Raw genomic sequence first — 57,671 nt, 5'->3', positions numbered from 1 at the left:
AGAAAATGGGCCATCAGCCCGAGGGCGAATACCGCGACAAGGATTCGTGCCAGATTGGCAAGATTTTCACCCAGCTGGGCAACGGAGCGACGAGCCGCGATGACGCAATAGCTCCAAAGGATAGTTGTGATGAAGGCTGGAACCATGAGCTACCTCAGTCCTCCAGGTAAGTCCAGGGAAGCTCATCAAGAGCCTCTTCACGACCGGTTGCCAAGGCCGTCCAGACTTTCTCCGCGGCATCCAAACTGCAATCGGCAATGAGGCGGGTGATTTCCCCGTCTTCCTCCTGGAAAAGAACGCCTCCCGTACGGTAGCCGATGACTATGCCAACATCCGTGGTTAGATACACTTCCGGATAGTCCGCATCCGGATCCTGAAGCACCGACTCCAAAATGTGACGACGATCCTCCCGCTCGGGATTGATCAAGGTGAGACCATTCAGGTCTGTGGTGAAAAACTCCATCCCATCAATCCTTCACCTTGGCCCTCTGGCTTTCCCACCGGGCAAACAAAGACAGGGGAAGCGCGTGCCGCGATTCTGAACAGGAAAGCGCAAGTTCTCCAAATTCGAGGGATCCACCCGGGAAAAAATCTTCCATCAGCCCCTTGAGCATGAGTGACGAGGCCTCAAGGTTGTACATTGTCAGGACGACTATTCCACCTTTTGGGGACAGGATTGTCCGGATGTTTTTCAACAATGAGCAAATCTGCTGGTCGACTTTCCAGATTTCCCCCTTGGGGCCACGGCCAAAGCTCGGTGGATCCAGAAGAATAACATCGTATTCACGCTCCCGCCGCACTTCCCTCGCCACGAATTTGAAGGCATCATCAAGAATCCACCGCACCGGGGCATCTTTCAAACCGCTCAGCGCCTGGTTGTGACGCGCCCAGTTGATCGACGGCTTGGAGGCGTCCACATGGGTGACTTCGGCCCCGGCAGCTGCACTCACCAGGGTGGCCGCACCGGTGTAGCCAAACAAGTTCAGCACGCGGGGTCGGTTGCGCCGGCCAAGGCGCTCCTTGAGCCAGCGCCAATGCGGTTCCTGCTCCGGAAAGACCCCGACGTGCTTTGACATATCCGTCAGGCGGGCCTCGAAAACAAGCTCATCGTATTTCATCTGCCAGGAGCGCACGGGCCGACCTCGCAGCTGCCACTTACTTCCAGCATCGGAAATTTCAGCATCGGCCTTGTGCCATTCGGCAAGTTTTCCGTTTTCACTCCACCACGCCTTGGGCTCGGAACGGATCAGGATATGATCACCAAACCGCTCAAGTTTGCGGCGACTGCCACAGTCAAGGAGCGAAAATGCATCCCACTGGGAATACAACACCGATGGGTTCGCTGCCATACACGGAATCCCGCAGGCCCCTTACCTGACCTGCCGGGCAGATAGGATGATCACCGGCTCCAAGGGGACATTTTTCAATCCGCTCACAGTTCCCGTGTCCTCAAGGGCAATCGCGTCCACCACGGACATGCCCTCGTACACCCGGCCGAAAACGGCATATCCGCTGGTCACGCCATCACCGTTGAAGCCCGAATTGTTCACCAGGTTAACGTAAAACTGGGAGTTTGCGCTGTTCATATCACGTGTCCGGGCCGCGCCGATTGTGCCACGGTTGTTGCGAAGGCCATTTCCTGCCTCATTGATGATCGTGGGCAAAGTCTCTTTTCGCTCCATGTCCTCAGTAAAACCGCCTCCCTGGATGACCATTCCCGGCTCAACACGGTGGAATATCGTGCCTTCGTAGAACCCGTTATTCACGTACTCCAGAAAATTGGCGACCGAAACCGGAGCTTCCTGGTCGAACAATTCAATGACAATGCGGCCCTTGTTCGTCTCCAGCTCAACAAGCGGTCGGGAATCAGATACCTTTTGCATCTCCTCGGAATCGCTGGTCTGCCAGACCTTCGTGTCGCCGGGATAGTACAATTCAAGCTCATTCTTGCCCCGGCAGCCGGTCAAACCGACAACGAGAAGCAGGACGGAAAATATGGATAGGCTTTGCCTCATGGTGGACATTATTCCTGCCACTCTGAGGATTTCAAGCGCTGAAACGCATCAATGAAGCCTTCCTGCTAATTGGTGGATCCAGATTCCGGGCAATTGAGTGGAATACTGACCGTGAAACAGGATCCGGAACCGGGCTTGCTCTCGACAGAAATAGTCCCGCTCATGAGCTCCACCAACTTCTGGCAAATCGCCAGACCCAGTCCTGTCCCGTCCGAATCAGCGACTCCTTCAAGACCCAGCCGATTAAAGGGTTCAAAGAGCGTATGAAGATGATGTGACTCAATGCCGATACCTGTATCCTTGAGTCTCAGGACAAGGTTCCCCTTGCACCCTGCAAGAGGCTCAAAACTCACGCACAGGACGATTGATCCCGCCGGGGTATACTTAATCGCGTTGTGCAGAAGATTATTCAGGACCTGCCCGATCCGGATGGAATCACCCAGCAATGTTTGAGGGACAGAAGCTTCCACTGTCGATCCCAGTTCGAGGCCTCCCTGTTTCACCGATGTCCTGGCCAGCTCAAGACAGTGATTGATCAATTCCCGAACGACAAATGGCTTTTCCTCGATCTCCAGATTGCCCGACTCGATCCGTCCGAGGTCCAGCAGGTCATTCATCAGGACCAGAAGGTTCTGACTACAGGTTTGAATTGTCGCCAGGTATTGACGCTGGACAGGATCTGTGAGCAATTCGTCAAGCAAGCTGGCCATCCCGACCAAGCCGCTCATGGGTGTCTTTAATTCATGGCTGACATTCGCCAGAAACTGGCTTTTCAGGAGATTCGAAGCCTCGGCCGCTTGTTCGGCCAGGAGGGCCTTCTCCACGCTATCTGATAATTGGCGGTTCACATGCCTTTGGGTCCTGATTTTAATGGAGAAAAGAAGGGTGATGATCACAAGAATCGATAGCGTCAAAAGTATGTAGTAGAAAATCGATACCTCCCATGATTGGGAAACCGCGAAGAGGCGTGCCGGATTTCCCCTTCGGAATTCAGTCTGCCTGAAATCGAATTCCGTCATAAATTGTGCAAGATGCCGACGGCTCAACCTGAGTTTTTCCAGACTCTCCTCTTCCCTTCCCTCACGACGAAGAAGCTCTGCCGTGGCCGACAAGCCTTCGGAACAATAGAGTAGATGCGACTCATCGTGACTGAAGCCCTCAAGCTGTTCGAGAAACACAGTGGGCACATCAACAATCCGGTTTTCAAAAAAGGTATGGACAACCCGGATCAGCATTTCCGGAAACCGGCTTGATTTGCCTGCCAATTGATACTGTTGCTGAGCCCTATCAAGAAGTGCACTGACAGCGGCATCCGGCAAGTTGTAGTGCTGAATGACAGCCTCAAGGAAAATGGCATCCCCCTTCAGAATTAATGACAAACTGTCGCCCAGCCAATTCCTGGCCTGCTCGAGTTGCTCCTCGGCAAGGCTGGGCCTGTCTTCGGCAATGCTGCTCCAAGCCTGTTGAATTAAATACCACCCGACAAGATCAGGGTCCAAGCCAGAAGTCATCTGGTTGGAAACATCCAGCAGGGCAGAATCCATCTCCAGTTCATCACCCATCCGCAGAAATAATTCTGCTTGAATTAACCCGTATTCGACTGGATGCATCCATCGCTCAAAACCGGCCAGGCGCTTAATCTCTGCAAGTTGGTAAAGGGACTTGTGAAAGAACAAAGCCGACTCACTTAGTCTGGAAATTTGTTTGATTATTCTAAAACGGATCCACTCGGGTGTTTTCCCGTTGGCACCCTTGAGAGCTTCACTGGAATGATAAAAACCCAGACGAAGCTCGCCATGCCGGTGGCAGAGATCAGCGATTGCCAGACGAACAAGAGGCACAAGCTCAAACGAGCTTTCGGATTCTTGAGCTGGATTAAGCAGCTTGATCAAGTCCTGTCGTACTGGGGCAAGCCCCCGCTGAATCATATTCGACGGGGCAAGAGCCGTCAAAAGGTAAGCTTGATTACGAATACTATCGTTTTCTTCAGCGAATTCCCTCGCTGGCGCGGCGCTTTCAAGGGCAAGCGCAGGATTCAAATCATTCAGGTGATAAAGCTCTTGGATCAGGTCATCAAAGTCAGCCTGAGTGAAGAAATCCCTTCCAGCACAAACCGAAACAAGGGCACACTGGAGGAGGAAAAAAACAAGTTTCGTTGAACCATTCATGGCAAGCTGACCTGACCGATCAAAATGCGCATGAAACCCACATAGGCAATCCCCAAGGCGCCTCAGTCAATAATTTGAAACGGGGCATTCAAGATGCCGGAATCTGGGTTGGCTTTACTTGCCAGTCTTCAGGACGTCCCCGATATTCATCAACGGAAGCGGTTGCGGGCTGTCCCCGTTAAGGAAGTAAATCTTGCTGCTGGGATTCTTGGAAATCTCCTTGAGGGCATCCATTGCCCGCAACTGAAGATATGCTGGATTCTCGGCAATAGCCTCATTCAACTGGCGAATCTCGTAGGCCTGCGCATCGGCGAGGACCTTTACCTTCTCGGCCTGCTGTTCGGCAGCCTCACGTTCAGCGGTTGCCTGGGCAATTTTCTGCTGTTGCTCAGTCCTGTAACGCTCCAGCTCAGCCTTTTGCTTTTCGACTTCCTGTTCACGCTCCTTTTTGGCCTCGATGGCGCGCATGATGAACGGGGGCAGGTCAATACTGCGGATCAGGACCCGGTCAATATTGAGGCCCTTGGGTTCCAGATCGGCCCGGAGAGACGTGCTCAGGTAATCCTGCAGGAAGGCCTGCGTTTCCTCGAGGAAGAAATCCTCAGCCCGGGGAATGGTCTTGCCAGCCTCGCGCAAAATCGACCTCAAGGCCGGACTCAGCTGCTTTTCGACAATCCGCTCCTTGGAACCAAATTGCTGATAGGTGGTCGAGACAAGCGATTCATTGATGCTGAACCGAACACTGACATCGATGGTTGTCTGAAGCTGATCCTGACTTGGCACCTTGGCCTGCTCTGTGATCGTGTCTTCACGGATATCGTAAAGAAACCATTCGTAGAGGGGATTCACCGGGAAATGCAGTCCCGATCCATAGTCCTGATCAACGACTTCGCCAAACAGGGTGGCAACGCCCGCGTGTCCGGCGGGGATGGTCTTCACGAAGCGTGTGCCAAACATGACGACCAGAAATACTAGAATGATCCCTACAATGAGGGTGATGTTACTTTTGCTCATAAATATAATAATTGGGTGTTTTTACTGATCCTTTTCAGGAATACCTTCACTGATAACACCGGAAATGTGCTGGGGCAAGTGCGGACGCGGTAAATCCAATTCTCCACCGCTGCGCAAATCGCGGATTTTGACGCGATCCTGTTCGCGCTCTTCGCTCCCATAGATGAGGGCGAAAGCCGCCCCACTCTGCCCAGCCTGCTTGAATTGCTTGCCAAATCCAACTTGCTTGAGCGGATACGACACCCGGTAACCCATGGATCGCAAAATAGCCGCGTCTTCCAGCGCCAACTGGCGTTCCTCGGGACCACCGATAATACATTGAAAATCCGGAGCATTGACCAATGGTGGCATCAGGCCTTTTTCTGCAAGGGCATCCCCAAGGACCACATCGCCCATGCCGAACCCAACCGCAGGGACGGCTGGGTAGCCAAGCAGGGCAACAAGGTGATCATATCGACCGCCCCCGGCAAGGGCACGCCCAGTGGAATGGCCATCCTCATCCAAAAGGAACACCTCAAAGACAAAACCGGTATAGTAAGCGAGTCCCCGGACGATCCCAAGGTCAATCTGAAGATACTCGGAGACCCCAAGTGCTTCGAGGGAAGCCAGCAGATCACGCCACTGGGTCAGACGGTCAACAGCCAGCTGCTTGATCTCAGCAGTGGGCGCAAGCCGCTCCATGGCCGACTGTAATCCCTCAATATCACGCTGGGAGCGCAACAATTCAACCGATGAGAGAAAGTCATCCACGGCATCGTTAAAAAAAGGCGTCAGCTGGGTAACGAGATCCTCCTTGGAGAGACGCTCCATTTTATCGATAACGGCGAGCACTTCCAATGCCCGGTCACCTTCAAATCCCAAGCCCTGCAGGAAGATTGACCACAAGGTACGGTCGCTCAGCCGTAATTTAAGATCGGTCGGCTTGAACCCAAACCCGCTCAGAACACTGATGACGAGGGCGATAATCTCCGCGTCGGCCTGCGGACCCGGCTCACCGAAGATATCCCCGTTAAACTGGTAATGCGATCTCAGGCGGCCTTTCTGCTTTCGCTCGTAGCGGAAATTTTCGGCGATATTAAACCATTTCACCGGTCGTTGCAGGCTGTTGATCCGGCTGCCCACCATGCGCGCGAGCGATGGAGTCAACTCAGGACGCAGGGCAACTGCACGGCCCCCTTGATCTTCAAAATGGAAAAGCTGTCCGACAATTTCCTCCCCGCTTTTCTGCGTGAAGAGCTCAAGCGGTTCGAGTGTCGGGATATCATACTCAAGAAAATCGAAGCGCTTCGCCCAATCCTTCCAACGCTGGAAGATAAAATTTCTCCTGGTGCAATTTTCAGGATAAAAATCCCTGAATCCGGGTAGGACCTCAAACATCGCTTGGGCGGCCGAAGCCGGGTTAGTCCACTTGGGTCAAATCCAGATCCTTCAAATTCGCCTTCAGTTCCTTACCCGCTTTGAATTTGATGACGGCGCGCTCAGGAATGATGACATCCTTTTCCGGCTTATTCGGATTACGCCCAATACGGGATTTGCGAACCTGTACCTCGAATACACCAAAATTCCGCAATTCGACATTCTTACCGTTGGAAAGGGCCTTGGAAATTTCGTCGAGGGTCTTCTGGACAATCTCTCGAATCGCCTTCTGCGAGACTTCCGGGTACTCACGCTTGACCTCATTGTGAATACTCAGGACGATATCTCTCTTTGTCAGGTTTGCAGACATTTGATTTCAGGTTATACTTTGGACAATTCGATTAACTATGAGCAATTGCTTAATGATCAGGCACATGCTGTCAAGAAAGCCAGAATAAAACATCAATTTATGAGTAAGGACAAGACACCTTTGGAAGAATTGCAGGAGAAGCTACAGGACGCTTTGAAGAGTGGCAACGTGCAATTTGCCGGCCCCTTCCCTGGAAACCAGCCCGGACCAGGCGCGGCCCAAACCGAGGAAGTCCAGGAACCGGACAAGGAGGCTGAGGAAACCCTTGAAAGGATTCGCAACTTCAGTTTCAAGCCACGGGAGATCCGGGATTACCTCGACCGCTTTGTCATTCAGCAGCAGGAAGCCAAGAAAGTCCTGTCGGTGGCCATTTGTGACCATTACAACCATGTTCGCCAGTGCATCGACAACCCCAAATTGACCGAACGGGACTACCACAAGCAGAATATTCTCCTGCTCGGGCCAACAGGGGTCGGCAAAACCTTTATCATGCGGCACATCTCGAAGCTGATCGGGGTGCCATTTGTGAAGGCCGACGCGACAAAGTTCTCAGAAACCGGCTATGTCGGGTCGGATGTCGAGGACCTCGTACGAGACCTTTACAAGATGTCTGGCAACAATACCGAGCTCGCCCAATACGGGATTATCTACATTGACGAAATCGACAAGATTGCCGCGGCTTCAAACGTTGCCGGTGGAAAGGATGTCTCCGGCCGCGGCGTGCAGATCAATCTCCTCAAGCTGATGGAGGACACCGACGTTAATCTTTTCAGCCCGACCGACATGATGGGCCAGATGAGTGCCATGATGGAAGCCAGCCGCGGGGGAAAGCCCCGCAAGCGCTCCATCAACACGGGACATATCCTGTTCATCGTCAGCGGGGCCTTCGACAAGCTGGCTGAGTCGGTCAAGAAGCGGCTGGAAGCAACCTCCATCGGCTTCGGCAACACCCAGGCGGTGGTTGACCGCGATCCCAGCGAGTATCTCCATCGTGTCGAGACCTCCGACTTGATCAAGTACGGGTTCGAACCTGAATTCGTGGGCCGGTTGCCGGTCCGCGTGGCCTGTGATCCCTTGTCTGCCAGCGACCTTTGTGAAATTCTCATGAGCGCCGAGGACAACCTCTTGAAGCAGTATGAGCAGGACTTCAAGGGATACGGAATCGATTTCAAAATGACCACTGAGGCGGTTGAGGAAATTGCCGGACGGGCCCACAAGGAAAAGACCGGTGCCCGCGGGCTGATGACGGTTTTTGAGCGGGTTTTCCGCTACTTCAAATTCGAGTTACCCTCGGCAGGGACCAAATCCTTCGAAGTCACCCAGGAGACCGTGGCCAATCCCCACGAATCATTGAAGGATCTCCTCAAGGCGAACAGCCACATGCGTCGCAACGTGCTCGCCGAGGAAATTGAGTCGTTCTCCGAGCGGTTCCAGAAGGAGACAGGCCTGACCGTCAGCTTCAGTGAGGAGGCCCGGAACCGCTTGATCGATATTGCGGTGGATCGTGACAAAACGATTCGAGCAGTCTGCGAGGAGCGCTTCAAGGACCTTGAATACGGGCTTAAAATCATTTCCCGTAACCTTGAGGAAACGAAATTTGAGATCACCGGTGCAATGGTCGAAAACCCGGACAGCGAGCTATCGAAAATGGTCGTGGACAGTTTCCAGAACAAGAAACCCGAGGAATCTTCCGATGCCTGAGGGGAAAGCGGTCCAATCGATGTTTTCCGGAATTTCCGGTCGCTATGATTCCGCCAATCATATCCTGAGCGGTGGAATTGACTGGTACTGGCGCTACAGGTTGGTGAATGCTGTCCGCCGTCACAACCCTTCGGCGGTCGCGGACCTTGCCACGGGCAGCGGCGATGTGGCATTTGCCCTGCGGAAGAAGCTCCCGGCGGATTGCCCGATTCATGCGCTTGATTTTTGTGAACCAATGCTCGATGTGGCGCGGCAGAAGCAGGCCGCAAAGCCTCTTCCGGGAGAGCTCAGTTTTGCCTTTGGCGACTGCCTGAATCTCCCGCTTCCCGATAACAGCGTTGAGGCAGTGACAATCTCCTTCGGCTTGCGAAACCTTGAGGACCGGCACAAGGGACTGCTCGAAATGCATCGCATTCTCAAACCGGAGAGTGGTGCCCTCTTCGTCCTCGAATTCACGCAACCAGATCCGTGGTTGAAACCTTTCTACCGGTTCTACCTGCAGAGGATCCTGCCATCCGTTGCCAAGTGGGCTACCGGTAACCGGGATGCCTACGAGTACCTCGTCGGCAGCATCAACCAGTTCCCCAGAAAGTCCGCCCTTGCAGAGGAAATTCGCGCAGCTGGCTTCAAAACCGTCACTGCCACCGGCCTTACAGGCTCAATTGTCGCCTTGCATAAGGCGATTGCGTCGTAACGAGCGCATTTACCCCGCGAATTTGCGACATAAAGCCGCGCCTTAGTTCCCCTGCTTTTTACCCCAGCTGTCGCGTAATCCGACGGACTGGTTGATGACAAGAGCGTCTGGGCGGGAGTCCAAATCCACGCAATAATAGCCCTTCCGCTCAAACTGGAACTTTTCTCCTACGGCGGCCCCACGCAGGGCGGGCTCACCGAAAGCAGTCGAAACCGCGAGCGAATTCGGATTCAGGTTATCGAGGAAGGTCTGTCCTTCTTCGACCTCACCGGGATCCTCTTTCAAAAACAAGGTCTCATAGACTCGCGCCTCAAAAGGAACATTCTCAGTCGCACTAACCCAGTGAATGGTTCCCTTGACTTTCCGGCCATCCGGGGTGCTGCCGCCTCGTGATTCAGGATCCATCTCGGCATGGACTTCCATGATGTTGCCATCGGCATCCTTGATGACATCCGTGCAGGTGATGTAACAGGCATAGCGCAGGCGAACTTCCTTGCCCGGGGCCAGACGGAAATACTTCTTCTGCGGTTCCTCCATGAAATCGTTCTTCTCGATATAGATCTCACGAGTCAGGACCACTTCCCGCTCACCCATCGAGGGATCGCCCGGATGATTCGGCCCGGAATAAGTCTCCTTCGCGTCCTCCGGAAGATTCGTGATGACCACCTTGAGCGGCTCCAGCACCGCCATTCGGCGGACCGCCTTGGCCTCCAAATCCTGGCGCAGACAAAATTCGAGTAATGATAGATCATTGAGCTTGTTCCGCTTGGCGACGCCGACCCGCTTGCAGAATTCCCACAGGGATTCCGGGGTATAGCCGCGGCGACGGATCCCGCTCAAGGTCGGCATGCGCGGATCGTCCCATCCGGTGACATGGCCTTCCTTCACCAATTGCAGCAGCTTGCGCTTGGAGGTGATCATGTAGGTCGTGTTCAAGCGGGCAAACTCGATCTGGCGTGGCTTGTGCGGGACCGGCAGGTTCTCGACAAACCAATTGTAGAGAGGCCGATGGTCCTCGAACTCCAATGTACAGATACTGTGCGTGATTCCCTCGATGGCGTCGCTTTGTCCATGTGCAAAATCATACATCGGATAAATGCACCAATCATCGCCCGTACGGTGGTGATGGGCATGGGCAATCCGGTAAAGGACGGGGTCGCGCATGTTCAGGTTGGGGCTGGCCATGTCGATTTTGGCTCGCAGGACTTTTTCACCATCTCCGAACTCCCCTTTTCGCATGCGTTCGAAAAGATCCAGGTTCTCGTCGGCGCTGCGATTGCGGAAAGGGCTCTCCCTGCCGGGCTGAGTCAGGTTACCGCGCATCTGCCGGATTTCTTCGCCGCTGGAATCATCGACGTAAGCCTTGCCCTCGCGGATCAAGTGACAGGCCCACTCGAACAACTGCTCAAAGTAGTCAGAGGCAAAATACAAATGCTCCTTCCAGTCGGCTCCCAGCCAGGCGATGTCGGTCTTGATGGATTCAACATACTCGGCCTCCTCCTTGATCGGGTTCGTATCGTCAAAGCGCAGGTGGAAGCGGCCCTTGTATTCCTGCGCCAAGCCATAGTTCAGGCAAATAGACATGGCATGCCCGAGATGCAGATAGCCGTTAGGCTCCGGCGGGAATCGGGTCACAATCTGGCTGTGCTTTCCCGACGCCAAATCGGCATCAATGATTTCCTCGATAAAATTCTTGGACCTGCTTTCTGTTTCGCTCATGATCAATCCCTTATAAAAACGACCGACTCTTATGGTTGTTGACCATTTTGCAATGAAGATAATTGCTTCAACCCGAACACCATGAAACAGACTCGCCCCCGAAATTTAGCCAGTGATAACAATGCGCCCATCTGCCCCGAAGCATGGGAGGCCATGGAGGAAGCCAACCGCGACCATGCCAGCGCCTACGGGACAGATGAATGGACGAAAGGCGCCTGCGAGGCCGTCCGCCGGATTTTTGAGACTGATTGCGAAGTCTTCTTCACGTTCAACGGGACTGCCGCCAATTCGCTCGCCCTGGCCAGCCTTTGCCGCAGCTACCACAGCGTCATCTGCCATTCCCTGGCTCATGTGGAAACCGACGAATGCGGCGCACCGGAATTTTACTCCGGCGGTTCCAAAATCCTCCTCGTTGAAGGAAAGGACGGAAAGGTCTCCCCGGATTCCGTGGAGGAGGTTGTTCATCGTCGGACTGATCTTCACTTTCCGAAGCCCAAGGTCGTGAGCATCACGCAGAGCACCGAAGTCGGTACCGTCTACACGCCCGCCGAGTTGCGGCAACTGGGTGCTATCACGCACGGACTGGGCCTCTACCTGCACATGGACGGGGCCCGCTTTGCCAACTCGCTCGCTTTCCTCAATTGCCCGCCAAAGGACATCACCTGGCGGGCGGGAGTCGATGTCCTCTGCCTCGGCGGCACCAAGAATGGCCTCGCGATCGGGGAAGCCGTTGTCTTCTTCAACAAGGACCTCGCCAAGGAGTTTGAATACCGTTGCAAGCAGGCGGGCCAGCTTTGCTCAAAGATGCGTTACCTGAGCGCGCCATGGCTCGGGATGCTCAGGGATGGTGCATGGTTGCGCCGCGCCGGACATGCCAACGACTGCGCCGCCCGCCTCGAGGACGGGCTTAAGGATATCCCCGGCGTGAAAGTCCTCTACCCACGGCAAGCCAACGCCGTCTTTGCCAAGATGAAGCCGCGCGTCATCGCCGGCCTCTACGCCCGCGGCTGGTCCTTCTACGACTTTATTGCCGCCGGCGGTTGCCGCCTCATGTGCTCATGGGACACCACTTTCGAGGATGTCGACCAGTTTATCAACGACACCACTGAGCTCACCTCCTCCAAGGAAGACCACACCAAGGATCATCCGGTACAGAAGCATTGAGCAGGACGGATCTAGATTCCGGCTCAAGTCCCGCCTTCAGGCGGTCCCATTCCAAGTTGGAACACCCCGCTTTCACCCTATAAGTATTGACCGGGTTCAATCGAGCCTCATTAATCGGGATCTTATGGGCGCGTAGCTCAGTTGGTTAGAGCACTACCTTCACACGGTAGGGGTCGCTGGTTCGAGTCCAGTCGCACCCACCATCCTTCGCTCATCGCGGAGCTCGGAGCTTCGGCTGGCAAGCCATTCTGGAACAAGTTGGAGTCCCGCCTTCAGGCAGTCAGGTCAAAACTTCAGATGCCGGACGGTTTCCCCGCCATTGATCAGCTGCTTCAGTGAATCCACACCGATCTGGAGGTGATTCTCGACAAACTGAGCTGTCACCTTGGCATCGCTGGTCGCCGATTTAATCCCCTCCGGGATCATTGGCTGGTCACTGACGAGGAGGAGCGCACCGGTTGGGATCTGGTTGAAGAAGCCGACCATGAAGATGGTCGCTGTCTCCATGTCGACAGCCATGATCCGGTTGCTTTCCAGGTAATCCTTGAATTCCTGATCGTGTTCCCAGACGCGCCGGTTGGTCGTATAGACCGAACCCGTCCAGTAATCCCGGCGATGTTCACGGATTGTCCGGGAAATTGCCTTTTGCAGGGCAAATGCTGGCAAGGCAGGAATCTCGGGTGGGAAATAGTCATTACTTGTTCCTTCACCCCGGATTCCGGCAATGGGTAGAATCAGGTCGCCGAGGCGGTTGCGCTTCTTCAGGCCGCCGCACTTGCCAAGGAACAAAACGGCTTTCGGGTCAATCGCTGTCAACAGATCCATCACGGTTGCTGCTGTTGCGCTGCCCATGCCAAAATTGATGATGGTGATGTCCCCTGCGGTGGCTCCGTGCATCGGCAAGCCCTTGCCAATCACTGGAACGTCGTGCCATTCGGCGAACAGCTCAACATAGCGGTCAAAATTGGTCAGCAGGATATACTCGCCGAAATCTTCAAGGGGGATGCCGGTGTATCGGGGCAACCAGTCCCTCACAATGTTCTCTTTTAGCGTCATGACGGGAGAATGAGCCGTGAATCGTCCTTCGGCAAGGAGAACTGCAGTGGCATGCAAACTGCTTTGTGAAACAACTCTACCTATCTACCTGTCTTTCCCTCAAACCCGTTCCCGGTTGTTGCGCGTCTACTGGTGTCAGTCCGCGGCAGCCGGGAATCTTTTTGCTTAAAGTTGAAGGACTATAACAGTCGTGTTGTCGCGTCCTGACTCGGAAAGGGCTTCGGAGAGAAGGCGTTGGGCTGGTGGCAAGCCGGCAAGGAGGGGCGGCGGTTCTTTCATAAGCCGCCGGATGGTATTGTCCCACAGGCCCTCGATCAAACCATCAGTGCAGAGAACAAAGCTGTCGCCGGGAGAAATATCCACTGACCCAATATGGGGATTTAAGTTGGTGGTCGATCCGCCCAAAGCCATCTGGAGCATGTGGCGGCCCTCATGAAAGCGAGCCTCGCGCTCGTTCATTTTCCCCTCGCGTAACAACCAGCCCACATGGGTGTGGTCTTCAGTCAGCTGGGTCATGCTTCCATCTGCCGTGAGATGATAAATACGGCTGTCCCCGACATGACAGAAGTAGCCCTTGCCGGGAGTGAGCCAGAGCAGGCTCAGGGTGGCCCCCATTCCACTGCACTCCTCGTAGTGCATGCCCATAACCCGCATCTCCGCGTGAATGTAGCCGGTCAGTCGCTCCAAGGCTGCCTCGTGCCCACCAGGCTGTTGAATGGCCTCAGTCCGGAATTTCTTCGGGAAGCGTTCGGTGATCTTCTGGACTGCGATGCGGCTGGCAAACTCCCCTGCCCGCGCTCCGCCCATGCCGTCACTGACTGCAAAGACAAAATCCCCGAGGGAAAAGTCGGCCTCCCCTTCCTTGCCAAGGAGACGCACTTCATTCTCATCGAATGTGAGGGCGAGAAAGGCATCCTCGTTGTTCTTCCTGAAGGGGCCTTTGTCGGTCAAGCCCCACCAGCGCAAGTCGCATTCATCGGATTCCCTGGCGCCCATCAGCTTTGGCCCTCCTTTTCGCGCTTGGCCTCTTCCTCGATCTGGCGCAGCTCCTCAAGTGCCTTGAGGTTTTTCTTGTCCTTGTTCAAATCCTCCAGCTCCTCGAGTGAAAAGCCCTCCCCGGATTCCAGGATTGTCGCAAACTCGAAATCTATGAGGCAAAAGCGCCCAAGGTCGGCGTTGTACGTTACATTCCGGGCAAATGGATCATTGTGACGCACCCCATACTGTTCCAGTTCCTGAAAAAGGTGTTCCAGCTTTTGCTGGCTAATTTTATCCACAATGGTCCCGCAATTCGTGGTCGCCATGTATAATTTTTCGACATCCGCCTGCAGGACTTTCGGCACAAACGGACAATTCTGCCGTTCAAGATATTTCAACACCCGCAATTCGTTCTCAAATCGCCGTTTGGCCAGCGGCCCGCGAAAGGTCTTGTGCACACTTCCGTCATAACCGATCCGTACTGTGGCCTGCTTTGAATCCTTGATTTCCTGCATCTTTGTAAAATTGGTTGATTGTGGGGAACTTTCCCGGGAAAAATCATCAAACTGGAAATTTGGCCCGGATCATGCATAAATTTCTGGCGACTTGGCGAAAATCCGGCATGACGTTGGACTTTCTGCCTAAAACTGACACCTGAAACAAATCGAAATTATGGCTAAATACAAGCTTGAGTACATCTGGCTCGACGGCTACTCGCCCGAGCCGAACCTGCGTGGAAAAACCCGGATTGCCGACAAGGCACCCGCTTCTGTAGAAGATTGCCCAGAATGGGGATTTGACGGAAGCTCAACCCTGCAGGCTGACGGCAGTGATTCCGACTGTATCCTGAAGCCTGTCCGTCTCTATCCGGACGCAGGTCGCAACAACGCCTTCATCGTTCTCTGTGAGGTTTACCTCCCGAGCGGTGATCCACACCCGACCAACTACCGGGCCAAGATCCTCGATGATCCAGGCACATGGATTGGTTTGGAGCAGGAATACTTTATGATGCAGGACGGCCGTCCTCTCGGCTTCCCGGAATTCGGTTATCCGAATCCCCAAGGCAAATACTACACGGGCGTCGGCTACGATCATGTTGGCGACATTGCCCGTCAGATTGCTGACGAGCATCTCGAGCTCTGCCTTGACGCCGGCATCAACCACGAAGGCATCAACGCCGAGGTGGCCAAAGGCCAGTGGGAGTTCCAGATTTTCGCCAAGGGGTCCAAGACCGCTGCGGACGATGTCTGGGTAGCCCGCTACCTCCTCATGCGCTTGACTGAAAAATACGGTGTGAACATTGAGCTCCACTGTAAGCCGCTTTCAGGCGACTGGAATGGTTCCGGCATGCACTGTAATTTCTCGACGGATTACCTTCGCGATACAGGTGGCAAGGATTACTTCCTCAAGCTCATGGACGCTTTCGACAAGAATCGTGACGAGCACATCGCCGCATACGGTCCAGACAATCATCTGCGCCTGACCGGCCTGCACGAAACCCAGTCGATCGACAAGTTCAGCTGGGGCGTGGCCGACCGCGGGGCCTCGATCCGCGTTCCGCACAGCTTCGTCAAGAATGACTACAAGGGCTACCTCGAAGACCGTCGCCCGAACTCTGAAGCCGACCCTTACAAGGTGGTGGGCCGTGTTCTCAAGACGATCCAGGAAGTCCCGACCAGCTAGTCGACATCTTTCAAAGTTCCTTTTTCAACGGTCCTGCCAATGCGGCAGGGCCGTTTTTTTTAAAGGGTTGGCTTGACTTGAGCCCCCTCAGTTTATCAATTCTCACCCTTTATTGCGCCAGGGTAGCTCAGATGGTTAGAGCGCGGGACTCATAAGCCTGAGGTCGGCGGTTCAATTCCGCCCCCTGGTACCATCCTTCGCTCCTTGCTTTGCTCGGAGCTTCGGAGGGCAAGCCACTCTCCCTTCAAGATTTGGGAAATTTTGGCTGAACATCGACCGGCTTGCCCGGTTCAAGAAGGATATTTCCGCCTTCTGCCGGAATCTCGTCATTCAGAAAGAGGGCCACTTCGATGGGTTCCTTGAGATTATCCGTCGACCAGGCAAACTCGCCGATCCCGATCAGTTCCATCTGTTGGCCTTCGTCCCATGAAAGCCATGGCTCGTCGCCACGAATATAAATCTTGTTGCTGATGCCCACCATGGCATGGGCACTCAACTGGACAACATCAGGAGCGATGGCGCCATGATCCTCGCCCGCTTCAGTTTCCCCGAGGGTCATTTCCTCCTGTTCCGAAGCAACAGGCTCAGGCTCAGGTTCAGGCTCAATTTGCTCTTCTGCTTCAGGCTCCTCGATGATTTGCCCGTCTTCCTCTTCCTCGATCACCTCCACACGTTCAGGTTCTGCTTCGGGCTTCGGGCCAGCGATATCGGGCCCGGATTCCTCGGAAGGAACAGCGACCGGCACTTCCGGGGCTGCAGTGGGCAATTCGGCAATCCGGTTGAGAAGTCCATCGAGGGAATCCTGAACCGTCTCAAGGGATTCGAATACCATATCCAGGCGCTCACCAAGCGAAACATCGTTTTCGTCCGTTTTCGTCTTTTTAGACTGGGCCAGCGAGCTCTTCATCAACTTTCCAATTGAAGCCGGTACATCTCCAAGCTCGCCCTTGAGAGCGTCAATGGTCTGCTGTACCGAGTGGGAATCTTTTTGGAGGGCCTCCAACTTGCTCGAGTTGCCTTCCAGCAGTTCGGTAAAGGTGGCTGCTTCAAGCGTGTTCAACTTGCCGGACAAATCCTCGATTGAATGTAGCGATTCAGCAATACGTTCAGGGACTTGACGGGCGATCAAAATGGTCTTCGAAAGGGATCCGTCGGCTTCGTCAAGGCGGGCCATGACTTCCTCAGACCGCCTCAGGGCGTCCCGGACACGAACGGTTGCCTCTGCTTGTTCCGCCCGAAGCTCCTCTGCCCGCCAACGCGTGAAGATCAGGTAAGATCCGATCGGGAGCAGGTTACCGGCAAGGATGCACAAGCCAACTGTTGCGAAGACCAAGGGCGTCAAGGGCCCGTCGTGGGTAAAGGCCAGAAAGAAGGCAAGAATTGTGAGTAACAAATCTCCAAGCCAACTTGAGGCGAAGAGGAAAGGAAAAAGCGCTTTAGGATCCTTCATATAGGGCTCTCCCTTTTTTTACGCGTCAGCCTCTATCGTCAATAAGAAAGCCCCGCCTCCATCGTGTCCGCATTCCCATGGCTGGCTCAATTTCTCACGGACCAGCTTCCATTTGCCGTGCGCCTTGCAGAAGGCTTCCACCACAGCGGTGTTTTCCTCGGGCTCAAGGCTGCAAGTACTGTAGACAAGACGCCCTCCCGGACGGACCCAGCGCGCCGCCAATTCAAGCAACTTCAGCTGTTGCTCCGATTGTGCAAGGATATCCGCTTCCTTCAGTCTCAATTTAACATCCGGTCGCTTCTGGATGACTCCCGTATTGCTGCAGGGAACATCGATCAACACGGCGTCCATGCTCGCGCACTCCAGATTGTGTTCAGGGGCCAGTGCCTCAAGATTCTCCAACAAGCTCCCGATGATCAGTGGGCCGGGCTTTTCCAACCGGGCAAAATTTGAAATAAGGCGCTCCAGTCGGTTGCCCGGCTTATCAACGAGGATCAATCGACCTTTGCCGCTCATCCGTTCGGAAAGAAGACGGCTTTTGCCACCCGGTGCAGCACATAGATCAAGGATGCTTTCCCCCGGTTTGGGGTCCAGAAGATCAACAGGGATCCGCGTGAAGGGATCCTGGATGTATACTTTCCCCGCTTTTACGTCTGCAATTGCGTCCGGACTCCGGGACTGCTGGACCTTGAAATAGCCAGCCCAGTCCGTTTCATCACAATATTCGGGCTTTTCCCCAGCTCGCACGTAGAGGCCCGGAATCGACTGGTTCCAGTTGAGGAGCTGTTGCGTGGCTGCTTCGCCGAGGGAATTCTTCCAGCGCTTCACCAACCAGTCCGGATGGCTCTTTTCCGGGCCTGCATCGGAGAATTTGCCGGCCCGAAGGACCGAACGCAGGACCCCGTTGACAAAACCGGCTTCCGGTTTGCTCAACTTGATCCCCCGGGCCACTTCAACCGCATAGTGAACCACCTTGGGGCGGTCAGCCTCCTCCCGGTAAAGACACTCCGCGACTGCCAGACGCAGGAGGTTATGCGCTTCCGGACGCGGAGCCCGCTTCAGATGTGGTGCCAGAAGGGCGTCGATGACCAGCCATTGACGGAAAGTCTCCATCACCAGCCAACGCGAGTGCAGCTGGTGGGCATTATCCAGGAGAATATCCAAATGGGCCTCTCCGCGGCAGAATTTTACAAGCAATGCAATTGCCTCCCGCCAGTCCTCTTTCTCACGATGCGCTTCCATTATTAAATATATTTCTCCATGGAACATTCTCTGTGCGATAAACTTATGAGTTGCAACGATCACTTTTTTGCCAAGCTTGAAGAGAGACACCTGAATTAATTGAAACTATATGAATAAGGAAGCAATCGACTTGCTGATCCAGAAACGTCCTGCCTTGCGGCGATCAAGGGCGAAACTCGAGGCTATGCAACCCGGCGCCTACTGCGTGCATCGCGCGTGGGGACTCGGCCAGATCAAGGACTACGATGAGCGGGAAAACCGCCTCATTATTGATTTCATGGAGGGACAGCAGGCCCATCCGATGGATCCGGCCTTCTGCGTGGAAAAATTGGAAATTCTCGCCGAGAACGATATTCTCGTACGGGCCCAAAACGAGAAGGAGGTCATCGACGAAATGGTCAAAAGCCGGCCAACAGACCTGATTGCCGACATTCTCGAGCGCTCAGAGACCAAATCAGCCACCGCTTTGGAAATTGAAACCGTCCTCGGGCGCCTCATGGGTTCCGCCAAATTCAAGAAATGGTGGACCCAGACAAAGAAGGCCCTTGTCAAGGATCCCCGTATTGCCGTTCCGGCGAAAAAGACGGAACCTTTCATCCTCCGGGACGAGCCTGTGCGCGCTGAAGAGGAAGTCCTCGATGAATTCTTTGAAACAAAAGCTCCGAAAAAGAAAATCGCCCTTGCCAGCAAGCTGATCGATCTCTCGGTCAAGCATGAGGACATCAAGGAAGAGCTGCCGACAATTCTTTCCGAGCTGGCCACCTCCCTCGCTGAGACCAAGCAACTGAACCCGGGTGAGCGCTTGTACGGGATCTGGGTTCGTAATGACCTGGCCCGTTTTATCCATTCTGATGTCGAGAGCCTCGAGCCGACTTCTGCTTCGATCATTAATGCCTCAAACGACCTGATCGGCCTTGCTGACCAGGTGCCAGCTTCCCACTACAGCCGCTTTCTGGACTTGATTGAACGCACCCTTCCCGACCAGTGGGAACGGATTGCTTTTGATTTGCTGAAGAACAGCTCGGGCAAGCTGACGGCGGAATGTATCAATTTCCTTCTTGATCATGACAAGATGAAGGAAATCTCGAGCACCTTTGACCGCTGGCTTGTGGAGCAAAACCTCAAGGCTCCCGTATTGACGTGGATACTCAAAAACCGCGCCTCAAAGAAGTACGCACCAATGCTGGAAGGGCTCATGACTCCCCGTCTTTTGAGCGCGATCTTCTTCGCCATCGATTACGAGGCCCTGCAGAATACCAGCACGCGGCGTATCCCGCTTGCCGACCTTGTCAGCGATGACACAAAACTAATCAGCGACCTGCTGACCGATGCCTCAACCGAGACCGGCCACGACCTCGCCCAGACCCTGATCCTCAATCAGGGATTTGAAGACCTTTCCAAGAAGTCCCTTCTTGCACGGTTCATCAAACTCTACCCGAGCATCCAGTCGATCGTCGGCGGTGAGCCGACAACAAGCGAAAGCTCCGAGTCCGAGGAGTTGGTTGTTTCCGAGAAGAGCCTTGCAGAACGGAAGAAGGAATACGAAGTCCTCATCACCGAGAAAATCCCTCAGAACAAGGAGGAAATTGCAGAAGCTCGCGCTCATGGTGACTTGCGTGAAAATGCCGAGTACAAGATGGCCCGGCAGGAGCAGGACATCCTTCTTTCCCGGAAGAATGAGCTGGAGACTGAAATCAACAAGGCCCGTACCACGGACTTCACCGATGCGACGACCAGCATGGTCAGCATCGGCAGCATTGTTGACTTGGAGCAGGCCTCCAACAAGCAATCCGTCAGCTACAGTATCCTTGGAGCATGGGATGGTGATCCTGACCAACAGATCGTTTCCTATCAGACTCCCCTCGCCCGCGCATTGCTCGGCAAGACCAAGGGAGAACAGGTTGCCGTCGAAATTGATGGCCATGAGGAAAGCTGGACCATCAAGGACATCACCCGCTGGGTGGATCGCAATTGATGGCCGATCCCGTTGAATTGATCAAACTCCTCAGCGACGCAACCCGTTTGCGTCTCCTTGCCCTTCTTCAGACCGAGCCGCTATCGGTCGTTGAACTGCAAGGTATCATGGACATGGGTCAGTCCCGCATTTCCTCCCATCTGGCCCTGCTGCGTCAGGCCGGGTTGGTTGATGACCGCCGGGAAGGGAAGAAAAGTTTCTATTCGAGCACACCACCCAATGAACCGGTCTTGCGGCGTTTGTATGACTGCGCCCTTGAAGCAGCAGCAAAACAACCGGAATTCGAGGAGGATGCGCTCAATCTTGACCGCGTGCTTTCCAGGCGCCGGGCCGAATCGGAAGCCTATTTCAACATGGTGGCGGGGAAACTGGGCAAGAATTATTGCCCGGGACGCTCATGGGAAGCCATCGGGCACTTTCTCCTCCTTTTGACCCCGAAAATTGATGTGGTCGACCTGGGAGCCGGTGAGGGTGTTCTTTCACAGCTTCTGGCCCGCAAGGCCCGTTCGGTCATCTGTATCGATAATTCACCTGCCATGGTGAAAGTCGGTACCGAGCTTGCCCGGGAGCACGGGATTGACAACCTCTCCTACAAGCTGGGAGACATTGAAAGCGTTCCCCTTCCCGATAATTCTGTCGATCTGGCGCTGCTCAGCCAGGCCCTCCATCACGCCCGGAAGCCAGAAGAGGCAATTGCTGAAGCATGGCGGATCCTGCGCCCCGGCGGACAGCTGGTTGTTCTTGATCTCAACCAGCATACTTTCGAAAAAGCCCGGGAGCTCTATGCCGACCGTTGGCTCGGGTTTCCGCCCAACCGTCTTTACCACTGGATCAAGTCCTGCGGTTTTGAATCAGTCTCCGTCGATCCCGTCTCCAAGGAGCCAAAGGAACCTTGCTTTGAGACGCTACTCGCCACCGGGCTCAAGCCTCGTTGAGGTTTCGTTTTCTAAACCAGATTTCCAGATCAGATGCTCTTCAGCACTTTGATCGTCTCGCCCATGGCTTTCTCATAAAAGGCTTCGAGCTCTTTTTTGATCGCTTCGGGGTCCTCACAACGGAGGCAGCGGATAGCCAGTAATTTGGTCTCGTGCAGGCTAAAGCGTCGGATAAGATACTTGATTTGGGCAAGTGATCCCAGGGAAACCGATAAGTCCGAGGCACCGAGGCCAATCAGGAGTGGAGCAAACAACGGATCAGCAGCCAGCTCACCACAAACGCTCACCGGAACGTTCCGCATCTTGCCCTGCTTGAAAATGAAGTTGAGGGTGCGGATTACGGATGGCTGATTTGGCTCGTACAAGTAAGCGATGCGATCGTTGATCCGGTCGACAGCGAGCAGATATTGCATGAGATCGTTTGTCCCGATGCTAAAGAAATCACAGTGATCCGCCAGAAGGTCCGTAATGACGGCCGCACTGGGCACCTCAATCATGGCGCCCTTTTGAATATCGGATCCGATCGGGACATTCTCCGCTTCCAGTTCCTTCCTTGCCTCTTCGAGCAAAGCATTGGCACGCTTCAGCTCAACAAGGCTGGAAATCATTGGATAGAGGATTTTCACCGCGCCGAACTGGCTCGCCCGAAGGATTGCCCGAAGCTGATCCTTGAAGAGATCCGAATGCTCCAGACAGAAGCGAATCCCGCGAAAGCCCATAAACGGATTGGCTTCCTGATATCCAGTCAGGCTCCGGTGAGGATTCTTGTCCCCGCCCAGGTCAAGGGTTCGGATCGTCACAGGATTCGGACTCATGCACTGCACAAGGCCTTTATAGACTTCAAATTGTTCATCTTCAGAGGGAAACGTGGAAGATGACAGGAAAAGATTCTCCGTGCGAAACAAGCCGATGCCGCCCGCCCCACTCTTCTGCATGCGGTCGTGCCCTTCAACCCCTTCAATGTTCAGCATGACCTTCAATTCGACTGAATCAAGCGTGACACAGGGCTCGTTCAATTCTTCAAGAAAACGCTCCTCAATGTGCCTTTGCTCGGTGGCAAGTCGCCCATAGCGCTCAAGCGTCTCCTGGGAAGGATTTAAATAGACAAAGCCCTTGTATCCATCGACGAGAATTTCTTCCCCGAAATCAGCCGCTTCAAGGATGTCATGAACACCCACTACACAGGGAATATTGAGTGACCGGGCCATGATCACGCTGTGACTGGTCCGGCTTCCGGATTCGGTGACAATCCCCATCACTTCATCAACATCGAGAAGAGCCGTTTCCGAAGGGCTTAAATCAGTCGAGATCAAGACGTGCTTCCCCATGCCGGAGAATCCGTGGTTCTTGTGATCACGCCCGAGCAGGTTAAAAATCAACCGCTTGGTGACATCCCGTATATCGGTAACGCGCTCCTTGATGTAATCATCATCAATCTGGGCAAAGGCATCGATATAGCGATTCGCGACCTCGTGAAAGCAGTATTCAATATTGAAGCCGGTTTCCACGACTTCCTGGATCGTGTCTTCAATCAGGGCACGGTCCTCAAGGACCAACTGGTGCGCATCAAAAATGGAGGCTTCCTCCTCGCCGACTTTTTCCTCCACCTCAGCACGAATCGCCGAAATCTGTCGGCGCGTCTCCATCAGGCCCTGCTCAAAACGGGCTATTTCTTCCTCTTTCCGCTCCGGAGGGACCGAGTAACGGGGGACTTCCAATTCGCCTTGGTGAAAACTGAACAGGGGGCCATGGACGACGCCCGGGGCGGCGGCGATGCCTGAAAATTTACGTTCTCCCTGATTGTTTTTTACCATTTGAATAACTGAAAAGGAACCTTAGCATTCGGAAATGAGATCCGACCCATTGCAAGGAATTATTTCAGGCGAATTTCCTCGATCCAATTCACCTCACCCCAAGCCTGCTGCATTTCTTCGATGACCCTTGATTTAGCAGACGAATCCCCCTCTGAAAAGGCAAAACAAGCGCTTCCGCTTCCGGAGAGACGCGCATCAATGCCGTGAATGGAACGCAAACGCTCCAGAACTAGAGGCAGAGTCGGCATCCAGGACCCCAGCAAGCGCTCAAAGTCATTCAGCGGTGCCGGTAAAATAGAGTTGGAACCCTTCCAATCCGAATAGACCGCCTCGGCTTGTCCGATGCTGGTGTAATATTTCCCGGCGGCCAGCCTGCGGTAAGCCTCAGCCGTGTTGATCGAAAACCGTGGCTTGAAGAGAATGACGGACTTTCCCCTCAAGCGAGATGCCAAGTTGTCTGCAAGCGGCGTGATCCGTTCACCGCGTCCCTCCATGAGAACGGGCAAGTCGCTCAAGAAGAGCGGACAATCACTTCCAATCTGTGATGAGAGCTCAGAAAGGTCTAATTCACAGAAAAGATCCGGGAAGAGTTTCGCCAGGGCCTTCAAGGCTCCGGCAGCGTTGCTGCTTCCCCCACCCAAGCCCGCGCCCACCGGGATTTGCTTTTCCAAACAAGCGGTAATGGACCCTTTATGAAAGCCCGTCTTGAGCCGGAAAAGGCGGATGGCCGCGAGGACTGAATTCACCTCCTCCGGGATAAGCGCTCCTTCGACAACTACACGATCCTTTGAGGGATCACCCGCACCCGACCAGACAAGATCCAGCTTGTCGCCGTAGTCAGTTTGGGCGACCACGCTGTGCAAATCATGAAATCCATCTTCCCGGAGGCCCAGAATAGCGAGTGTGAGGTTGATCTTGGCCGGACAGGCAATAGTCACTGAGCGGGATTCGGAGGACATCAAAACAAGATTTGATTTCAAGCGGCTGACAAGTCAAAGCTATTGGAATGGAGCATGTCGCAATCCTTCTCGCCGGTGGTTCAGGTGATCGCATGGGCGCCTCGATACGGGACAAGATCCTCATCCAGATCGGTGGGCAATCTGTTTTTGAGCATGTCCTGGACGCCTTTATCCAAAGCGAAACGCAGGATGCGCTGGTGGTTGTTTCGAGGGATGATCTTCAGCGGAAGGAACTGAAGAGCATTGTCCGGAAAAAGCGGATTAGCTTGCCGGTCTTCTACACACTTGGCGGATCAGCGCGTCAGGAATCCGTGCTCAATGGATTGGAAATCCTTCCTTCGGAATGCAAATACGTGACCATTCACGACTGCGCCCGGCCGGCTGTCCACCTTACAGCGTTAAAGGCGGTCCGCAGCGCCGTAACGGAAATGGATTGTGCAGTTTCCCTTGCGCACCGCGTCACGGACACGATTCGGCAATTTGAGCAATTACCGCTGGAGCAACCCGCCAAGGGTCAGCTGCTTCCTCGGGAGCACCTTTGGGCAATGGAAACACCGCAGGCCTTTCCAAGAGCGCTGATCGAGGAAGCGCATCAGTCTCTGCAGGCAACCGTCACCGATGATCTTGCCGTCGTCGAGGAAATGGGGTTGCCCGTCCTGCTTGTGGAATCGGTGTTTCAAAACCCGAAATTAACCCGTCCAGCTGATCTTCCACTTCTCGAAAAACTCCTTTCCAGGAACACCATGAATAATTCCTCACGACCCCCATTCCGAGTTGGCTTCGGTTACGATATCCACCGTCTGAAAGAAGGCCTGCCCCTGATATTGGGCGGGATTGCCATCTCTTCAGATGTGGGACTGGTCGGGCACTCGGATGCGGATGTCCTCAGCCACGCCATTGCCGATGCCATCCTCGGGGGCTGCGGACTCCCTGATATCGGACATTATTTTCCCAATACAGATGCGGGAATAAAGGGCATTTCATCACAGGAAATCCTCAAGAAGGCCTGCAAGGAAGCGGATCGGCTTGGCTATCGCCTGCTCAATGTGGACGCCAGCCTGATCGCTGAAAAACCAAAGATCTCCCCCTATCTTGAGCGCATGAAACGCCAGCTTTCCAAAACCCTTGGACTTCAGGAAACAGAAATCGGCATCAAGGCCACCACCCAGGAACAGATCGGGGCGCTTGGGAAAGCGGCTGGTATTGCGGCCCACGCGGTCGCAACACTGGCCGGTTGATAAACCCTGTGGGGCTTTAAGCGAACACTTCACCCTCGGCGAAGAAGCGCTTAATCTCAGCAGCGGCATTCTCGGGACTGTCCGAGGCATGGACAATGTTCAGCATCATGTTAGTGCCCCAATCGCCACGGATTGTTCCCGCTGCCGCAACAAGCGAATTGGTCGGGCCAACGAGGTTGCGCACACGGTCAATGATGGAATTCCCCTCAATCACCACCACCAAAACCGGACGCGAGCTCATGAAGGCCTCGATCTCCGGGAAGAAGGGTTTGTCAGCAATATGCGCGTAGTGCTCCTTCAGCATCGGACTGTCGAGCTGGAGTAGTTTTGCGGCGACAATATTGAAACCGGCATCTTCGAAGCGGGAAAGGGTTGCCCCGACTTTCCGCTTTTCAAATGCATCGGGCTTGAGAATAATGAGAGTCTTTTCCATAATTAGTGTGAATTTTTAAAACCAGTAGGAAACTGTGGGGAGATCTGGCAAGGTTAATCCAGCTGGGCTAAGGTATTGAATGTCCAAATCAGAAAAAGCAACGAAGGCCTTGATTGAGCGCCTGGGCGCGGACCAAGTCGCGACCTCGAAGCAAGAGCGGTACGCGGCATCAATGGACAACATGCGATACAGCCGGATGCCCTCCGCCCGGATCTACCCGGAGGACGAAGAGGCGGTAGCCACAGTTCTTGAATTGGCCAACGAATTCAGCATTCCCGTGACCACCCGGGGAGCTGGAAGCGCCACCACTGGCGCCACTTCACCCTCCGAAAATGGCTGGGTGCTGGACTTTTCCCGTTGGAAAAACATCCACATTGATCCGGTTGCCCGAATGGCGTTTGTCCAACCGGGGGTCACTCTTGAGGAACTCGACCAGGCCGCGGCGGATTATCAGCTGAGTTATCCGCCGGACCCGGGCTCCCTGAAGCATGCGACCGTTGGCGGGACAATTGCCACCAACGCGGGAGGCATGCGCGGCGCTAAGTACGGCGTGACTCGCGATTATGTCCTCGCGCTGGAAGGTTTTCTCGCCTCCGGGGATTTCGTCCGCTGGGGAGCCAATTTGAAGAAGTTCTCCGCCGGATACAACATCCGTGACTTGTGGATTGGATCGGAAGGAACCTTGGGCATCATCACGGGAGCGGTCATGCGGCTTGTTCCAAGGCCGCCGCTCCGGGCAACTTGCCTCGCCGTATTTCCAGATGCGCGAACGGCAATTGAATGCTCCCAGCAAATCCTCAGGACCGGCACCACCCCATCCGCGTTGGAATTTCTGGACTCCCAGACTGTCGCCTGCACGTTCTCGTTCTGGGAACGAAAACATCCGCACCTGCTCGATGACTTGCCGCAGTGCCTGATCAAATGGAAGGACAAGGAAACTCCGGCCATCTTGATCATCGAGGTGGATGGCCATCAGCATGAGGTCGAGACCGCCATGCAGGGAGTCTTGACCACGGTCAAACAGGCAACCAGCGACTGGATCACGGCTATTGATGAAAAGACGGCTGAACTGCTGTGGAAGGTCAGGCGTTCATGCTCTCAAGCGATGTTTGAACTCGGCCCAAGAAAATTGAATGAGGATGTTGTTGTGCCATTTGAGCACCAACTGGAACTATTGGACTTTATTGAAAACCTTCATCGCGAGACAAAGCTTCCGACCCCGACTTTCGGACATGCCGCTGATGGGAATTTCCACGCACACATCATGTACGACGATGCCTCGGAGAAGGACAGTATCAAAGCCCGGGAGGCAATTGTCAGGCTGATGGATAAGGTCATTGAACTTGGCGGTTCGATTTCCGGAGAGCACGGAATCGGCTTGGCCAAGTCACCCTTTTTCTCCCTGCAGCACGGGGCGGCAGAGATTGCTGCCATGAAAGCCATAAAGAAAGCACTGGATCCGAATGGCATTCTGAATCCGGGCAAGCTGTGGGAACGCTCTGAACCATGGTCCTTCCCCCGCGAGTCTGTAAGGATGCCGTGGGATCATTGAGCAGACTTTACACCAGACATCGCTACTGTTAGAGCTAATTTCATGAAGGTTATTGTCGTTGAGGACCAGTTGCTGTTCCAGGAATTCCTCGTCAATCTGCTGAAGGAGAAGCTCTCGATGGAAGTCGTTGGCGTAGCGGGTGACGGCGAGTCAGCGCTTGAGATGATCCTCAACTCCAAGCCGGACTTGGTCATTCTGGATATCCTTATCCCAAAGTTGTCAGGAATTCTGGTCGCTCGGGCGGTCCTCGACAAATACCCGACAACCCGGATCCTGGCCATTTCCTCGGAGACTGATATCAAGACTATCCATCAGGTCCACCAACTAAACCTCTCGGGATTCATCGACAAAAACGAAGCCTCTATGGATGTCCTGGTCGAGGCCATCCGGGCAATACAGCAACACAAGCGCTATTTTTCAAAAAGCCTGCAGTTGACAATCCGGAAATTGAAGGCCGATCCCCTCGCCTTCCAGAAAATCTTGAGCAAACGGGAACAGGAAATTCTCACTTATATCGGTGGCGGGCTATCCGATCTGGAAATTGGCCAGCGGCTTGGCCTCAGCGACACCTCTATTCAATCACATCGGCGCAATCTATTCCGGAAGCTGGATGTTCACAGCACCCCGGAGTTGATTCGCTTCGCCCAGGAGTCCGGGTTCTGGAAAGCTTCCTTTCGCAAGATGGGGCTCAGTGAAAGCTACCATATTCACGAATAGGTCCTGTAATGAGAATTTCATGACTGCCGTAGCTGATCCAACTCGTCGCTGAATCGATCAAGTTGTTTCGAGAGGATTTCCCACTCCTTATGGATGCCCATGAGGTCACCCTCCTGTGCGACAGTGAGCAGGTCTTTCAAGGTGTTGGGAAGATCACGCAGTTCCAGCATGTTCAAGTGCCCGAGAAGCCGGTGAGCGGCTTTGCGGATAGCCTCTGGCTCCTTCGTATCCATGGCGGCTTTAAGCTCATCCAGATAACCATGATAAAAGACTGACCAGCGATCCAGGTTTGCATCCCACGATTGACCATTGTCCATCTCGGCAAGCAACCCCCGGCCCTTGATCAAGGGTCGCTCCTTGATCAGTCTGGTTAGAAGACTCCCAACCTGTTGCCCCGTGAGAGGCTTGGTAAGGAAATCGTCCATACCGGCAGCGAGGCATTTTTCACGGACATCGGATGTGGCGAAGGCGGTCATGCCAATGAGATGGGTTCCCTCGGCCAGGTGATTGCCCTGCCGCAACCGGCGAGCCACCTCGAGGCCCTTCATGCCGGGAAGGTCCCAATCGAGAAATATCACCCCGTATGTCTTGTTCATGGCCATTTCAAGCCCCTCAAGCCCATCTTCCGCAAAGTCAATCTTGCAACCGAGCCGGGACAATTGTCCCTCCAACACAATCCGGTTGTATTCAATATCCTCAACAACAAGCACGGCCAGACCCTCCAACCGGGTTGCCTGGATGCCAGCTATATCCGTTTCCCCGTCTTCAAGGGAGGTCGTTTCCACTGGCAGGACCACCTGAAAAGTGGACCCCTTGCCGAGTTCCGACTTCAATTCAACCTGACCTGAAAGGCAATCCACATACCGTTTCACCAAGGCTAGGCCAAGGCCTGTTCCCCGTGTTTTCTGAACACCGCCTTTGGCCTGATAAAACTTATCGAATATTTTTGCCTTCTCGGACTCGGGAATACCCGGCCCCGAATCTTCAACCCAGATGCGCACCGTTCCACTCTCCTCCGCGTCAGGTATAAAAACAACGCCGATGTGCACTGAACCAGCCTTCGTGAATTTAACAGCGTTACTGGTCAGATTTCCAATGATCTGGTTTATCTTGGCGGCATCGGACAGAATACCGATTCCCTCCGGCACACGCACTTGGGCCGTCAGCCCAACGCCTTTTCTCGACGCTGCAGAGCGGTAGATTTCCACCACGCCATTGACCACCTTGTTTAAGTCAACGAGGCCCTTTTCAATCTGCAGCTCACCCGACTGGAGTTTGGCAAAATCAAGGACTTCCTCCACCGTTGTCTGCAGATAATGGGCCGCTCCCTGCAAGGCCCCCACATGGCGATCCGGCAACGGAGTCCCGGGTTTGAGTTGCTCAATCAGACCGATGACACCGTTCAATGGATTCCGGATTTCGTGGCTCAAATTGGCGATAAAGTCATCCTTGAACTCATTTGCCTTCTCAAGGTCCGCTGTGCGTTCACGGACAAGACCAGCCAGATAGGTTTGTTGTCTGCGGGACCACCGCAGAATGATCCAGATGATCAGCAAGAGCAATGACAAGGTGACCAGAACAAGTGCCAGATAGGCGTAGACTGTCCGGTACCAGGGCGGATGAATCTGAATCCGCACACTGGCGACAGGACTGGCCCGGCCGAAGGGATCCAATGTGTGCACTTCGAAGTTGTATGTCCCTTCAATGAGCTGCCCCAATTCCCTCCCGCTCGAGAAGTCGGCCGCTCGCCACCCACTATCAAGGCCTTTTAAACGGGTCTCAAAACGCAGAGGATGAAAAACCTGCCCATCCGGTGGACTGAAGCGAAAGCCATACAGCTCCTCCCCGAATCGGGACTCAAGAGAGGGCGGACTCTCAAATAGATCCCCATTCCCGTAGATTAACGGAGCTTGTGGCTCAGGAAGCTCGTCCGGCAGGGATTCCTCCGCCAGTAACAGGCCCCTTGAGCCGCCAACAAGAAACTTCGCCGGATCCCCATCCACAACCTCAAACACCGTGATTTGGCCAAGGGAAGTCATGTCAATCCAGGGAATTACCTGCCAGACAGGATCGCCTTGCGACGGCCATTCCAACTCCTTCATCAGTGTACAGCCGAGTTTCTCATCACGGTAAATCAACCAGCCCTTCAGCATTCCACCCATAGACCGGAACTTTACCGCCTCGGGCATTCCATTCAGGTGCTCGAACCGGCCCACCATCCATGACCCCGTTACCAAATCCTGACGCAACAACTTGTCCTTGAACACAAGGACCGGCCCTTCCTCAGTCATTGTAAATTCGTGGTTCTCCCTCCGTAAATCCAATCCGCAGATCTCTTCATGCCAACGAGGCTCCATCTCCGACCCACCCGATTTTCCAATCTCAAGAAGCGGGGCATGGGGTGACCATCCCCAAACACGGCCCCCTTCATCCGCTCCCAGCCTCAAAATGCTCGTCGCTGTGCTCATCTCCCACAGCAACTCCAATCCTCCCGACAGGTCCAATCGGGTGGCCAACAACCGGTCACTGAGGGAAACCCACAGCACGTCTCCATCCGCCACCGTGAATGACATGATCTCACCAGGAAAATTGTACACTTCCCTTAATTCCTCACCGTCCGTCCATAATATCTTGCTGTAGCGGTCAAATAAATACCCGCCAGCATACTGTACGGTGAACTTGGATGAATAATGTGACCATTTTTGATGGATGGGTAATTTGCCTTTCTGTAACAAGATTTCGCTAAACCCGATATCAGAGGAAACTCCAATTCTGGATTCTCTCCAAATAATTCCATTTACTCGACCATCGAATAAACCTCCCAGATCCTTAAGAACCCCTATTGAGAGATTAAAATCTGAAATCCAGATCGAGCGATCTGTAAGAATCCACAACTTACCCCAAATATCCTTTGTAACGAATAGGATAATTTCGCCTTTAACACTTGATCCAACATCAAGTTGACCAATGAGGCTTCCGCTTTGATCAAGAATAAATAATCCATGAGAGATAGTTCCAACCACTAAATAGCCATGAATTCTAATGACTGAACTTATAATTACATCAGAGAATTCTTCGATTTTGACATGTTTATAAATCTCAAGATTTTTCGGATTTATTAAAAACAAACCCCGATCGGAAAGGCCCAATAAGTCTCCGTTAGCCAAGGCTTCAAGGTAGATTAGACTTTTAAGCGCTAACTCATACTCCTCATTCACCAATTCCCGGTTTCCATTCTGGATTTTCCAGAGACCAATATCGGCCTCATGCGCGAAGACCGACTCGCCGACAAAATGGAATATCACCCGATGAAGCCCGGCAAACTTCCAAACCTGTACAACCCCATCCTTGAATCGAAAGAGCCGGTTATGGGTCCCCATCCACAACCCTTCCTCATTGTGGTGGATCTTCCACACTTCCCCGAAATTTCGGTGCTCTTCCGGGATCCAATCCATTCGTGACTCGTAACTCCCGTCTTCCGGGTTTAATACGCCGAACTGGTTCACGCCTCCCAGCCACAGCATTCCGTCCGCATCCAATGCCAGTCCGCGCAGTAGGCGAAAGTGATCCGGCCCCATCGGTTGAAGCTCCATCCCGTCCCAGCGCCATAAGCGCTCCCTGCCAAGATAGGCTCGTCCTTTTCGATCCCAGACAACATTCCAGGTGTACTCACTGGCCACCTTATCCCCCGCCGGTAGCTCTCGAAGATACGGGTTGCCCAAGTCCGGTCTCCAGTCGCCCTCGACAAGGGCCAACGGAAAAAGCCAGAGGGACAGGGTGAGCAGAATGAATTGGCTAAAGTAAAGGGAAAAATCTACCTTAAATAAGGCACATGCGGTGGTCGGATCTGGCTGCTGCGGGGAGCTAATTTCACTCCCATGAAAGTAAGCCGCATCCAGATGATTGTTCATCACATTATCGCTACATTGCTACTCTCGCTTGGATTCGTCAAGTCCGCCGATAAACTTGATCTATTGAATTCGAATAACCCCGGCGTGCAGTTGATTCAGGATGTTAAGGGCTCAATCGGAACGTTGCCGTGTGGATCTAGTAAAAAGTACTAATCTGAATTCTAGGGTTAGTTAAAGAATCCGACCCATGCTCAATCTGGCACCGATTCGATATGCGCGGGTCCTATCGCGTCACAATGGGCCCATCGAAAAGATTGAGTACAGTCGCATTGAGGTCCGAGGGCGCGCATTATTTCAAGCGAATGCAAGCTTGTCGGAGCGCCTCTATCTTGAGCGGGAAACGAATGAAGTATTCAGTACGGCGGACGGGACAGGCACCCATGAATCGGGGATGGTCGCGCGGCACAAAGCCATCTCGGAAGCGATTGAGCGTTGGGCCTTGTACTATCTCTGCCAAGGGGGATTTTATGAACTGCACGGATTTGATGAAGACGCGACCTCTTCGGGCATGGCGGCATTTCCGGGACTATTCGACAGCCAAGTCCGGGCACGAGCACTATCAGAAGCGGCAGAGCGGTATTGTCTTGTTGCCTGGTGGGAAGGCTTGTTGCCGATGCAGGAGTATGAGGCTCCCGACAAGGGCGTCTCTGCCTACAGGATCGAAAATCCGCTTGGAAAGGATTCCGTAATCCTGACTTGGTGCAAATCCAAGGGAGGCTACTACGCTTATGGATATTCGGCAGCCCGAAAGCCAGAAGCGGCATATTGGCAGGCAACGGTTGAAATGGAACGTGCTCAGGCGGCACTCTCGCACTACTACCTGGACAATCCGGGTTTTGAGCAGGACGACCTCGAGACAGTCTCAAACCCGATGGAACGACGCGTCCTCTACTACTCGCTCCCGGAGGGTCATCGGGAATTTCTGGAGCATGTCCGGTCAGCGATCAACAAGCGAGGCGAGGCTCCTGCACCGGAGGTGCTCGTTGACGAAAAAGTCGAGGGTCCCTGGACCCAGTACGCTACAGTCTGGCGGGTCCTTTACCGCATGCCCTCGAAGAAATACCTGAACGGTGCCCTGAATACTTTTTATTGGTGAACACCAACCGGGTCCACCAGTACTCAGCGTAGCACACGCAAGACAAACCCCTTCAAGTATTCCGACTCCGGAAAATTCATGATGACCGGATGATCAAGGGGCTGGCCTGTTTCATACATGATCTGGATTTTGCGCCTTGTATCGGAGGCAGCTTCTTCAATAATTTCCCTGAAGAGGCTACGGGTAACATGGTGTGAACAGCAGTAGGTTGCCAGGATCCCCCCCGGATTGAGACAATTGAAAGCGCGCACATGCAGCTCCTTGTAACCTTTGGCGGCGCCCTGAAGGGAACGACGGTTTGGAGCGAATGAAGGCGGATCAAGGATGATCATGTCAAAGCGCTCTTCCCGGTTGTTGGAAAAGTAATCAAAGACATTCTCCTTGAGGAACTGAATCTCGACCTCGTTTTTTTCCGCATTGCGGCGTCCTTGTTCAAGAGCCTCCTGTGAGCTGTCGATAGCAACCACTTCGCGCGCTCCGGCAATTGCACAATTGAGGGCAAATGCGCCCTGATTGCAAAAGGCATCGAGCACACGCCAATCGGGGGCAAGAGTGGCAACCTTGAAATGCTCCTGTCGCTGGTCCAGATAAAAGCCTGTTTTCTGGGCTCCCTCCAGATCGAGATAATACTGAACATTGTAGATTTCCGCCCAGAAGGGTTTGAGGGGTTCCCCGCTCAGGGTGCGGGCATAAATCTCCAAGCCTTCCTTTTTCCGGGCCGGTGCATCGTTTCGCAAGAGAACCTCCCGCGGAGATAAACGCTCCTGCAACAATTCAATGATCACAGGCAGGGCCTCGTCGATTGCCTTTGTCAGGGCCTGAACGACAAGAACCTCGTCAAACTGGTCCACCACCAAGCCGGGCAAGTCATCCGCTTCCGACCAGATGAGCCGCCGGAACGGTTCCTCGTCCCGGTTTTGTTCGGCCGCCATAATAGCCTTTTCGAAAAACTCACGATTCCAGGCATCGTGTCCAGTCGAGTACCGGCGCCAGGCAATCTGGGATTGTGTATTCACAATTCCCATACCGAGATGTCGCCCGCGGGCATCTTCCAGCGGTAGGGCCTGCCCATCGAATTTTGGGTCGGGGATATTCTCCAACTCGTTTATGAAAACCCAGGGATGCCCTGTGCGGACCCGCGCCCGGCGGGATTCTTTTTTTAAAGTCAATTTCATCAGGGTCGCTGTAGACGGAAGTAATAGTAGCCAATCAGGCCAAAGGCGACCAGATTCGGGATGGATGCCGACCAGAAGGGGGAAATCCCGCTGCTTCCGGCAAATTGCCCCACGTTCACGAGAATGTAATAAAGGACAAAGAGTCCCATGGCTTTGCTGACACCAACAAAGGGATTTGTCCGGACCCCTGAAACAGAGAAGGGAATGGCCAGACCGAGGATGATGAGGCAGCTGACAGGGCTGAGCAGGCGATCATAGAAACTGACCGCATAACGGGCCAGGCGGGGATCTCCTGCCGGGCGAAGATAGTCCACCACCATGTTCAATTCACGGAGGGAGAGGTCCTTGGGCCGTTGCTCGAGATATTTCATGAGCTCGGGATCCTCACTGAATTCCTGAATCAACTTCTGTTCAAACCCCAGGCTGCGGATGGGCTGACCATCGGCCGGATCAAAGGTGATTTCCCGGCCGGAGAGGAAAGTCCATACCCGCTTGAGATCATCATAGTATCCCTCGTTGGCAACAATGCGCCGATACTCGATTCCACTCTCCTCTCCCACCTCCGAGACAGTAATTCCATAAGCACGGTAATTGTACTCGTTGAAGCGATTCAAAAACCAGAGGCGGCTGTCTTTGCGATTATAAAAAGTCAGGTTGTACAAGAGCCCGACTTCCTCGACAGGCGCCTCCTCGAGGGCCTTTGAAAATTCGAGATCATTCCAGATCTGGCGTGCCTCCTCCACCGACCAGGGGATGAGATTGGCATTTAACTGGAACAGCATGACGGTAAACACAACCCCGGTCGCCCAAAGGGTTCGCGTGATGCGAAAGAGGCTGAACCCGGCCGCTCGCAAAGCCGTGATCTCATGGTTCCGGTGAAGTTGTGTCAGGAAAAAGAGAAGGGAAACCATGAAACCCACCGGCAGGGCCACCGGAATAAACGCGGGAAGAAGGACAATGTAGTAACTCAGGATATCCAGCTGGCTGGCCCCGAATCCAATCAGGTCCTGAAGGTTGTCCTGGATATCGCTGAGCAGGAGCAGCCCGAAAATAACGACCATTGTCAGGATGAATACCTTCAGCCATTCGAACAGGATGTATCGGTCGATTCGCATTTTCAGGACAATAGGGATTTTAAGGTCGTTAGATCAACTTTAGCGGATTGGTGAGCACTCTCATCAAGCAAATCCTTAAGGAGCATGGACTTTTTCATCTGCAATGCGAGCACCTTGTCCTCGACGGTGCCTTCTGTCACGAGTTTATAGCTGGTCACGGTACGATTCTGGCCAATCCGGTGAGCCCGGTCAGTCGCTTGGTCCTCCACGGCGGGATTCCACCAAGGATCGAAATGCACCACGGTATCGGCCCCTGTCAGGTTGAGTCCGGTGCCGCCGGCCTTGAGGGAAATCAAGCAGACGGAAATGGATTCATCCTCGTTGAAACGGTCACAGACGGCCAACCGGTCACGGGTTGATCCATCCAGATACTCATAACCGATCTCCTCCGCTTCAAACCATCCTCGAAGCCGCTTCAGTAATTTCACGAATTGAGAAAAGACAAGAATCCGGTGTCCTCCGTCGATTGCCTCCGACAGGAGTTCCTTGAAAACCCGGAATTTGCTCGAATCCTCCAAGGCGTACTCCGGGTTCAGGAGGCCAGGATCCGCACAGACCTGTCGAAGCCTCAGCAACTCCGTCAACATCGTGAAGCGCAGCCGATTTTCCGATGCGCCAGCAGCCGCCATTTGCAGGAGCGTCTGTTCGGTCTTTTCGCGAACACCCTGATACAAGTCACGCTGACCGGGCTCCAGCTCGCACCAGATGGTCTGCTCGATCTTTTCAGGCAGTTCCGGAGCGACCAAAGCCTTTCCACGGCGAAGGATGTAGGGTGCTGCCTTCTCCAGGTGCTGCTTGTCGTGCCAGGAACGGTCCTCGCCCCGCAGATCAGACGGCGGACGCTTCAGGTATCCGGGCAGGCAAAAATCAAAAAGGGCCCGCAAGTCCTCAATGGAGTTCTCAATTGGCGTTCCGGTGAGGATAAAGCGCGAAGAGGCGGCGATTGAGCGAAGAGAGCGGGCTGCGTGTGAACGACGGTTCTTCACGTGTTGTGCCTCATCCGCAATAGCCAGGGAAAAGGAGCACTTTTGAAACTGATCCCGGTCGTTGCGCAAGGTGCTGTAGGAAGTCAGGCAAAGGTCCTCGGGAATGGCGTCTTCATCCAGCTCGCTTCGACGGGAAGGACCATGATGCAAGTAAACGGACAATCCCGGTGCCCAGACAGATAATTCGCGTTGCCAATTCCCCAGAAGGCTCGCGGGAGCAACCACAAGACAGGGTCCTTTAAATTCGCCCTCGGCCTTCCAGCTCAGAAGCAATCCGATTGCCTGGATGGTTTTCCCAAGGCCCATTTCATCAGCCAGAATTCCGCCGAGTTGATTGCGGTAGAGGTGCCACATCCAGGCAACCCCGACCAACTGGTATGCCCGGAGGCGTTGGCTCACCTCTTCCAGTAGCGGAGGTTGTTCAAGCCTGCCCACTTCACGGATGGCCGCACTGCGTTTTTTCCAATCGTCAGGCAGATCAATCTCCAGATCAAGATCATCAATCAAGCCTTCCGTATGGGCGAGATCCGCGCTGGAAAGGCGGGCTTCGAAGACCCCCGTCATGGGCATGTGCGGATCCCCTCCCAATGAACGACTTGCCCGCTCAAATTGTTCAAGGGCAGCCTTCTCAATCAGGTAAATCAATTCATCCCCGACAATGTAATGGCGTCCCGTCAGCAAGGCATTACGGACATCACGCACCTCAATCCCCTCGGCCTTCATTTCCATCCGCAGAGAGAATTGATCACCTTGGCGGACCGTCTCACAGGTGAGCGGGACCGGCTTGATGATCGCCGTGCGCTGGCGGAAATTTTCGGTATATCCGGGATCGTAATTTGCCTCAAGGCGCTCACGGTTCAAGGCGAGAAAGTTCAACACCTTGTGCTGGTCCCTTAACCACCACTTGCCATTGCTGGGTTCCTTGCGAAACCCTTCCGAGCGCAACCAATCTGCGCAGCGCTTGTATTGGGGGTGTTCACGTTCACGCAAAAGGATAGAAAGAAACTTGGGTGAACCATCCACCACCATCCAGTTGTCCGGTAGCAAAACCCGTTCCGACACCGGTTGGCGGGTTCGAGGTGTCACGCTCCGACGCACCCCAGCCGGTCTGCGGGTCTGTCCCCTGCTAGGTATGGCTTGAGCAGGTGGCGTGTCCGGCAGCATCGGGAGAATCCGCTCCCGTATTTGCTCGAGTGGCGTTTCCTCTGGAGTCCCTTGGCCCTCACTAAACCGGATTGTATCGTCTGCAGTTTCGATAAGGAACTTCAACTGGTCCGGCTTTAACTGGATCACGCTGTAAAAGGATCCCCCGCAAATCCTTTCCAGGAAGGACAGGATCCGCCCGGCATTTTCAGTGATTCTGTAAGGTTTTCCCTTGAAGAGCTTTTCCGGGGAAAAGGCTTCCTTCCCGACAAGAAACTCCATTTTGACAACAATACCCTGGCGCTTAGCCGCTGCTTCCAGATTTGGCGGCAACCAGAAACGTGTGGAGAGGGTCTCTCCACTTTCGGCAATTTTCAGGCTACTGATTATGGGTCCATCATCTGGTTCTGGTATCTCTGCTTTCTCGACAGGCACCGCCGGGGGAATGGATTCCTCCTGCAAGATGTGTTTTCTCATGGCCAGACACAGGGCAAGAGCATGCGCACAAACTCTCCCGCTACTACCAACGCGGCACTGGCACTGGTTTTGTATGAAGGTCAGTGAGCGCAGATTCAAGGAGGGCTTGAAGAGCTGCCCATCGCCTGAAACCTCCCCGCTCAATACGGGATGTTCCCAACTCAGCTCACCGACACTATCAGCTTTGACAAGGTGCCGGGCCTCCCTGAGGTCGGTCCAGCTTCCCATTTCAGCCAGACTCTCGTTCGTGAAATCCGGAAAATCCAGCGTGCCCATCTCAGTCTATATCAATCAAAACGGAAGAGCACTTTGCCCAGGCGCGGCTTGGCCACCGTCTCAAAAGCGTTTTTGTAGTCATCGATTGAATACGTGCTCTCAACGGAGGGTTTGACAATGCCCTTCCCCATTAAATCGAAAATCTTGTCGAACATCACCTGCACGCGCGCTTTGGATTGGCCCCTCAGCCATTTGTCCATCCAGAATCCCTTCATCTCGAGACCGTTGAAGATCAATTGGCGCGTGGGAAAACGGACGGCATCAAAGGTCATCGCGCCAAAGGTGACATGCGTTCCATCCTCAGAAAGCGCGTTCACCAGTCTCAGGGCACTCTCCCCTCCAACCGAGTTGAGGGCCAGCTTGACAGGTTCTCCTCCGGTCAGCGCGGCGACTTTCTTCTCATAGCCCGAATCCTCCAACACAACGACGTCACCCCCGTGCTTGAGGAGTGGCTCCACAAGCTCTTCGCGACGAACGACGTTGAGGGTCTTCAATCCAAGATGCTGGGCCATTTCAATGACATGCAGACCCACCGCTGAGTTGGCGGCGTTTTGCACGACCCAGTCCCCATCATCCAAATGGGCGTCACGGAGAATTCTCCACGCTGTGGGGGGGTTCACCATCACCATGGCCGCCATTTCAACTGGAATCTCATTGGGAACCACCATCAAGTCAGCTGCCGGGACAGTCACTAAGGTCTGCCACGATCCCGCACTGCCGGGCACGACCACCCGGTCGCCCACCTTGAGGGAATCAACGCCACTCCCGGTTTCCACCACCTCGGCAACGCCTTCGCGGCCCCCAACAGCCGGTAAATCCGGTAACTTGCCATACTTTCCCAGAATCATCCCAATATCGGAGGGATGCACCGGGGCGGCCAACAGGCGCAGCTTGACCTCCCCGTTCCCCGGATCCGGAACAGGCCGCTCTTCAAGCTGGATCACATCAAGTGGCTTGCCGAAGGAAGAATATGTCAGGGCTGTTGATTGATTCATCGAGACCATCCTCATCCAGCTCAGGACAAATTTCCAGACTTAATCCTCTCACAAAAAACCTTTCGCAGGAGTTGCCTCTATCGCTCGAAGGGGTTGATTATTCCGTATGAGTACTACCCAACCGTTTCTAAAAAAAGAATTTGCCGTCAATTGGACCTCCCTGACCGCTGATCACGTCGTGCCCGACATGGAAGCGGCCATTGAGCAGGGCAGCGCCGCGCTTGCCGTAATCGAATCCCTGAAAGATGGCGAAGAGACCTTTGCCAACACCTTTCTGGCACTTGAGGTGGCCGGTGAGATTGTCTCAGCGCCCTGGTCCAAGGTGAACCATCTGGATTCCGTAAATGACCACCCCGAATTAAGAAAGGCCCACAAGGAGGTTCTTCCAAAGGTATCCGCCTATTTCTCGGCCATTCCCCTCAACCAGAAACTCTATGCGAAGCTGAGGAATTTTCGCGCCGGGGAGGGCTTTGATAAACTCGGCAAAGTGGAAAAACGCTTTGTGGAAGAGACCCTGAAAGACTTTGAGGACGCAGGGGCTAATCAGGACGACAAGACCCGCGATCGACTGCAGGCAATTGAGGCAACATTGGCGAAAGTCACGAAACAGTTCTCCGAGAATGTCCTCGATTCGACCAACAAGTACGAAAAGATTGTCGAGTCTGTCGATGAACTGAAGGGCCTCCCGGAGTCGTTTATTGAGTCGGCCCGCCTCTCCGCCCTGTCCAAGGGGCAAGGCACCGAGGAAAGTCCGAAGTACCGCTTCACCCTGCAAGCGCCATCCTTTTTCCCGGTGTTGCGCTTTGCCGATTCCGATTCCCTGAGGAAGGAGCTCTATGAAGCCTCCGCGAATGTGGCCAATACACCGGAGTTTGATAACGAGCCGTTGATCCGGGAAATCATCACCCTTCGCAATGAGAAGGCGAAGTTGCTAGGTAGAAAGGTCTTCCCCGATTGGGTCCTTTCAAGGAGAATGGCCAAGTCCGGCGCACAGGCCTTGCAATTTGTCGAGGATCTCCACAAGAAGACGCTCGGCGCCTTTAATAAGGAAAATGAGGAACTGATGGCCTACAAGGCAGCCAAAACCGGTGGCGAGAAAGGTCCGCTCCATCCATGGGAGATGAGCTACTGGGCTGAAAAGCTCCGCCTCGAAACCTATGATTTTGATGAGGAAATCCTGCGCCCCTATTTTCCTGTTCAGTCGGTCATGACCGGCATGTTCGCCCTTGTGGAGAAGATTTTCGGTATTTGCGTCGAGGAACAGACTGATCCCAAACCGAATACATGGCACGAATCAGTCCAGCTTTATAAAGTGACTGACGCCTCTTCGGGACGGCACCTCGGCTCCTTCTATGCGGATTGGTTTCCACGGGAGACCAAGCGCGGGGGCGCGTGGATGAATGGCTTGATTACGGGCAAATCCTCCGAAGGAGGTGAGCTGTCGCCGCACCTTGGCTTCATCGCAGGCAATTTGACACCACCCGTCGGCGACAAGCCGGCCCTGCTGAACCACCGCGACGTGGAAACGGTTTTCCATGAATTCGGGCATCTCCTCCACCACGTCCTGAGTGAGGTCAAGATTCGGAGCCTCTGCGGCACGAATGTGGCCTGGGATTTTGTCGAGTTACCGTCCCAGATCATGGAAAACTGGTGCTGGGAACGTGAGAGCCTCGATCTTTTTGCCCGGCACTATGAAACCGGTGAACCAATCCCGGAGGAACTCTTCCAGAAAATGAAGAAGGCCCGGAATTTTGGTGCTGGCGGGATGCAAATGCGCCAGCTGTGCTTTGCCAAACTGGATCTTGCCCTGCACTTGCGCTTTGATCCCGAACAAGACAAGGACTTCGACGCCTTCGTTAATTCCGAGATTGATGAATACCTGCCCCCGATGAGCAAGAAGTATCCAAGTATGGCACGCCGTTTTGAGCACCTGTTCTCAAGCTCCACCGGTTACGCCTCGGGATATTACAGTTACAAATGGGCGGAGGTCCTCGATGCGGATGCCTTTACCCGGTTTACCAACGAAGGAATCCTTAATCAACAGACGGGATTGGCCTTCCGGAATGAAGTCCTGGCACGTGGTAATTCCGATCAGCCGGAGAACCTCTTCAGGAGTTTCATGGGCCGTGACCCGGATCCGGAAGCCTTGCTTATTCGTCTTGGACTGAAGGCAAGTGCGTAGCGGCCTTCCGCCAACGCCTTACTCCATCCGGAGGGCGATAAACCCGCGATTACCACGGTAGACAACCCAGAGCTTATTCACCTTGCCGGGAACAAGCAGGTTGTTCAACTGACCGACTGTCTCAACCGGCTCATCATTCACCTCGAGAATGACCATTCCCCGGGCAAGAACCTGTGCGTGTGGCGACCGTGGATTGACTTCAGTAATGAGCAGGCCGGTGTCCACGTTGAGATTCCACTCGTCCTCAATAGCCGGAGTAACGGGCTCCAGCCCGACCCCGTCTATGGGGGACTCCTCACTGGTCACGACCGCCGTTGGATCATCGAGACTCCCAAGCGTGACCTTGAGGGTTTCCTCTTCACCTTCGCGGATGACCAGAACTGACACCTCAGTGCCGGGACGCAGGGATGCCACCTTGAGTCGCAGGTCGGCAACCGATTCAACCGGATAGTTGTCGATCTTGCGGATCACATCTCCCCGCTTCATTCCAGCGCGTGCGGCGGGCGTGCCTTCCTGGACAACCTCGACAAGCGCTCCATCAGTTGTTCCGGTCTGGAAGGCTTCTGCCATGTCCTGATTCAAGTCACTGATCGAGACCCCCAGATAACCACGGCGAACCTTCCCGTTTTCAATGAGCTCGAGGACGACAGTGCGGGCCAGGCTGGAAGGGACCGCAAAACCGATCCCGATATTGCCGCCGGTCTGCGAGAAAATTGCTGTATTGATACCAACCAGGCGCCCTTTTGCATCAACCAACGCTCCTCCGGAATTACCCCGATTGATGGCAGCATCTGTCTGGATAAAATTCTCGTAGCCCTGATTTCCAAGAAGGCCCAGATTGCTCCGCTTGGTCGCGGAAACAATCCCCATCGTGCTGGTCTGTCCCACCCCAAGCGGGTTACCAATCGCAAACACAATATCCCCGACCCGGAGCATATCGCTATCGGCCATCTGGATAAAAGGCAGGTCATCCTGCTCAATCTTCAGCAAGGCCACATCCGTTCGTTCATCTCGACCAACCAGAACGGCGTCCACCTGCGATCCGTCATCCAGATGCACGGTGATTTCGTCAGCCGGATCTCCAGATTCATCGGAAACCACATGGTTGTTGGTGAGAATGTATCCGTCGCTGGAAATAATAACGCCGGAACCGAGACCGTTCGGAATGCGCCGCTCGATGGGTTCCTCAGGAGCCTGACGCTGGCGGGGATTGGGTGTGCTGTCCGGCATGCCGTAATAGCGGCGCAGGAATTCCTCGATCGGGCTCCGGTTAGGATTCCGCATGATCTCCACGATGCTGGCTGTTGTCACGGAAACCACAGCCGAGCGGGCGGGCTCAAGAATATCCGCATAGCTGGCGAGATGCGGGGCTGAACCATCATCGACAGGTTCCGTGCTCAAAGGAAAATCCGTCTCTGCATGCAGCCCAGTGCCAGCAATGACCATTAGCCCGAGCGCAAAAAGCCGACGGGACGACGCGAAAGGTTTTGTGTGGGTGGATAGCTTCATAGTGTGTGAGATAATATTTTCCATTATCTCATTTGACGCAACCCCACCCGGGGAATTCAAAATTTCTTCCGGAAAACCGGATAAAGTGCGAAACAAAGGTCTTTAGAAGCCCTTGATGCGGAAAAGGGAGGTCACACTCTGGTGATTATTGATCCGCAACATGGCCTCACCCAGCAAGGGGGCAATCGACAGGATCGTAATGGGGAGGCCACGACAATCGACCGGCGTTGAATTGGTCGAAATCAGCTCATCCAGGAAGCCCTCCTGCATGCGCTCGTATCCCTTGCTATTGAGAACGGCGTGGCTCACGGCTGCACGGACCTTGGCGGCCCCGCGCTCCTTGAGTATCTTTGCGGCTGCCTGGAGTGTCCCGGCCGACTCCGTCAAGTCATCGACAATGAGAACGGACTTCCCTTCCACATCGCCCACGACACTCGTCGCTTCGACTTGCGTGGCGTCCATACGCTTCTTTGCGACAAAGCCAAAATCAGTACCCAGCATGGAAGCGTAAGCTGCCGCCATCTTGATGCCCCCGACATCCGGGGAGATGACAATCAGGTTCTCATCCTTGAATTTCTTCAGGTAATCAAAAAAGACTGTCGAGGCGTAGAGGTGGTCGACCGGTATATCAAAAAAGCCTTGGATTTGCGGTGCGTGCAGATCCATTGTCAGGACCCGGTTGGCGCCAGCAGTGACAAGCAGGTTGGCCACCAGCTTGGCCGTTATCGGGACACGCGGCTGGTCCTTGCGGTCCTGCCGTGCATATCCATAAAAGGGAACGACCGCATTGATCCGGTTGGCCGAGGCGCGACGAGCCGCATCAATCATGATGAGCAACTCCATCAGGTTATCGTTTGCCGGGGGGCAGGTTGGTTGAATGATAAAGACATCTTTTCCCCGGATATTTTCGTCAATCTTGACGAAGACTTCCTTGTCCGGAAAACGCTTCAAGGTGACGTGTGTGGGCTCCGTCCCGACAAACTCGCACACGGCCTTCGCAAGGGGAACATTCGCGCTCCCCATGAGTATTTTCATTTCACCAATTTGCATAAATCATCTCCAAGCGTTGAGAAATTCAATGCCGCCTTCCGCAAAACGGGGCAAACAAATATCTCCCAAATGCGCGCTTTTCACAGTTTGTCCTCAATCGCTTTCAGGCGTTCGGCAAGTTCCGGTAGTTTCTTCAGAAGAACCTGTTTGCGTAACTCCTCCCTATGAGGGCGGGCAGGCGTGCCACTGAGCACGGTTCCGGGCGGGATATCCTTGGTAATGCCGCTCTGCCCCGTGGCTGTGACCCCATCCCCGATCTTCAGGTGTCCGGCTATGCCCACTTGTCCGGCCAGCACCACGAAATTCCCCAGTTCTGCGCTACCGGAAATGCCGATGCAGGCGCATATGATGCAATGCTTCCCGACTTTCACATTGTGGCCAATCTGGACGAGATTATCGATTTTCGTCCCTTCCCCAATCCGGGTCTCCGAAAACCGGGCCCGGTCGATGCAGGCATTAGCGCCCACTTCCACGCTGTCCTCGATGACAACCTTACCAATCTGGGCCAGGCGGTGGTGGCCGGTCTTGTCCGAGTGAAACCCAAATCCGTCCGCCCCGATGACCGCTCCGGGAAAGAGGCAACAGGCCTTTCCGACGACGCAACCCCAGCCAATGACGACAGAGTGATGCAGGTGTGTTCCTTCCCCGACAGTGGCTCCATGCTCAACCCGCACGTTGGAATCAAGTATAGCGCCCTTGGCAATCCGCGCGTTTGCCCCAATGAGACAATTGGGCCCAATCGAGGCAGATGGATCGATTTCAGCCGTCGGGTCAACGATAGCGGTTGAATGAATCCCTGTCTGAAGGGCTGGAATGAGGACTCGCTCGAGGTGCTCACAAACCGTTCCCAAGGCAAGCGAGGGATCCTTGACCCGGACCCAGACTTGGTTCCCCGCTGGAGAGCCCGCTTGATCCTCCGAAAGCAGGACCACACTCGCCGCTGAATCATCGAGATGCTTGGCATATTTTCCAGTCGATAAGAATGTCAAATCTCCAGGCACTGCCTCCCGCAGGTCGGCAATTCCCGTGATCTCACCGTCATATTTCCCCTCAGCCACTGGATTTCCCAGCCAGTCAAGCAATTCCGTCACGGTCAGGCTCCATTTCATGCCTAGAACTTGTTCGCTCGGGAGAAAGGATTCAAATGTTTTTATGCAACAAAAAGCCCCGACCGCACAACATGGCGATCGGGGCTGATGATAAAGGGTATAAAACTGCTTAGTTATTCGGTGCGTCAGCGTTGAGCTTGATCATCACTTCATCGGTGATGTCGAGATCCGAGTCCGCATAAAGGACGGTTGGAACGCCGCTTCCGAGGATGTCGGAAGTGTCGAAAACGAGGTCAGCGCTGTGATCCTTGAGGGCAATGTCGTTGACGATTTTGACGATCTCTTCAATCAGCGTGTTCCGGATTTCCTGGCTGCGCTGGTTGAGATTGCCCATGGTCTGCTGCTGCCACTGCTGGAATTCAGCCTGCTTGGCACGGCCCTGCTCGGCGAGTGCCTGGAGCTCACCCTGCTTTTCAGCCTTGGAGTCTTCGGAAAGGACTGGATTCTGAAGCTCTTCCTGCATGGAGCGGATTTGCTCAGCCATTTCCTGCAGTTCCTTTTCCTTGTCCTGTGCTTCTGCCACGGCCTGCTCCCGGATGCTTTCCAGACGCTGGTTGGCCTCGCCGGATTTATAATACCCGTCGAAGAGCTTTTGCATACTGACGGTCACAACCGTCATCTCAGCAGAAGCCAGATTAAAAACGAGGGCGCCCATCAGGAAGACAGGCAGGAGGTATTTCTTAACATGTGTCATTGGTTCGATCTTGTGTTGGATTTGCGTTAAAGGTCAATGATGAACAGACCCCGGTAAACCGGTCTTTGTTCAAATTAAAAACGGGTTCCGAAGGAGAAATGGAATTGGCTGCCATCGTCATTGTCCGAAATGACATTGCCGTTTTCATCGAGAATCTGGGTTGTGGTGATCGGGATACCGAAATCCAGCCGGAGCGGATTGCCGAGCACGAGGAGGCGAATTCCGATCCCCCAATTGTCATTATAGGTGGAGGGACTGAAATCGAAGTCATCCACATTGACGAAGCCCCAATCGTAAAAGATAGCCAAACGGAGTGGATCCGCCACCTTGATGGAGTATTCAAGGCTCCCAAAACCATAGGAGTTGCCCCCGACTGGCTCGCGGCTGTCAACTGGCCCGACTTCCCGATAGTCAAAGCCGCGAACAGAATCCGGGCCACCAAGGTAAAAACGGTCGAAGAAAGGGACAGCCTGATCACTATATTCCCAGAGTGATCCAACCCGGCCCAAAATGGAAAGGACCTGATCACCAAACTCAAAGGTCGGGAGGAAGAATGCACTGCGCCCCTCTACCTTGATATATTCTGTGTCGCCACCGACCCCGGCAAAGGTTGTGGCCAGTGAAATCCGGCTTCCCCGCGTTGTGAAGATCAGATCATTACGCGTGTCCCTCCACAGGGTAAATGTGACTTTGGAGATGGAGCGGGGACTGCTTTCAGCCTCTGTCCGGATCAATTCAGGGGCGACAGCGGTAACGTCCTGAAGGTCGACAATTTCATACCGGTACGCGACCTGGCCATTGATCAAGCCAAAGAGACGCTTGCGGAGGTAAAGTTCCACCCCTGTGCGCAGCTCGTTGTAAGTGGAGCTGTTGAAGTCTGTCTCACGGCGAAAAAGCTCAAATCCGAATGCGAGGCGGCGCTCAAAGAGCCAGGGTTCTTCAAAGGCAAGGACAACCTCGTTTGAGGAGGAACCGACAGACCCCTTGAAACGGAACTTCTGCCCATCGCCCTGCATGAAGGGGGATCGGAATTTAAAAAGGTCGAAATTGGACTGGGAAATTTCGAAGAAAACAACCGCACTTTCCAGGGAGCTGAATCCTGCCCCGAACTGGAAGTTCCCTGTCCGGCCTTCCTTGAGGCGAACCTTGAGGTTCTTCTTGCCGGGGATATTGGTCGATTCGGGGGAAAGCTGCACCTCATCGAAGAAACGGGTATTCCTGAGAATAGCCTCACTATTCTTCATGTAGACCATGTTGAATACGCGCCCCGGTGAGAGGGCCAGCTCACGGATGACGACAATGCTTTTGGTTTTCGTGTTACCTTCGATAAGGATCGACTCGACCTCAAACTTGTCACTTTCGCGCACATTATAGATGAGATCGATGGCACCCGTTCCAATGTTGGCCCGGCGCTCCGGGCGAACGGAGGTTTCAAGATAGCCGACTGCCCCGTAGATATTGGAAATGCGTTCCACATCCTTATCCAGATCCTCAGGCGAGAACACATCCCCTGGAAGAAGACCCAGCGAAGCATAGAGGAGCGGCGTCGGAAAGACAGTGTTCCCCTCAAATCTGATATCTCCGACCCGATACTGGCGACCTTCGTCAATCCGGATTGTAATATCAATCTCTCCCGCGCTCGGGTAATCAAGGGTCACATTTGATTCAGGAATACTGACATCCAGATAGCCAGCATTCAGGTAAAGCGTGCGAAGCCGCTCCAGATCTTCCTGGAATTTCGCCTCATCGAAGCGGCCGGAACCCGTCAGCCAGGAGAGGAACCAGCGCTTGCGGGTCTCCATCTGTTTTTTCAAGGCACGGGCGGAGAAAGCGGTGTTCCCGACATAGGTAACTTCGTCAATCTTGAGTTTTTGTCCCTCGTTGATGAGAAATGTCACCACACCCTGCCCGTTCGTTGGATTCCGATCGATGGAATAGTCTACACGGGCCTCAGTGTAGCCCTTTTCGCGGTAGAAAGTCAGGATCTTGTCCGCATCGCGCCGGATTCGCCTTTCATCAAGGCTCTGCCCCACCCGGCTGTTCACCTCACGCCGCAGGCGACGGGTTTTCAGGCGGTCGTTTCCTTCGATGGCAATCTTTCCAATCTTGTAACGCGCCTGGACCGTGAAGATGACACGCACCTGACCACCGGCCATGTCCTCCGTTCGAGCCTCGATAAAATCGAACAACCGGGTATTATAAAGGCTCCTGACAGAACGATCGACCAGATTCTGGTTGAATGGCATTCCCTCACGGACCTGAAGGCGCGCCAGAATGGCCTCATCGCTGACGTTGCGGATATCGACAAACTCGATTTCGATATCGGAAACGATCGGGTCGTTTGCTTGGGCATTTAATCCCGTTGCTGAGGTCACAGCAAACAGGACAAAAAAAGTCAGGATCTGGAAAAGGCCTTTCATAAAATCAAGCATCAGGCTGTTGGGTGTAGTCTTCGAAGCGAGTAAATTCGGGGATGAAGGTCATGGATACAATGCCGGTTGGCCCATTCCGCTGTTTGGCAATAATGAGGTCCCGATCACGGGCGGCTTGCGGAACGGTAGGGTTATCTTCCGAGTTTTGCTTTGCGGCAAGAAGGAAAACCACATCCGCGTCCTGTTCGATCGAGCCGGATTCGCGCAAATCCGAGATCCGCGGCTGCCGATTCTCCTTTTCGGAGGCGCGGTTGAGCTGGCTCAGGACCAGAACCGGAACTTTGAGCTCCTTGGCCATGGCCTTGATTCCGCGACTGATCTCAGAGATTTGCTGCTCGCGGGGAACCCGGGGATCGGTCCCGCTGATCAGTTGAAGATAATCCACAACGATAAGGGAGACGTCATTCTGCTTCTTGACACGCCGTGCCTTGGCGCGCATCTGCAGGATGTTGAGACTGCTCGAATCATCGATCCAGATTGGAGCGTCATTAAGCTCCTTGGCAGTGGTATGGAGCATCCTCTGTTGTTCCGGGCTGATCATACGGTCGCGAACGCGACGCATGTTGACCCGGGCCCGGCCACAAAGCATCCGCATGGCGAGTTGCTCAGCGGGCATTTCAAGGCTGAAAACAAGAATTCCGCGGGCCTCTCCCTTCTTCGGTTTTGCCGCATTTTCGGCTATATTCATTCCGAGGGAGGTTTTTCCCATGGATGGCCTTGCCGCCAAAACCACCATCTGGCCGTTGTGCAGCCCAAAGGTCATCTTGTCGATGTCCTTATAGCCGGTCATGACTCCGGAATCCTGCTGGCCCAGCAAGATGTTCTGGATCAGGTTTTGCGCATCCCCAATCGCACTGTCAAATTTCTGGGTGGTATCGGCTGAGCCGTCCTCCTGGATGGAAAAAATACGTGCTTCGGCATCACCGAGAAAATGATCCAGCTGATCCTGGTTGGCGTAGGCCTCTTCCGCAATGTTCGATGTGGTCAGGATCAGGCGTCTCAAAAGCCATTTTTTCCGGACAATCTCCCTCCAGTGGCTGGCGTTGGCAAAGGACTCGATGCGGCTGCTCAGGCGCGTGAGCTGGCTGGCTCCGCCAATCAATTTTAAAAGAGGGGTTTTGGGATCGGAAATTGACTGCTTGTTCTTGAGCCAATCAATGCTGCCGATTGTCCGGCTGGAAAGGGCGTCCAGAGTGGTCACCTCATCGACCGCACTATTGGCCGAGTACAAGTCCATCATCACTTGGAAGATGACCTTGTTGGTCGGCACAAAAAACGACTCGGCACGCAGACCCGCTTCCATGCAGGCAGAAATGACATCCTGCCCGGGATCGATCAGGCAGGCCCCAAGCAGGCCTTCCTCGGCCTCCGGGCTATGTGGTGGAATCTTTCCGCGCTCGTCAGTCATGGCCGATCTGATGCGTCAGGATTTCCTCCACGATACTTGCGACTTGACCCTCTGTCAGGAACTCAGGATTCAGCAGGTTCTTCCCCGTCTTCCTCAATCGGATTTTCGGAGACCACCTCAAATTCGAAGTCCACGCTCACTTCCGGGTGGAGGCGGATACGGGTTGTGTGCTTACCAAGACTCTTGACCGGTGTGTAAAGATTGACCTGCTTCTTTTCGAGCTCGACCCCATTCTCAGCGATCCGGCTGACAAGCTCCTGTGCGGTCACAGAACCGAACATCTTGCCGCCCGGGCCGGTCTTCACGGCGAAGGCGATGTTGATCGGCTCAAGTTTGGCAGCAACGGCCTGGGCCGCTTCCAGTTCGGAGGCGCGGCGCTTTTCGGCACGGTCCTTAAGGGATTCGATCTGCTTGCGGTTGGCCCGGGTCACGGGAATCGCGATCCCGCGGGGGAGCAGGTAATTGCGGGCATAACCCGTCTTGACATTTACGGTATCGCCCTCGTCGCCAAGGTGATCAACCTGTTTAAGTAATAGAAGTTCTGAATTAGCCATGAGTTTGTTTCTCCTCTGGTAAAGATTGGTATGATTAAATGGATGTCAGTAATTAAAAAGGAATATCGTCATCCCCTTTAAGCGTATTGTCCTTGGAAGGCTGTGGCTTCGGAGCGGTTGCCTCGCTGCTTTTGCTTTCAGGTGCTGCAGACCGCCCGCCCATGAGCTGGAAATTTTCCAGAACAACACTGAGCTTGGAACGGTTTTCGCCATTGCTGGTCTGCCACTGATCAAGACGAAGGCGACCTTCGACTAACAGCGGGGAGCCCTTTTCGCAGTAGCGCTCGAGTGTTTCCGCCTGGGTACCAAAGGCATCGATATCAACAAAAGTCGTCTCCTCCTTCAGCTCATTGTCCCGCGTCCGGTATTTCCGGTTCACGGCAAGGCCGAATTTAGCGATCTTGAGGCCTGAAGGCGTGGTCCGGACTTCCGGGTCACGGGTCAGGTTGCCCATCAGAATGACTTTATTGAAGGATGCCATTTGCTTCTCCTCCCAATTAGGCGGACTGGACCAAAATTCGCTTGATCTGCTTATCGAGGCGGATGCGCTCCTGCAGGTCGCCCGGGAAGCTGGGAGGGCCCGAGGCTTCGACAAGGAGGTACGTATCTCCAGTGTGATCCTTTTCTGTCACACGGATGAATTCCTGGCGACCCAGGTTTTCCATGGCCGAGACTTCTCCACCGAGTTCTGTGAGCATCGTGGTCACCTTCTCCTGAAGGGATTCCACGGGTGCATCGTATCCACGGGTGTCGAGGATAACGGTTAATTTATATTTCCTGCTGATTTGGCTCATTCTTTTGAATGCGTTGATTAATGGTGTTGATAGCGAGGTCTGGACCCTGCTGAACAATTAAATTGAGTTCAGACAAAATTCGTTCCCAGCAATTGGCGAGAGTGTTTGTTTCATCGGGTGAAAATTTACCCAGAACGTAGTCGGTCATGCCCATCGGGGTCGGATTGGGAGGGGCGATTCCAATGCGAAACCTTGGAAATGCTGGTCCCATCCGCTGGATGATATCCTCGACACCATTATGCCCCCCAGCGCTTCCGGCCAGGGAGAGCTTCGTGCGGCCCAATTCCAATTGGAACTCGTCCACAACGACCAAAACAGAGGCTGGCAACCACTTGTAGAAGCGGCATACATTGCCAATAGCCTTTCCGCTGGCATTCATGTAGGTCTGCGGCTTGAGCAGCAGAACCGGATTACCAGCGATGACGATGGAGGCGGCGTGGGCACAAAAGCGATTCTCCTGCTTCCATGAAGCGGAATGGGCAGCGGCGAGGTAATCGACCGCGGCAAAACCTATATTGTGGCGTGTCCCATCGTATCGCGTCCCGGGGTTTCCCAGTCCGGCGATGACACGCACCGTAGACATGCAAAGAACAATTGTGAAAAGAAGGGTTACTTCTCTTCGGAGTCAGATTCGGACTCGGATGAGTCTGTAGAGGTTTCTTCCCCTTCGGAAGCGGCAGCGGCAGCGGCAGCCTCTTCAGCAGCAGCTTCCTCTTCCTCCTCGGTCAAGCCACTGGCACCAGCGGAAGCTCCAACACAACCAACAACCACCAGGTCGGAGTCGTCAAGGAAGGTGACTCCTTCGGGGGCAGTCACTTCTTCCAAGTGAATGGATTTGCCGATTTCCAGGGCCGTCACATCAATTTCGATAAATTCAGGCAGATTGCGAGGGCGACAACGTACGCGGAGCGTGTTGGCGCTGACTTCGAGAACACCGCCGTAATTGCGGACACCGTCAGCGATCCCCTTTGTATGGACCGGTATATCCACTTCCATGTCCTGACCTCGGACAATTTCCTTAAAGTCAATGTGCACGAAAGAATCGTTACGCGGATTGCGCTGAAGTTCCTGGATAATGGCGTAAATCGCATCATCCTCGCCCTCGCCTTTCAGCTCAAGAAGAGCCGCGCTGCCCGAAAACTTCCGGTAAGCCATCTTGAACTCATGTGCGTTCAGGGCCAGATTGCGGGAGCCGGATTCGCCGTAGATAACGGCCGGAATGGTTCCATTCTGTCGCAAGTGCTTGCTCGCAGTCCGACCCAGGTCGTTGCGTGGTTTTGTGGTGAGAGTAATTTGTTTCATTGCCTAAAGCTTGTCTTCGTTCTCGATTTATCGATCAGGGAAAAGGAGTGACGGATACGAATGCGCCCAATGAACGCAAATCAAAAGTTCGGGAATTTTTAAATCCTGGGGGACAAAGGTCTGAAAAGCGCTTAATTTCTGCTTGCCAAGAGAATGGGCACTTTCCAGATTTCAGCCCTTTTACCAAAGGCCACCCTAGCTCAGTTGGTAGAGCAGCTCATTCGTAATGAGCAGGTCGTCGGTTCGAATCCGATGGGTGGCTCCATCCTTCGCCCCGACAGGGTCGGGGCTTCGGCTGGCAAGCCATCCTGAGTGTGACAGGCTTCTCGAGTTGGACAAGGCCATCCTGGGTGTGACAGGCGTCTCGCCTGTCTCCTCAAGCCGGTGCTGGTGCCGTGTCCGCAGCCAGTTCCCCATCATCCTTGGAATCGTCCTCGGCCTTTTTGGCCTTTGGTTCCTCCTCGGGTTCCTCGTCATCGCCGCTACCAGCCTTGTCCTGGATTGTCTCGATCGGGGAACGAATCTCCCCATGCTCGATAATCTCATGTACGTGGACGCCCTCGATCGTTTCGTGTTCAAGGAGCGCTGCAGCGATCTTCTTCAAGGCATCCCGATGGTTTTCAATAATCTCCTTGGCCCGCTCGTACTGTGCTTTGACGATCTCGCTGATTGCAGAATCAATCTTCTCGGCCGTCGCCTCGCTGAAATTCTGAGTCCGGTTAATCTCCTTGCCGAGAAAGACATGTTCCTGGTTTTCGCCAAAAGCGACCGGTCCCAAGTCACTCATTCCCCAATCGCAAACCATGTGGCGTGCAATTTTCGTAGCTTGCATGATGTCGTTAGCCGCACCGTTGCTGTAGTCATTTGTCTCCAATTCCTCACCGATACGACCAGCCATGGCACAGCAGATCTGGTTGACGAGGTTCTTTCGTGACTGCCCGAGAATGTCCTTTTTGGGAAGCATCATGGTCAGGCCGAGAGCACGACCCCGGGGGATGATAGTGACCTTGTGCAGAGGCAAATGGCCGTCATCTATGATCGCCTGGACAAGGGCGTGTCCCGCTTCATGGAAAGCCGTCATGCGCTTGTCGTCATCATCCATCAATTTCCGCCGCTCGCGCCCGAAAGCGATCTTGTCGCGGGCTTCCTCAATATCGTGGCGATCCACCACCTTTTTATTATACCGGGCGGCGATCAAGGCGCTCTCATTAAGCAGGTTGGCCAGATCAGCGCCGGAAAAACCGGGCGTATTACGTGCCACGGTGAGCAAGTCCACTTCTTCACCCAGCTTGATCTTCTTGGCGTGCACCTTCAAAATTGCTTCACGCCCATGCAGGTCGGGAAGATCAATCATGATTTGGCGGTCAAACCGTCCGGGCCGCAAAAGCGCACTGTCAAGCACGTCGGGACGATTGGTGGCAGCGACAATAATGACGCCTTCATGCCCATCAAACCCGTCCATTTCGACGAGGAGCGAATTAAGGGTCTGCTCGCGCTCGTCATTTCCGCCGCCAAGTCCGGCGCCACGCTGCCGACCAACGGCATCAATTTCGTCGACAAAGATAATGCAGGGAGCGTTTTTCCGGCCCTGCTCAAACATATCGCGAACACGGGCTGCCCCGACACCGACAAACATTTCGACAAAATCAGATCCGCTGATGCTGAAAAAGGGAACATCCGCCTCTCCGGCAATGGCGCGGGCCAAGAGAGTTTTACCAGTCCCGGGAGACCCAATCAGGAGGGCTCCCTTGGGAATGCGTCCACCAATCTTCTGGAATCGCTTGGGATCTTTGAGGAAGGTCACAATTTCGGCGACTTCCTCCTTTGCCTCATCGCAACCCGCCACTTCCTTAAAAGTGACCTTTTCACGATCCCTGGTAAGCATGCGGGCTTTACTCTTTCCAAAATTCATCGCCCCACGACCGGCGCTCCGGAGCTGGCGAACAAAGAGGAAATAAAGAATGACCACGATCAGGATGATCGGCAAAAGCGTGAGCAAAAGATCCGCGATCAGCGTGCTTGCCGGCTCTTCCTTGAAAAGGCCGGAGGTTTGAAGAACCTGCAGGGAATCATCCGTGAGTTGTCCCTCAGCGATGAAGGCGATATCCTCCCCACCCGACTGCTTGAGCAATCCGCGAATTTCATGCCACTTGGTCCCTCCCTGAGGGGCTGACTTGATCGTTGCCCCGGAAATAATTCGGCTGTCCTCGCCCTTCTGGGCTTCCTGAAGAACTTCCCGGATGGTCAATTCATCCGGCTTCTGAAGATCCGAATTTGCAAAATACAGCAGGGTGAAAATGACAAAGAAGACCAGAAGCCAGATGCTCAGCATCCGGAATTGGCCGCCATTATTGAGAGGCTTATTGCGCTTTTGATTTGGTAATTCCGCCATGATACAGTGGGAAAAGTGATCATTGCCTATGGTAAGTCAACTTCAGAGCAGAATTGCCATGAGGCTGAATCCGAGCTTCCTCGCTGGGTGGAAAGCCGGGGATCCATAGAATTTCATTTTGCCTATTTAGTAAGACTGGCAAAGTCCGTTTTTGTTCAGGCCGGAGTTTTGCATCGGTGAACAGATCCTGCAGTTTGCGTCGTCCGGGTGCGCCCAGTGGCTGATAGCGGTCACCCGGTTCCCATTGTCGAACATGTATGCAGGACGGCCATTCAGCGATGTATGCCTCATTAGCCGGGTCAGCTTGCTGATATGCTGGAACCGGAGAATTTTGCCAATCGACCCGCTCCGCGCTGAGCCAGCTTCCATCAGGCAGGAAAAGGGGCCCGGCCGACCATGACCAATTGGCTCCACCTGACCAGTCGCGCGGGAGCTCGGGTTGCTCCGGTCGCAAATGCAGTTGCCAGTTGGAATTGATGGCGAGGACAAGGTGATCCCCGATTGAATAACTGGCCTTTTGGCAGCCATCACAAAATGCATGCAGCAGGCCTTCAAGAATGGCCGTATCGAGCCGCCGCTCGGAATGATGACGGATCCACCAGGACATGATTGCCCGCCTGACCAGCGCCCGTGGCTGTTCCGCCAAGGGTCCGAGGTCAATCCGTAGGGGATCATCGAAATTCAGCGAGAAAGTATCTAAAACGTAATCAAGCGCCTCAACCGACTCCTTCATGCGGGTCTGCGTATGGGCGCTGGCAGCGTAGATATCCTGTGGGAATCCTGTGCGCAAACTGGGTACTAATTGATGTCGGATCCAATTACGGGTGTAAGCCGTGTCGCTGTTGCTCTCATCCTCGCGCCAGGGCGCTTCAACGGTCCGGAGAAGTTTTTCGATTTGCCGGCGGCGCAGGGCAAGCAGTGGCCGCAAACGGACTTGCTTACCGCTGAAATGCTTAACCGGAAGGGGGGCAGCAAGGCCAGCCGGTCCCGATCCGCTAAAAAGGGCCATGAGTTGGGATTCGATCAGGTCGTCAGCATGATGCCCAAGACAGAGGGCCCCTGCCCCAACTTTCTTGTAAACCTCACTCATCCAGGCGTATCGCAGGGCACGAAGGCTGTGTTCATCCACAGGGACTGGTGATTCAGCACGACTGGAGTGGAAAGGCAGCCCGATCTCCCGGGCGAAAGCAGAGACGAAGGCCTCGTCCTCTTCGGAAGCATCCCCCCGCAATGAATGATTGAAATGCACGATCTGGAGGCGATTTCCGGCATCCTCAAGCCGGGCCAGCAGGGCAAGAACCAGAAATATCGAATCGGCCCCACCGGAACACCCAACGAGAACGGTCTGTGACGAAGGAATGCCTTTGAGGTAATCAAGGGCCTCCTGCCTGAGTGGCAGATCCCCGATTTCGCCGGCAAAACGCGCGGCGAGACTTTTCCAAGCTGTCATGAGCCTACGCCCCGGGAGGCGTCAGGCGGTCACTCCCGAAATGCGGGACCAGCGCATCGGGAAGCAAAACGCTACCGTCGGCTTGAAGGTTATTTTCGAGAATGGCGGCAAGAACGCGAGGAATGGCGAGCCCGGAACCATTAAGAGTATGAACCACCTGTAGTTTGCCGTTTTCGTCGCGGAAGCGGATATTGGCCCGCCGGGCCTGGAAATCGGTAAACCAGCTCGCACTGGAAACTTCCAGCCAACGCTTCTGGCCGCCTGCCCATACTTCGACATCGTATTGTTTGGCATGCGGAAAGCCAATGTCCTTGGAGCACATCAGGAGCGTCCGGTACGGCAAACCGAGTTTTTCGACCAGCATCTGGATATGTTCGCGCAATTCCTCAAGGGCTTCCGCGCCTTTCTCCGGATGGACCCATTCGACGAGTTCAACCTTGTCGAACTGATGGACCCGGTTGAGCCCGCGGACATCCTTCCCGTAGCTGCCGGCTTCACGCCGGAAGCAGGGCGAATAAGCGCAGGCCTTCAAGGGGAGCGAATCGGTTGAGACAACCTCATCGCGATAGAAGTTGGTCACAGGAACCTCCGCGGTCGGGATCAGGTAAAGGTTATCCTCAAGGACGTGATACATTTGCCCTTCCTTGTCGGGGAGCGCACCCGTAGCCATGGCACTGGCGGGATTCACGCACAGCGGCGGATGAATTTCCTCAAATCCCGCACGGGTATTTTCCTCTAGGAAGAAATCGAGCAAGCTGCGGACCAGACGGGCCATCTGGCCACGGAAAACCGGCCACCCGGCACCCGTGATCTTGGTACCACGTTCAAGATCCACATAGTGCGAAAACCATGAAATGTCGTAGTGAGGCGCCGCATCCGGGGACACCGCCTCAACATCGCCGTGCGAATGAAAGACGACGTTGTCGTCTTCGGATTCCCCATCGGGGACGGAAGGATCCGGAATATTGGGAACAGCGAGGTACGCTGCGTCCCATTCGGTCTCCACTTCCGCCTGCTGGGACTGCAAGGCCTTTACCTGCTGGGCCAGTCCGCGCATTTCCTCGAGCTTGGCCTTGAAGGCGTCGGACCCCTTGTCGAGCTTGGCCATTTCGGCATTGGCCGCCTTCTGGGCTGCTCGCTTTTCCTCAGCATCACGAATAATGGTCCGCCGGCGTTCATCCAGCTCCATGACCACATCGAGGTCACAGGAAAACTTCTTCCGGGCAATACCTGCACGAATTGTTTCCTGATTCTCACGGAAAAATCTTAAATCCAACATAGGCGATGACGATGCAAATGCGCACAGAGCTGGAAAGCGCAAAATTTGAGGAAAGCTCAATGAGGCGTTGCCAAAGAGTCGGGCCCAAGGAGTCGGCGCAAGGAGTCGG

The 57,671-nt window shown here is 54.2% G+C and carries 47 protein-coding genes and 3 tRNA genes (1 of these 50 running past the window's edge); 14 read left to right on the top strand and 36 right to left on the bottom strand.

All coding sequences use genetic code 11. The annotated features are described in order from the left end of the window. The 8 genes from G0Q06_RS03020 to G0Q06_RS02985 all read right to left on the bottom strand — a co-directional run. Positions 1–146: the start of a DMT family transporter gene (locus G0Q06_RS03020; RefSeq protein WP_163962331.1), read on the bottom strand. 787 nt of this gene lie to the left of the window's left edge; only the first 146 of its 933 coding nucleotides appear in the window; the start codon lies at positions 144–146; its stop codon lies off the left edge, out of view. Positions 147–154: 8 nt separating this feature from the next. Beyond that, positions 155–463, bottom strand: a complete 309-nt coding sequence (locus G0Q06_RS03015; RefSeq protein ID WP_163962322.1) for a hypothetical protein — start codon at positions 461–463, stop codon at positions 155–157. Between the two features lie 4 nt (positions 464–467). Beyond that, the gene (locus G0Q06_RS03010) at positions 468–1,349 is read right to left on the bottom strand and encodes a class I SAM-dependent methyltransferase (protein ID WP_163962318.1); all 882 of its coding nucleotides are present in this window, start codon (positions 1,347–1,349) and stop codon (positions 468–470) included. Between the two features lie 21 nt (positions 1,350–1,370). Then, entirely contained in the window at positions 1,371–2,015 is a 645-nt protein-coding gene (locus G0Q06_RS03005; protein WP_238710232.1) for a peptidylprolyl isomerase, read from the bottom strand. 65 nt (positions 2,016–2,080) lie between these two features. Continuing rightward, positions 2,081–4,183, bottom strand: coding sequence for a sensor histidine kinase (locus G0Q06_RS03000; RefSeq protein ID WP_163962316.1), 2,103 nt, complete (start codon positions 4,181–4,183; stop codon positions 2,081–2,083). 114 nt (positions 4,184–4,297) lie between these two features. Beyond that, a complete protein-coding gene (locus G0Q06_RS02995) occupies positions 4,298–5,197 on the bottom strand; it encodes an SPFH domain-containing protein (protein ID WP_163962314.1) in 900 nt (299 codons plus the stop codon). Positions 5,198–5,218: 21 nt separating this feature from the next. Next, entirely contained in the window at positions 5,219–6,574 is a 1,356-nt protein-coding gene (hisS, locus tag G0Q06_RS02990; protein ID WP_163962312.1) for a histidine--tRNA ligase, read from the bottom strand. Positions 6,575–6,596: 22 nt separating this feature from the next. Next, complete coding sequence (locus tag G0Q06_RS02985; protein WP_163962310.1) at positions 6,597–6,923, bottom strand: HU family DNA-binding protein; 327 nt, start codon at positions 6,921–6,923, stop codon at positions 6,597–6,599. Positions 6,924–7,022: 99 nt separating this feature from the next. Here G0Q06_RS02985 and G0Q06_RS02980 point away from each other — a divergent pair, with 99 nt between their 5' ends. Further along, on the top strand, positions 7,023–8,624 hold the full coding sequence (locus G0Q06_RS02980) for an AAA family ATPase (protein ID WP_163962308.1): 1,602 nt from the start codon (positions 7,023–7,025) through the stop codon (positions 8,622–8,624). Continuing rightward, positions 8,617–9,318: a bifunctional demethylmenaquinone methyltransferase/2-methoxy-6-polyprenyl-1,4-benzoquinol methylase UbiE gene (gene ubiE, locus G0Q06_RS02975; protein WP_163962307.1), complete on the top strand. Its 702-nt coding sequence runs from the start codon at positions 8,617–8,619 to the stop codon at positions 9,316–9,318. Before G0Q06_RS02980 ends, ubiE begins: the two co-directional genes overlap by 8 nt. A 42-nt stretch (positions 9,319–9,360) precedes the next feature. Here ubiE and G0Q06_RS02970 read toward each other — a convergent pair whose 3' ends face one another. Further along, positions 9,361–11,037, bottom strand: coding sequence for a glutamine--tRNA ligase/YqeY domain fusion protein (locus G0Q06_RS02970; protein ID WP_238710231.1), 1,677 nt, complete (start codon positions 11,035–11,037; stop codon positions 9,361–9,363). 81 nt (positions 11,038–11,118) lie between these two features. Here G0Q06_RS02970 and G0Q06_RS02965 point away from each other — a divergent pair, with 81 nt between their 5' ends. After that, positions 11,119–12,201, top strand: a complete 1,083-nt coding sequence (locus G0Q06_RS02965; protein ID WP_163962305.1) for a threonine aldolase family protein — start codon at positions 11,119–11,121, stop codon at positions 12,199–12,201. A gap of 126 nt (positions 12,202–12,327) precedes the next feature. Beyond that, positions 12,328–12,404: transfer RNA gene (locus G0Q06_RS02960), tRNA-Val, on the top strand. An 82-nt stretch (positions 12,405–12,486) separates the two neighbouring features. Here the strand turns inward: G0Q06_RS02960 and G0Q06_RS02955 are convergent. From G0Q06_RS02955 to G0Q06_RS02945, 3 genes are all read right to left on the bottom strand, one after another. Then, positions 12,487–13,257: an AMP nucleosidase gene (locus tag G0Q06_RS02955; RefSeq protein ID WP_163962303.1), complete on the bottom strand. Its 771-nt coding sequence runs from the start codon at positions 13,255–13,257 to the stop codon at positions 12,487–12,489. Positions 13,258–13,422: 165 nt separating this feature from the next. Then, on the bottom strand, positions 13,423–14,253 hold the full coding sequence (locus G0Q06_RS02950; protein WP_163962301.1) for a PP2C family protein-serine/threonine phosphatase: 831 nt from the start codon (positions 14,251–14,253) through the stop codon (positions 13,423–13,425). After that, positions 14,253–14,750: a BUD32 family EKC/KEOPS complex subunit gene (locus G0Q06_RS02945; RefSeq protein WP_238710230.1), complete on the bottom strand. Its 498-nt coding sequence runs from the start codon at positions 14,748–14,750 to the stop codon at positions 14,253–14,255. Before G0Q06_RS02945 ends, G0Q06_RS02950 begins: the two co-directional genes overlap by 1 nt. A 157-nt stretch (positions 14,751–14,907) precedes the next feature. Here G0Q06_RS02945 and G0Q06_RS02940 point away from each other — a divergent pair, with 157 nt between their 5' ends. Further along, positions 14,908–15,918: a glutamine synthetase beta-grasp domain-containing protein gene (locus G0Q06_RS02940; RefSeq protein WP_163962299.1), complete on the top strand. Its 1,011-nt coding sequence runs from the start codon at positions 14,908–14,910 to the stop codon at positions 15,916–15,918. A gap of 116 nt (positions 15,919–16,034) precedes the next feature. After that, positions 16,035–16,111, top strand: a tRNA-Met gene (locus G0Q06_RS02935). A 51-nt stretch (positions 16,112–16,162) separates the two neighbouring features. Here G0Q06_RS02935 and G0Q06_RS02930 read toward each other — a convergent pair. Continuing rightward, on the bottom strand, positions 16,163–17,368 hold the full coding sequence (locus G0Q06_RS02930) for a hypothetical protein (protein ID WP_163962297.1): 1,206 nt from the start codon (positions 17,366–17,368) through the stop codon (positions 16,163–16,165). 18 nt (positions 17,369–17,386) lie between these two features. After that, complete coding sequence (locus G0Q06_RS02925; protein WP_163962295.1) at positions 17,387–18,610, bottom strand: RsmB/NOP family class I SAM-dependent RNA methyltransferase; 1,224 nt, start codon at positions 18,608–18,610, stop codon at positions 17,387–17,389. A 109-nt stretch (positions 18,611–18,719) separates the two neighbouring features. Between G0Q06_RS02925 and G0Q06_RS02920 the strand changes: the two genes are divergently transcribed. Continuing rightward, positions 18,720–20,585, top strand: coding sequence for a GreA/GreB family elongation factor (locus G0Q06_RS02920; protein WP_163962293.1), 1,866 nt, complete (start codon positions 18,720–18,722; stop codon positions 20,583–20,585). Next, positions 20,585–21,520, top strand: a complete 936-nt coding sequence (locus G0Q06_RS02915; protein WP_163962291.1) for an ArsR/SmtB family transcription factor — start codon at positions 20,585–20,587, stop codon at positions 21,518–21,520. Before G0Q06_RS02920 ends, G0Q06_RS02915 begins: the two co-directional genes overlap by 1 nt. A gap of 29 nt (positions 21,521–21,549) precedes the next feature. Here the strand turns inward: G0Q06_RS02915 and ptsP are convergent, their stop codons facing one another. Further along, on the bottom strand, positions 21,550–23,334 hold the full coding sequence (gene ptsP / locus G0Q06_RS02910; RefSeq protein WP_163962289.1) for a phosphoenolpyruvate--protein phosphotransferase: 1,785 nt from the start codon (positions 23,332–23,334) through the stop codon (positions 21,550–21,552). A gap of 59 nt (positions 23,335–23,393) precedes the next feature. Then, on the bottom strand, positions 23,394–24,293 hold the full coding sequence (gene ispE, locus G0Q06_RS02905; protein ID WP_163962286.1) for a 4-(cytidine 5'-diphospho)-2-C-methyl-D-erythritol kinase: 900 nt from the start codon (positions 24,291–24,293) through the stop codon (positions 23,394–23,396). 47 nt (positions 24,294–24,340) lie between these two features. On the opposite strand from ispE, the gene ispF reads away from it, so the two are divergent. Further along, the gene (gene ispF, locus G0Q06_RS02900; protein WP_163962284.1) at positions 24,341–25,531 is read left to right on the top strand and encodes a 2-C-methyl-D-erythritol 2,4-cyclodiphosphate synthase; all 1,191 of its coding nucleotides are present in this window, start codon (positions 24,341–24,343) and stop codon (positions 25,529–25,531) included. 16 nt (positions 25,532–25,547) lie between these two features. Here ispF and ndk read toward each other — a convergent pair whose 3' ends face one another. Further along, entirely contained in the window at positions 25,548–25,964 is a 417-nt protein-coding gene (gene ndk, locus G0Q06_RS02895) for a nucleoside-diphosphate kinase (protein ID WP_163962282.1), read from the bottom strand. A gap of 79 nt (positions 25,965–26,043) precedes the next feature. Between ndk and G0Q06_RS02890 the strand changes: the two genes are divergently transcribed. Continuing rightward, entirely contained in the window at positions 26,044–27,516 is a 1,473-nt protein-coding gene (locus G0Q06_RS02890; protein ID WP_163962280.1) for an FAD-binding oxidoreductase, read from the top strand. A 42-nt stretch (positions 27,517–27,558) separates the two neighbouring features. After that, positions 27,559–28,233 (top strand): response regulator transcription factor, encoded by a 675-nt coding sequence (locus tag G0Q06_RS02885; RefSeq protein ID WP_163962278.1) that lies wholly within the window; start codon positions 27,559–27,561, stop codon positions 28,231–28,233. Positions 28,234–28,250: 17 nt separating this feature from the next. Here the strand turns inward: G0Q06_RS02885 and G0Q06_RS02880 are convergent, their stop codons facing one another. Continuing rightward, on the bottom strand, positions 28,251–32,144 hold the full coding sequence (locus tag G0Q06_RS02880; protein WP_163962276.1) for an ATP-binding protein: 3,894 nt from the start codon (positions 32,142–32,144) through the stop codon (positions 28,251–28,253). Between the two features lie 187 nt (positions 32,145–32,331). Between G0Q06_RS02880 and G0Q06_RS02875 the strand changes: the two genes are divergently transcribed. Then, complete coding sequence (locus G0Q06_RS02875) at positions 32,332–33,240, top strand: hypothetical protein (protein ID WP_163962274.1); 909 nt, start codon at positions 32,332–32,334, stop codon at positions 33,238–33,240. Positions 33,241–33,263: 23 nt separating this feature from the next. On the opposite strand, the gene G0Q06_RS02870 is transcribed toward G0Q06_RS02875, so the two are convergent. Genes G0Q06_RS02870 through G0Q06_RS02855 form a run of 4 tightly spaced genes read right to left on the bottom strand, consistent with a single transcriptional unit; the run spans position 33,264 to position 39,407 of the window. After that, positions 33,264–34,415 carry a class I SAM-dependent rRNA methyltransferase gene (locus G0Q06_RS02870; protein WP_163962272.1) on the bottom strand — a complete coding sequence of 384 codons (1,152 nt, stop codon included), beginning with the start codon at positions 34,413–34,415 and terminating at the stop codon, positions 33,264–33,266. After that, positions 34,415–35,530 (bottom strand): LptF/LptG family permease, encoded by a 1,116-nt coding sequence (locus G0Q06_RS02865; protein WP_163962271.1) that lies wholly within the window; start codon positions 35,528–35,530, stop codon positions 34,415–34,417. Before G0Q06_RS02865 ends, G0Q06_RS02870 begins: the two co-directional genes overlap by 1 nt. A gap of 2 nt (positions 35,531–35,532) precedes the next feature. Next, the gene (locus tag G0Q06_RS02860; RefSeq protein WP_163962269.1) at positions 35,533–38,412 is read right to left on the bottom strand and encodes a DEAD/DEAH box helicase; all 2,880 of its coding nucleotides are present in this window, start codon (positions 38,410–38,412) and stop codon (positions 35,533–35,535) included. Between the two features lie 11 nt (positions 38,413–38,423). Then, positions 38,424–39,407, bottom strand: a complete 984-nt coding sequence (locus tag G0Q06_RS02855) for an MDR family NADPH-dependent oxidoreductase (protein ID WP_163962268.1) — start codon at positions 39,405–39,407, stop codon at positions 38,424–38,426. A 106-nt stretch (positions 39,408–39,513) separates the two neighbouring features. Here G0Q06_RS02855 and G0Q06_RS02850 point away from each other — a divergent pair, with 106 nt between their 5' ends. Next, positions 39,514–41,589, top strand: a complete 2,076-nt coding sequence (locus G0Q06_RS02850) for a M3 family metallopeptidase (protein WP_163962266.1) — start codon at positions 39,514–39,516, stop codon at positions 41,587–41,589. An 18-nt stretch (positions 41,590–41,607) separates the two neighbouring features. Here the strand turns inward: G0Q06_RS02850 and G0Q06_RS02845 are convergent, their stop codons facing one another. From G0Q06_RS02845 to G0Q06_RS02795, 11 genes are all read right to left on the bottom strand, one after another. After that, entirely contained in the window at positions 41,608–43,098 is a 1,491-nt protein-coding gene (locus tag G0Q06_RS02845; protein ID WP_163962264.1) for a Do family serine endopeptidase, read from the bottom strand. A gap of 102 nt (positions 43,099–43,200) precedes the next feature. Beyond that, complete coding sequence (locus G0Q06_RS02840) at positions 43,201–44,148, bottom strand: ribose-phosphate diphosphokinase (protein ID WP_163962262.1); 948 nt, start codon at positions 44,146–44,148, stop codon at positions 43,201–43,203. Between the two features lie 80 nt (positions 44,149–44,228). After that, a complete protein-coding gene (gene lpxD / locus G0Q06_RS02835; protein WP_163962260.1) occupies positions 44,229–45,257 on the bottom strand; it encodes a UDP-3-O-(3-hydroxymyristoyl)glucosamine N-acyltransferase in 1,029 nt (342 codons plus the stop codon). 109 nt (positions 45,258–45,366) lie between these two features. Further along, complete coding sequence (locus tag G0Q06_RS02830) at positions 45,367–45,951, bottom strand: OmpH/Skp family outer membrane protein (protein ID WP_163962258.1); 585 nt, start codon at positions 45,949–45,951, stop codon at positions 45,367–45,369. Between the two features lie 74 nt (positions 45,952–46,025). Continuing rightward, complete coding sequence (gene bamA / locus G0Q06_RS02825) at positions 46,026–48,371, bottom strand: outer membrane protein assembly factor BamA (protein WP_163962257.1); 2,346 nt, start codon at positions 48,369–48,371, stop codon at positions 46,026–46,028. A gap of 4 nt (positions 48,372–48,375) precedes the next feature. Continuing rightward, the gene (gene dnaB, locus G0Q06_RS02820; RefSeq protein WP_163962255.1) at positions 48,376–49,791 is read right to left on the bottom strand and encodes a replicative DNA helicase; all 1,416 of its coding nucleotides are present in this window, start codon (positions 49,789–49,791) and stop codon (positions 48,376–48,378) included. A 62-nt stretch (positions 49,792–49,853) separates the two neighbouring features. Continuing rightward, entirely contained in the window at positions 49,854–50,345 is a 492-nt protein-coding gene (rplI, locus tag G0Q06_RS02815) for a 50S ribosomal protein L9 (RefSeq protein ID WP_163962252.1), read from the bottom strand. A gap of 52 nt (positions 50,346–50,397) precedes the next feature. After that, the gene (locus G0Q06_RS02810) at positions 50,398–50,826 is read right to left on the bottom strand and encodes a single-stranded DNA-binding protein (RefSeq protein ID WP_163962250.1); all 429 of its coding nucleotides are present in this window, start codon (positions 50,824–50,826) and stop codon (positions 50,398–50,400) included. A 16-nt stretch (positions 50,827–50,842) separates the two neighbouring features. Then, positions 50,843–51,139 (bottom strand): 30S ribosomal protein S6, encoded by a 297-nt coding sequence (locus tag G0Q06_RS02805; RefSeq protein WP_163962247.1) that lies wholly within the window; start codon positions 51,137–51,139, stop codon positions 50,843–50,845. Continuing rightward, positions 51,114–51,722 carry an aminoacyl-tRNA hydrolase gene (gene pth / locus G0Q06_RS02800; protein ID WP_163962245.1) on the bottom strand — a complete coding sequence of 203 codons (609 nt, stop codon included), beginning with the start codon at positions 51,720–51,722 and terminating at the stop codon, positions 51,114–51,116. Before pth ends, G0Q06_RS02805 begins: the two co-directional genes overlap by 26 nt. Before the next feature lie 26 nt (positions 51,723–51,748). After that, positions 51,749–52,441: a 50S ribosomal protein L25 gene (locus tag G0Q06_RS02795; protein WP_163962243.1), complete on the bottom strand. Its 693-nt coding sequence runs from the start codon at positions 52,439–52,441 to the stop codon at positions 51,749–51,751. A gap of 189 nt (positions 52,442–52,630) precedes the next feature. Here G0Q06_RS02795 and G0Q06_RS02790 point away from each other — a divergent pair. Beyond that, positions 52,631–52,706: transfer RNA gene (locus G0Q06_RS02790), tRNA-Thr, on the top strand. Between the two features lie 111 nt (positions 52,707–52,817). Here the strand turns inward: G0Q06_RS02790 and ftsH are convergent. From ftsH to serS, 3 genes are read right to left on the bottom strand one after another with little or no spacing between them, the layout of a single operon-like run. Continuing rightward, positions 52,818–54,833, bottom strand: coding sequence for an ATP-dependent zinc metalloprotease FtsH (gene ftsH / locus G0Q06_RS02785; RefSeq protein WP_163962242.1), 2,016 nt, complete (start codon positions 54,831–54,833; stop codon positions 52,818–52,820). A 19-nt stretch (positions 54,834–54,852) separates the two neighbouring features. Continuing rightward, the gene (gene tilS / locus G0Q06_RS02780; protein ID WP_163962240.1) at positions 54,853–56,283 is read right to left on the bottom strand and encodes a tRNA lysidine(34) synthetase TilS; all 1,431 of its coding nucleotides are present in this window, start codon (positions 56,281–56,283) and stop codon (positions 54,853–54,855) included. Positions 56,284–56,287: 4 nt separating this feature from the next. After that, positions 56,288–57,562 (bottom strand): serine--tRNA ligase, encoded by a 1,275-nt coding sequence (gene serS, locus G0Q06_RS02775; protein ID WP_163962238.1) that lies wholly within the window; start codon positions 57,560–57,562, stop codon positions 56,288–56,290. Positions 57,563–57,671: the final 109 nt, after the last annotated feature.

It is taken from the genome of Oceanipulchritudo coccoides (assembly GCF_010500615.1).
Classification (GTDB): domain Bacteria; phylum Verrucomicrobiota; class Verrucomicrobiia; order Opitutales; family Oceanipulchritudinaceae; genus Oceanipulchritudo; species Oceanipulchritudo coccoides.
This window is presented reverse-complemented; position numbering and strand designations above follow the sequence as displayed.

Bases quoted from the DNA above. Each gene is read 5' to 3' on its own strand.
- G0Q06_RS02920 (WP_163962293.1), top strand. From the start codon at position 18,720: ATGAATAAGGAAGCAATCGACTTGCTGATCCAGAAACGTCCTGCCTTG.
- ubiE (WP_163962307.1), top strand. From the start codon at position 8,617: ATGCCTGAGGGGAAAGCGGTCCAATCGATGTTTTCCGGAATTTCCGGT.
- ptsP (WP_163962289.1), bottom strand. From the start codon at position 23,334: ATGGTAAAAAACAATCAGGGAGAACGTAAATTTTCAGGCATCGCCGCC.
- G0Q06_RS02830 (WP_163962258.1), bottom strand. From the start codon at position 45,951: ATGACACATGTTAAGAAATACCTCCTGCCTGTCTTCCTGATGGGCGCC.
- lpxD (WP_163962260.1), bottom strand. From the start codon at position 45,257: ATGAAATGGAGCCTGACCGTGACGGAATTGCTTGACTGGCTGGGAAAT.
- G0Q06_RS02925 (WP_163962295.1), bottom strand. From the start codon at position 18,610: ATGGAAGCGCATCGTGAGAAAGAGGACTGGCGGGAGGCAATTGCATTG.
- serS (WP_163962238.1), bottom strand. From the start codon at position 57,562: ATGTTGGATTTAAGATTTTTCCGTGAGAATCAGGAAACAATTCGTGCA.
- G0Q06_RS02865 (WP_163962271.1), bottom strand. From the start codon at position 35,530: ATGCGAATCGACCGATACATCCTGTTCGAATGGCTGAAGGTATTCATC.
- G0Q06_RS02950 (WP_163962301.1), bottom strand. From the start codon at position 14,253: ATGGGCGCCAGGGAATCCGATGAATGCGACTTGCGCTGGTGGGGCTTG.
- ispF (WP_163962284.1), top strand. From the start codon at position 24,341: ATGGAGCATGTCGCAATCCTTCTCGCCGGTGGTTCAGGTGATCGCATG.
- G0Q06_RS02955 (WP_163962303.1), bottom strand. From the start codon at position 13,257: ATGACGCTAAAAGAGAACATTGTGAGGGACTGGTTGCCCCGATACACC.
- G0Q06_RS02845 (WP_163962264.1), bottom strand. From the start codon at position 43,098: ATGAAGCTATCCACCCACACAAAACCTTTCGCGTCGTCCCGTCGGCTT.
- G0Q06_RS03005 (WP_238710232.1), bottom strand. From the start codon at position 2,015: ATGAGGCAAAGCCTATCCATATTTTCCGTCCTGCTTCTCGTTGTCGGT.
- G0Q06_RS02980 (WP_163962308.1), top strand. From the start codon at position 7,023: ATGAGTAAGGACAAGACACCTTTGGAAGAATTGCAGGAGAAGCTACAG.
- G0Q06_RS03015 (WP_163962322.1), bottom strand. From the start codon at position 463: ATGGAGTTTTTCACCACAGACCTGAATGGTCTCACCTTGATCAATCCC.
- G0Q06_RS02805 (WP_163962247.1), bottom strand. From the start codon at position 51,139: ATGAGCCAAATCAGCAGGAAATATAAATTAACCGTTATCCTCGACACC.
- G0Q06_RS02965 (WP_163962305.1), top strand. From the start codon at position 11,119: ATGAAACAGACTCGCCCCCGAAATTTAGCCAGTGATAACAATGCGCCC.
- ndk (WP_163962282.1), bottom strand. From the start codon at position 25,964: ATGGAAAAGACTCTCATTATTCTCAAGCCCGATGCATTTGAAAAGCGG.
- rplI (WP_163962252.1), bottom strand. From the start codon at position 50,345: ATGGCTAATTCAGAACTTCTATTACTTAAACAGGTTGATCACCTTGGC.
- G0Q06_RS02840 (WP_163962262.1), bottom strand. From the start codon at position 44,148: ATGCAAATTGGTGAAATGAAAATACTCATGGGGAGCGCGAATGTTCCC.
- G0Q06_RS02930 (WP_163962297.1), bottom strand. From the start codon at position 17,368: ATGAAGGATCCTAAAGCGCTTTTTCCTTTCCTCTTCGCCTCAAGTTGG.
- G0Q06_RS02985 (WP_163962310.1), bottom strand. From the start codon at position 6,923: ATGTCTGCAAACCTGACAAAGAGAGATATCGTCCTGAGTATTCACAAT.
- G0Q06_RS02970 (WP_238710231.1), bottom strand. From the start codon at position 11,037: ATGAGCGAAACAGAAAGCAGGTCCAAGAATTTTATCGAGGAAATCATT.
- G0Q06_RS02875 (WP_163962274.1), top strand. From the start codon at position 32,332: ATGCTCAATCTGGCACCGATTCGATATGCGCGGGTCCTATCGCGTCAC.
- G0Q06_RS03010 (WP_163962318.1), bottom strand. From the start codon at position 1,349: ATGGCAGCGAACCCATCGGTGTTGTATTCCCAGTGGGATGCATTTTCG.
- G0Q06_RS02995 (WP_163962314.1), bottom strand. From the start codon at position 5,197: ATGAGCAAAAGTAACATCACCCTCATTGTAGGGATCATTCTAGTATTT.
- G0Q06_RS02940 (WP_163962299.1), top strand. From the start codon at position 14,908: ATGGCTAAATACAAGCTTGAGTACATCTGGCTCGACGGCTACTCGCCC.
- G0Q06_RS02795 (WP_163962243.1), bottom strand. From the start codon at position 52,441: ATGAAACAAATTACTCTCACCACAAAACCACGCAACGACCTGGGTCGG.
- G0Q06_RS02870 (WP_163962272.1), bottom strand. From the start codon at position 34,415: ATGAAATTGACTTTAAAAAAAGAATCCCGCCGGGCGCGGGTCCGCACA.
- G0Q06_RS02880 (WP_163962276.1), bottom strand. From the start codon at position 32,144: ATGAACAATCATCTGGATGCGGCTTACTTTCATGGGAGTGAAATTAGC.
- G0Q06_RS02915 (WP_163962291.1), top strand. From the start codon at position 20,585: ATGGCCGATCCCGTTGAATTGATCAAACTCCTCAGCGACGCAACCCGT.
- G0Q06_RS02945 (WP_238710230.1), bottom strand. From the start codon at position 14,750: ATGCAGGAAATCAAGGATTCAAAGCAGGCCACAGTACGGATCGGTTAT.
- ftsH (WP_163962242.1), bottom strand. From the start codon at position 54,833: ATGGCGGAATTACCAAATCAAAAGCGCAATAAGCCTCTCAATAATGGC.
- ispE (WP_163962286.1), bottom strand. From the start codon at position 24,293: ATGTCCTCCGAATCCCGCTCAGTGACTATTGCCTGTCCGGCCAAGATC.
- G0Q06_RS02860 (WP_163962269.1), bottom strand. From the start codon at position 38,412: ATGGGCACGCTGGATTTTCCGGATTTCACGAACGAGAGTCTGGCTGAA.
- dnaB (WP_163962255.1), bottom strand. From the start codon at position 49,791: ATGACTGACGAGCGCGGAAAGATTCCACCACATAGCCCGGAGGCCGAG.
- G0Q06_RS02890 (WP_163962280.1), top strand. From the start codon at position 26,044: ATGTCCAAATCAGAAAAAGCAACGAAGGCCTTGATTGAGCGCCTGGGC.
- pth (WP_163962245.1), bottom strand. From the start codon at position 51,722: ATGTCTACGGTGCGTGTCATCGCCGGACTGGGAAACCCCGGGACGCGA.
- tilS (WP_163962240.1), bottom strand. From the start codon at position 56,283: ATGACAGCTTGGAAAAGTCTCGCCGCGCGTTTTGCCGGCGAAATCGGG.
- G0Q06_RS02885 (WP_163962278.1), top strand. From the start codon at position 27,559: ATGAAGGTTATTGTCGTTGAGGACCAGTTGCTGTTCCAGGAATTCCTC.
- G0Q06_RS02855 (WP_163962268.1), bottom strand. From the start codon at position 39,407: ATGAATCAATCAACAGCCCTGACATATTCTTCCTTCGGCAAGCCACTT.
- G0Q06_RS02810 (WP_163962250.1), bottom strand. From the start codon at position 50,826: ATGGCATCCTTCAATAAAGTCATTCTGATGGGCAACCTGACCCGTGAC.
- G0Q06_RS02850 (WP_163962266.1), top strand. From the start codon at position 39,514: ATGAGTACTACCCAACCGTTTCTAAAAAAAGAATTTGCCGTCAATTGG.
- hisS (WP_163962312.1), bottom strand. From the start codon at position 6,574: ATGTTTGAGGTCCTACCCGGATTCAGGGATTTTTATCCTGAAAATTGC.
- bamA (WP_163962257.1), bottom strand. From the start codon at position 48,371: ATGAAAGGCCTTTTCCAGATCCTGACTTTTTTTGTCCTGTTTGCTGTG.
- G0Q06_RS03000 (WP_163962316.1), bottom strand. From the start codon at position 4,183: ATGAATGGTTCAACGAAACTTGTTTTTTTCCTCCTCCAGTGTGCCCTT.